The sequence below is a fragment of the Streptomyces sp. NPDC002734 genome, from assembly GCF_040295685.1.
GTDB lineage: Bacteria > Actinomycetota > Actinomycetes > Streptomycetales > Streptomycetaceae > Streptomyces.
The window spans coordinates 1-57,009 of sequence record NZ_JBEOVU010000015.1; the positions used below are offsets into that span (position 1 = coordinate 1).

Here is a 57,009-nt window from a genome sequence, read left to right on the forward strand (position 1 = left end):
GCCGGGGCGCCGTCACGGCGCCCCGGCCCCGGGGTCGTTACCCGACCGTTATCCCGCGTTCACGATTCCCACGCAACCAACCCCACCCGTCACGGGTCTTGATCACCGCCGGCCACACTTGGCCGGCCTCGGCACCCCGGAGAGGCCGCACCCTGCCTCCCCGCGTGGCATTTGGGGAATCGCATGCACAAGAACACCCGTACCGCCCTCGCCACGGTGGCAGCCGCCGCTCTGACCGGCGGCCTGCTCACCTTCGCCACCGCGACCACCGCTGTCGCCGCCGACAGCACCGTCGTGGCGAAGGCCGACTTCAACAAGGACAAGAAGGGCGACGTCGCCACCTCCGCGGCGTACGCCTACGTGGGCGGCAAGGACGCGGCCGGCCAGGTCGTGGCCCTCTACGGCACCAGCACGGGCGTCAACTCCACCAAGCGCACGGTGATCAGCCAGAACACCTCCGGCGTCCCCGGCACCGCCGAAACGGACGACCTGTTCGGCCAGGAGACCGCCTACGGCGACTTCAACGCCGACGGCTACGACGACCTGGCCGTCGGCGCGCCCGGCGAGGACACCACCGCCGGCGAGGACGCGGGCTCCGTCACCATCCTGTGGGGCACCGCCTCCGGCCTGACCGGCACCAGCTCCGTCACGATCGCGGACCCAACCGCCGGCGAGGCGCGCATGTGGGGCTGGACCATGGCGGCCGGCGACTTCGACCACGACGGGAGGACCGACCTCGCCGTCGGCGGCAACGGCAACTCCCTGTACGTCTACAAGGGCGGCATCTCCAAGACCGGTGCGACCGGCGGCGGTTACACGGTGGACCTGCCGCTGCAGGACAGCGCCTGGAACCTGCAGGCGGGCGACGTCAACGGCGACAAGGCCACCGACCTCGTGATCAACGGCGACACGCTGCCCGACATCGCCTTCCCGTCGGACGGTCTCGACGAGTACGTCCCCGAGCAGAACATCCTGCTGTTCGGCAACTCCTCCGGCCTGACCACCGCCGGCTTCCAGACGCTGCGCCCGGGTTTCATCACCGGCATCGGCGACATCGACCACGACGGCTACGGCGACATCGTCAGCGGCTTCAGCTGGGACAGCACGTACGGGGACGGCAGCACCATCCCCTACGCCGCCAAGGGCGGCAAGGTCTGGATCACCTACGGCTCCGCCACGGGCGCGGGCCGCATCGCCGGCATCACCCAGGACACCTCCGGCGTCCCGGGCGCCTCGGAGACCGAGGACGGCTTCGGCGCGGACCTCGACCTCGGCGACGTGAACGGCGACGCCTACCTCGACCTGGTGGTCGGCGTGCCCGGCGAGACCGTCGACGGCTACTCCGCCACCGGCAGTGTCGTCGTCCTGTACGGCACCGCCAACGGCATCACCGGCACCGGCGCCCAGTCCTTCCACCAGGGCAGCGCGGGCGTCCCCGGCAACAACGAGGACGGCGACCTGCTCGGCATCGACGTGAAGATCGACGACCTCACCGGCGACGGCCGCGCCGACCTGGTCGCGGGTTCGGACGAGAACGGCAACGGCGCGGTCCTGTACCTGCCGTCCAGCGGCGGCAAGATCACCGCGACCGGTTCCCGCTCGATCTCCCCGACCTCGGTCGGCGTCTCCACCACGAACTACCCGAGCTTCGGCTGGAACTTCGCCGACTGACGCCACGACGCCCCCGAGGGGAATCGTTTCGCCCCGTACCGGCTGCGGCCGGGGCGCCGCACCCGGCGGCACCCCGGCCGCAGCCGTCCTCCTGCCACTTCGACATCCCCTGTCCCGGCCGTACAACCCGCACCGCCCGTCACGGGTCTCACCTTCGCCGGCCCGCCGAGGGGCGGCGGCCCCGTCCGGTCCCGCGTGGCTCGGAGCCCCGGCCGACACCCCGCACCGCACCACGTACGCGCCGAGCGCGTCGGGAGGAATCGAATCTCGTGAACCACCTCAGGAACCGCGCCTCGCGCACCGCCCTGGCGACCGCCGCCGCGGCCGTCCTCACCGGCGGTCTGTTCACCGCGGCGTCCGCCCCCGCCGTCGCCGCCGACGCGGCCACCGTGCTGCGGCCCGACTTCAACTGCGACAAGAAGGGCGACGTCGTCACCGGCGTGACCTGGGCGACCGTCGGCGGCAAGGCCGAGGCCGGCCAGATCGTCGCCCTGTACGGCACCAGCACCGGTGTCTCCTCCAGCAAGCGCACCGTCATCAGCCAGGACACCGCCGGCGTGCCCGGCGCCGCCGAGGCCGGGGACTTCTTCGGCCAGGACACCGCCTACGGCGACTTCGACAAGGACGGCTGCGACGACCTCGCGGTCGGCGCTCCCGGCGAGGACGTCACGGGCGACGCCGACGCCGGCTCCGTCACCATCCTGTGGGGCTCCGCCTCCGGCCTGACCGGCAGCGGCTCCGTCACCGTCAAGGACCCCGCCTCCTCCTCGCACGACAAGTGGGGTCTCAACCTCGCCGTCGGCGACTTCGACGGCGACGGCCGGAACGACCTGGCGGCCACCACCACCAAGACGAAGCTGTACGTCTACAAGGGCGGCTTCACCCGGACCGGCGCCAACGGCGGCTGGTACGGCGTCGAGACCCCGCTCTACACCGGGGAGCCGAACCCGGAGAACGTCCCGCCGCCGTACAACCTCCAGGCCGGCGACGTCACCGGCGACGGCGCCACCGACCTGGTGATCGACGGCATGGAGTTCGACGAGTTCGACGGCTACCCGCACAACTACCTGTTCCTGGGCGGCAAGTCCGGCCTCCAGAAGGAGAGCTACCAGGAACTGCGCCCCGGTGTCGTCACCGCGATCGGCGACATCGACCGTGACGGCTTCGGCGACATCGTCAGCGGCGCCGAGTGGAACGAGTCCGACGAGTACGGCGACACCCCGTACGGCGCCCGCGGCGGCCAGGTGTGGATCACCTACGGCACCGGCACCGGCGTCGACGAGATCACCGCCATCAACCAGGACACCTCCGGCGTCCCCGGCTCCTCCGAGACCGACGACATGTTCGGCTACGAGCTGGACCTGGGCGACGTGAACAAGGACGGCTACCTCGATCTCGCGGTCGGCGTCCCCGGCGAGGACGTCGACGGCCACGAGGACGCCGGCAGCGTCGTCGTCCTCTACGGCTCCGCCGCGGGCATCACCGGCACCGGCTCCCAGTCCTTCCACCAGGGCTCCGCGAGCTTCCCCGGCGACAACGAGGCCGGCGACAACCTCGGCATGGACGTCAAGCTCGACGACCTCACCGGCGACGGCCGCGCCGACCTGGTCGCCGGCTCCTGGGAGAACGGCAACGGCTCGGTCGTGTACCTGCCGGTGAACACCACCACCGGCAAGATCACCGCCTCCGGCTCGCGCTCCATAACCCCCACCTCCGTCGGCGTCTCCACCGCCGGCTACCCGGGCTTCGGCGTCAACTTCGCCGACTGACCGGTCCTTCGGACGAGGCCCCCGGCAGGGCACGGCGGTGTCCTGCCGGGGGTCTTCCGTGTCCGCGCTACAACCAACCGGTGCTCCGCGGTGTCCACCAGTCAGCCGAGCCGTCCGGCGCACGGCATCCCTTCCGGGCACCGTGGCCCCCCACGCGGTACCCGCGTGGCTTTGGAGAATCACCGATGAACCGGAGAACACGCACCGCACTCGCGGCCGCCGCCGCGGCAGCCCTCACCGGCGGGCTGCTCACCCTGGCCTCGGCGGCTCCCGTCGTCGCCGCCGACTCGGCCGCCGTCGACCGTCCCGACTTCGACGGCGACGGGAAGGGCGACATCGCCACCTCCGCCTACGGCGCGTACGTCGCCGGTGAACACCGCGCCGGGCAGGTCGTCGTCCTGTACGGCGCCCGCGGCGGCGTCTCCCCCACCCGGCGCACGGTGATCGGGCAGAACAGCGCCGGCGTCACCGGGACGCCGGAGAGGCTCGACGGCTTCGGCTGGGACCTGGCCCACGGCGACTTCGACGGCGACGGGTACGACGACCTCGCCGTGAGCACCCCGTGGGAGGACACCGCCGGCGACAGCGAGGCCGGCATGGTCACCCTGCTGTGGGGCTCCCCCGCCGGGCTCACCGGCAAGGGCTCCCTGGTCCTCACGGACCCGGGCTCCCGCACCCACGACTGGTGGGGCTACTCGCTCGCGGCGGGCGACTTCGACGCGGACGGCACCACCGACCTGGCCGTCGGCTCCGACAAGGCGACCGTGCACGTCCTCGAGGGCGGCTTCGACCGCACCGGCCCCCGGGGCGGCTCGTACTCCTTCACCGCCCCGCTCGTCATGCAGCGCGAGGGCTACGAGTTCCGCGCGCCCGAACTGCACGCGGGGGACGTCACCGGGGACGGCGCCACCGACCTGGTGGTCAACGGCTACGAGCAGGGCGAGACCCACCCGTACACCGACAACTTGCTGTTCCTCGGCGGCGCGTCCGGGCTGCGGACCGAGGGCCGCCAGGAGCTCCGGCCAGGCGTGGACACGACCGTCGCGGACATCGACCGGGACGGCTACGCGGACGTCGTCAGCGGAGCCTCCACCCGTGAGCCGGGCGACGGCTGGGAGACCCCGCACGGGGCGGTCGGCGGCCTGGTGTGGATCACCTACGGCTCCCCCGGCGGCCTCGACCCCGCCCGGACCACCGGCATCCACCAGGACACCTCCGGCGTCCCCGGCGTGAGCGAGCGCAACGACCGCTTCGGCGACTCCGTGGACCTCGGCGACGTGGACGGGGACGGCTACCTCGACCTGGCCGTCGGCGTGCCCGGCGAGACCGTCGACGGGGTGATGTGGGCCGGGCGGGTGGTCGTCCTGCGCGGCGGCCCCGGCGGCGTCGTCACCAAGGGCGCCCTGTCCGTCCACCAGGGCACCACGGGCGTGCCCGGGACCCTGGAGCCGTACGACCAGATCGGCGCCGCGGTCGAGCTGGACGACGTCACCGGCGACGGCCGCGCGGACCTGACCGCGGGCTCCTACGAGAACAACCACAACGGTTCTCTGCTCCACCTGCTCTCCGCCGGCGGCCGCATCACCACCACCGGCGCCCGCGCCCTCTCCCCCACCGCCCTCGGCGTCTCGCCCGTCGACACCCCGACCCTCGGCCGCACCTTCTCCGACTGACGGCCCGGGGAGCCTGCTCGCCTCCCCGGACGCGGCTGAGCCCGGTGCGGGGGCGTCGTCCCCGCACCGGGCTCGGCGTCGTCCTCGGTTCCCGTCAGTCGTCCTCGGTTCCCGTCAGTCGATCATGGTGTCGCCGAACGCGGCGTACCCGGTGGTGGAGAGGCCCACGGTCGCGGCGCCGAAACCGACGGCGTTCGCGGTGGTCAGGCCCGAGGAGGAGCCGCGCAGGTTCCACACCGCTCCCGCTCCGCCGTTCTCGTCCCCGGCGCCGACCGAGAGGTCGGCGTGGCGGTCGCCGTTCAGGTCGGCCAGCCGGACGGAGGAGCCGAAGTGGTCGTCGTCCTCGTTGGCGCCGGGCACCCCGGCGGTGTCCTGGTGGTAGACCTCGGCGTCACCGGTGGACAGCCCCGTGGGGGAGCCGCGGAACACCAGGACCGAGCCGGTGAGCGCGGCGGAACCGACGGTCTCGTAGTGGGCGGACACGGCCGCGTCGGCCCGTCCGTCGCCGTCGATGTCGCCGAGGGAGACGGCCCAGCCGAACCCGTCGCTGTTCTCGTCCGCGCCCGGGACTCCCGGGGTGTCCTGGTCGATGGTCTGCGTCGCCTCGGTGCTGACGCCCGCGTCACCGCCGAGGTAGGTGGCGACCGAACCGCCGACGCCGTCTTCCTCCGACCCACCCCAGTACGAGCCGGTGACGACGTCGTCGCAGCCGTCCCCGTTGATGTCACCGACGGCGGCCCGCATGGCGCTCCGGAGCGGCGCCTGGAGGACCAGCCCGGAGGCCGAGCCCAGGTGCACGAGGGTGGCGGGGTAGGCGCTCGGAGGCTGCTGCTGGTGGTACATGCCGTCGACGAGCAGGTCGGCGACGCCGTCGCCGTTCACGTCGCCCGTGTGCAGGGAGACCGCGCCGTAGCCGGACCCCGTCTGCACGGGGGCGGTGAGCTTGTACCGCGAGGCGGCGCCGGAGGACTTGGTGAAGCCGCCCTTGTGGATCCAGACGCCCTTGCCCGAGCTGCCGACGGCGAGGTCGGCCCTGCCGTCGCCGCTGTAGTCGGACACGTCGGGGTCGCCGACGGTCCGCGCGCCGGACAGACCCGAGGCGCTTCCCCAGATCACCACGGCGGTGCCGCCGTTCGCGTCCTCTCCGACGTCCTCGCCGGAGGCTCCGACGACCAGGTCGGCGTACCCGTCGTTGTTCAGGTCGCCGGAGGCCACGGCGCTGCCGAAGTAGTCGCCCTTCTCGGCGGCGCCCGGGATGCCGCTCGTGTTCTGGCTGATCACCTTGGACCGCGAGGCGCTGATGCCGGAGGCCGAGCCGTAGCTGACGACCACCGCCCCCGCGGACCGTACTCCGCCGACGGTGGCGGTGTGCGCGGTGGTGACGAGGTCGCGGTAGCCGTCACCGTTGAAGTCGTCCGCGAACTCGGCCGCGGCGGCGACAGCGGGTGCGGCCGTGAGGGAGAGGAGACCGCCGGTGAGGGCGGTCGCTGTCGCGGCCGCCAGGGCGGTGTGGAGGAGTCTTCTGTTGTTCATGTGTCTTCCGGTCGGGACGGGCAGGGAGGCCACCGACGGGTGGGGGGAGCCACCGCACGAGGCGTGGGTCCTGAGGGAAGACCCGGGCGGTCCGCGAAAGGTTGCACGGCGGTCGGCCCTTCTTCACCCGCCGGGAACCCGGGGCCCGGGGGACCTGCCGGGGGACCTGCCGGGGGTCCGAGGGACCTGGGGGTTCCCCAGGGATTCCCCTTACGGGATGTCACATCTCGGCAGCAAAGGCGTCCCCATCCCTCTCGCCGGCGCACGCCGGACCGCCGGAGCAGGTACGTTCGAAGACGTGGCTGGATTCAGGAGCGGACGCGGCGGACGGGGCAACCGTCCCGCGCAGGGACAGCAGGCGTACGGACAGCAGCAGCCCTACGGGCAGCAGGGTCCGCCCGCCGGGCAGCCGTCGTACGGGTACCCGCCCCAGGGCGCCCCGCGGCCGCCCTACGGCGGCTCGGGCGGCGCGGGCGGCGGCTACGGCGCGCCGGGCGGCGACGGACCGGAGTACTTCGACGACGGACCGCACCACCCGCACCACCAGGGTCCGGCGTACGGCGGCGGCCACCCGCAGGGGCACGGCCGTGCCCCGCACCGGCCCGACCCCTACGCGGCGAACAACCCGGGGCACACCCAGGCGTTCTCGGTCGACCCGAACGCGGACCCCTACGCCGGCCAGTACGGCGAGGAGGCCCCGTCGGGCCCGATCGGCCCCCCGCTGCACTGGAAGGAGCTGCTGAAGGGCATCGTCCTGTCGCCCAACCAGACCTTCCTGCGCATGCGCGACTACCGCATGTGGGGCCCGGCGGTCACCGTCGCCTTCGTCTACGGCCTGCTCGCCGTCTTCGGCTTCGACGGCGCCCGCGAGGACGTCATCGACGCCACCCTCAGCACGGCCGTCCCGATCGTGCTGGCGACCGGCCTGGCGATGATCCTGAGCTCCTTCATCCTCGGCGTGGTCACCCACACGGTCGCCCGCCAGCTGGGGGGCAACGGCGCCTGGCAGCCGACGGTGGGCCTGTCCATGCTGATCATGTGCCTCTCGGACGCGCCGCGTCTGCTGGTCGCCATGTTCATGGGCGGCGACGCCCCGGTGGTGCAGGTGCTCGGCTGGCTGACCTGGCTGGGCTGCGGCGTGCTTCTCACCCTGATGGTGACCCGTTCGCACGAGATCCCCTGGCCGAAGGCGCTCGGCGCCTGTGCGATCCAGCTGATCGCCCTGCTCTCCATCGTGAAGCTCGGCACCTTCTGACGCTGCCGCCGCCTGCCGGCCGCGCACCGCCGGCCGCGCACGAGCACGGCAGAGGCCCCCGACCGCCACACGCGGCCGGGGGCCTCTTCGCTGTCCGGGTGCTCGGCTTGGCTGTCCGAGGACTCGTCGCCGAGGGGCCTCGCCGGAGTGGTCAGGCGTCCAGGACCTGCCCGTCGCGGCTGACCACCGGCTTGTCGACGCTCCACGGGAAGTTGATCCAGTCGTCCGTGCGCTTCCACACGTACTCGCACTTCACCAGGGAGTGCGACTTCTCGTAGATCACCGCGCTGCGCACCTCGGCGACCGTGTCCAGGCAGAAGTCGCGGACCAGCTTGAGCGTCTTGCCGGTGTCGGCGACGTCGTCGGTGATCAGGACCTTCTTGTCGGAGAAGTCGATCAGGTTGGGCACCGGGGCCAGCATGACCGGCATGTCCAGGGTGGTGCCGACGCCGGTGTAGAACTCGACGTTCACCAGGTGCAGGTTCTTGCAGTCCAGCGCGTAGGCCAGGCCGCCCGCCACGAAGACGCCGCCGCGGGCGATGGACAGCACCATGTCGGGCCGGTAGCCGTCCTCCGCGATGGTGTGGGCCAGCTCCCGCACCGCCACGCCGAACTTCTCGTAGGTCAGGTTCTCGCGCACGTCCGTCGCGTCAGCCATGGTGCTCTCCTGCCTCAGACCTGGGTGCGGTGGAAGTTCAGGAAGGACCGCGACGGCGTCGGGCCGCGCTGCCCCTGGTACCGCGAGCCGTACCGCTCGCTGCCGTACGGGAACTCGGCGGGCGAGCTCAGCCGGAACATGCACAGCTGGCCGATCTTCATCCCGGGCCACAGCTTGATCGGCAGCGTCGCGAGGTTGGACAGCTCCAGCGTCACGTGGCCGGAGAAGCCGGGGTCGATGAAGCCGGCGGTGGAGTGGGTGACCAGGCCGAGACGGCCCAGCGAGCTCTTGCCCTCCAGCCGGGAGGCGATGTCGTCCGGCAGGCTCACCACCTCGTAGGTGGAGGCGAGCACGAACTCACCCGGGTGGAGGATGAACGGCTCGTCCTCCTCCGGCTCCACCAGCCGGGTCAGCTCCGGCTGCTCGACCGCCGGGTCGATGTGCGGGTACCGGTGGTTCTCGAAGACCCGGAAGAAGCGGTCCAGCCTGACGTCGATACTCGACGGCTGCACCATGGCAGGGTCGAACGGGTCGATCTTCACCCGGCCCTTGTCGATCTCGGCACGGATGTCCTGGTCTGAGAGAAGCACGCTGCAAGACTACGCGGGGGCCTCCGGCCCTGCCGGACGACCCCCGCGCTCACGCCTGCCTCCTGCGCGCCGCCTACTGCTTCTGCAGCAGACCCGCCGACACCGGGACCACGCTGCGCAGCCGCGCACAGCGGGGACACCGCATCAGCCGGCCGGGGCCGAGACGCTCGGCCTTCTGCATCGGGAACGAAGCCGCGGTGAACACATGCCCTTCGGCACAACGGACGACGGTGCTCTCCATCAAGTCGTTCAAGTCCCTTCCCCAAAGAACCGCGCCGGACCGGAAGGCCCGACGAGGAAAGCCACATTACGGGATCAAAGGGACGACCCTCCACGCGGCACTCCGACCCTCTCCGGCTCCGCCGGAAGACCGGGCCGGCCCCGCCGGGGCCCTCCACGCGCGGCCCACCGTACGCCCCAACTCCGGTGCCCCGCACACCGCTCCGCACACCTGTGAGTCACACCGCAGAGCCAACGCCACGAGGCCCCGCGCGACAGCACGCGGAGCCTCGGATGGGGTACAGTAAGGGCGCCGACACCGGTACAGATCCGGCGTCCAGGCGGGTGTAGTTTAATGGTAGAACATCAGCTTCCCAAGCTGAGAGCGCGAGTTCGATTCTCGTCACCCGCTCCATCGAGCCCCAGGTCAACGACCTGGGGCTTTCTTGTTGTTCACGGCCCCTCCTGGCAGGCGGGCCGCCCGCTGCGTCCGGCCGGCTTCGGCGGGCCGGTCCCGGCCCGGTCGCGGATCGGTCACAGCGCTCCGGACCCGGGCCGGCCACGCATAGGCTGAGGCGGGTCAGCCCGCCACCGTGAGAGGTCTGTGATGCCTGAGCTTCCCCCGGACCCCGCCGTCGCCCAGTTCGGCCCGGAAGGACTGCGCCGCATCAGCGTGCCCCCCTCGTACGGCACCGTGCCGCCCCCGGCCCGCGCCCACCTGGCGGAGGTCGGCGTGCCGCTGCACGTCGGGCCGTACTTCCTCGCGGCGGACGAGACCGACGGGCCCACGCTCGGGATGTTCACGGGGCACCGCGGGGTCGCCCTGGAGGGCGAGTGGGCGGAGTGGGTGCGCATCGGCACCGACCGGCTGGCGCAGCTGTGCGTGCGGACCGACGGCTCGGTGACGGCTCTCTTCCTCGGCCGCGACGAGCCCTCCCTGTTCGTCAACTCCGACGTGGCGGCCTTCACCCACTGCGCCGCGGCCCTGGACCGTGCCCTCCCGGTGATCGCCGCCTCCGACGGGCTCCAGGCGGCGGCCGAGGCGTTCGCCGCTCTGGTCCGGGAGATCCGGCAGATCGACGCGGCGGCGGTCACCGGCCGGGAGAACTGGTGGTCGCGGGTGCTCGACGACGTCCGTCACGTCCTCAACTTCCCGTTCTCGTCCGCCTTCGAGTACGTGGGCGCGGACGGCGCGAAGCAGATCGTCACCGCCCAGGCCGGACCGGGCCGCCTGCACCCGGAGGAGCAGCTGTGGCAGAAGCTCTCCTCCTCCGGGGTGCGGCCGGAGCAGGTGCGCCGCGTCTACTGCGAGCTCGAACCCTGCATGATGCCGGGCCACTACTGCGCCGTCTGGCTCCAGGCCGTCCTCCCGGATGCCGAGTTCACGCACAGCTTCGACTACGGCGACACGGCGGAGTCCCGGGAGGAAGGACTCAAGGAGCTGATCACGCACGCCGCGCGGCAGGACCGGCGGTGACGGCCCGCACGGTTGCGGACGCGCGCTGGCCTCGGCCCGCCGGCGGCCGGGAGCCCGCCGCGGCCGCTCTGCTCTCCTGGCTCGGCGACCCTCGTGCCCCGGGCCTCGCGGTGGTCACCGGCGGTGAGGGCAGCGGCAAGTCGCGGCTCCTCGCCTGGCTGATCGGCCACGGAACCCGGCCCGGCACCGTCGGCGAGCGCCGCGTCCACGGCTTCGTGCCGCTGACGGGCATGACCGCGACCACGGCCGCCTGGATGCTCGGCCGGCAGCTGTCGGTCGCCGCGCGGTCATCCGGCGACCTGCTGGCCGCGCTCGCCGCCGACCGGCGCCGCACCGTCGTCGCCCTGCCCGAGCTGCACCACGCCGACGCTCCCGGCCCGCTCGCCGAACTGGCCTTGGAGCTGGCGGCCCATGAGCACGTCCGGGTACTCGTCGAAGTCCGCTCCGGCACCCCCTGGGCGCAGCGGCTCACCGCGGGTCCCTGCGCCCTGATGGACCTGGACCAGCCTCGGTGGACCGACGAAGCGCGCCGTCGCTCGTGGGAGGCGGACCACCCCGAGGAGGCGGCCGGGCACGGACCCACGGCCCCGGGGGCGGGGGCTGAGCCGGAGGAGTCGTTCGACCTGGACGACGCCGCATCGGTCTGCGCCGCCGACCCCTGGCGGGTGACCGTCGCGTACGAACGCTCCGAGCGGGACCATGGTGGCCTGCGCGCCGCATGGCTGCGGGCAGGCCCCTCGCTGACCCGCGAACTCGCGCTCGCGGAACGCGCCGTGGTCCTCCTCGCCGCCCTCGGCGACGACGCCGACCCGAGGCTGTCCGCCGCGCTCGACACGGCCGCGCGGGACGCCCCGTGGTCGGTCGTGAGGCGCCGGGTGCGCGGTGACATCACTCCGCCGTGGCCCGGCCCGGTCCGCTCCCTGACGACCGGCACCGGCCCGCTCGCCGGGCAGGTCGTCGTCGCCGACCACCAGGGCACCGTGCGGATCCTCGAAGCAGACAGCGCCCGAACGATCGGACGCCTGCCGTACTCCGTGCCGGGCGCGAGGGCCACCGCCGATCACGGGGGCGGCACCGTCGGCGTCCTGGACGAGCACGGCGTCCTGCACACCCGGTCCACCGCCGGGTCCGAGCGGCCCAAGGGAATCGCCGCGCTCCTCGACGACGGCCCGTCCGCGCGGGTGCGGCTCCTCGACGCGGGACGGGAGTACCTGCGGCGTCTGCCGGAGAAGGCCACCGCGCTGACCGGCGCCGAGGACCAGGTGGTCCTCGGCGACGCCGCCGGTACGGTGCACGTGGTGGGCGACGGCGCCGAACCGCGCACCGCCGCCCTGCACCGCGGGCGCGTCAACGCGATCGCCGCGGCCTCCCTGCCCTCCCCCACGGGGAGCGGCACCGTCCTCCTGCTGTACACCGGCGGCGCCGACGGCACGGTACGCGCGTGGGCGCCCCACACGCGGCCCATGCCCCAGCCGGTGGCCGCACGGGACTGCCCGGTGACCGCTGTGGCGGTGGCGACGGCCGGCTCCGGGCCCCTCCTCGCCGTCGCCTGGGCCGACGGCCTCGTCGAGTACCGTGCCCCGGACGACGGCCGGCTGCTCACGTTCCGCCCCGGGGGCCAGGTCCACGCCGTCGCCCTCACGGCGGAGGGGGAGCTGCTGGTCGGCACGGACGAGGCGCTCGTCCGGCTGCGCCCGACGTCAACTCCCCCTACGGCACGGCCGGATGGGATTCCCGTCACAGAGTCGTGACGCGTCCGGACATACCCTTGTGCACCTGACGGCCCGTCCGTTGACTGGTGGTCAGGAGACGACGGTCAACGGGGGACGGAGCGCACGGCCATGGGCATGGTTCTGCCGAGCATCGTCGACGAGGCACTCGACCTCATCGGGATCAACTGGCCCAACGTCGACGAGGACGACTACTTCGAGATGGCGACGTCCATGCGGGACTTCGCCGAGCAGTTCGAGACGCACGGCGGCGACACCCACAAGGCCGTGACCCGCATCCTGGACTCCTCCGAGGGCTGGGCCGTGGAGTCCATGAGCAAGCACTGGTCCCACGTGAAGGCCGGGCATCTGGAGAAGATCCCTCTGGTGGCCCGCCTGTTCGCGGACGCCTGCGACGGCGTCGGCCGCATCATCCAGGGCATGAAGGTCAAGGCGGGCATCGAACTCGGCGTCCTCGCCGGCACCGTCGTCGCCGCGCTCGCCGCCACCCCCTTCACCCTGGGCATATCCGCCGGTGTCGCGGCCGGCGAGATCGCGCTGATACGCACCATCGCGAAGCGGCTGATCGACGAGGCGGTCGACCAGATCGTCGACGAACTCATCGCCCAGGTCACCGAGCCCGTCACCGGCAAGCTGCGGGAACTGGTCGCGGACATGGCTCTCGACCTCGCCGAGGGAGCCTTCAACCCCGGCGACCCGCCCGCCGGCATGCACCTGGCCTCGGCGGAGGGCGCCGGCCCTTCCGGCAACGGGGGCAAGGCCACGGTCATCAACCACGCCGAGTTCGAGGACGGCGCCGGAAAGGTCTCCCTCCACGGCGTCGACCTGGGCGGCCAGTCCGGGATCCACCTCGGCAGGTCGAAGACCACGTTCCACAAGACCAAGGGCAAGGACACCTTCACCGCGGCCTTCGACGGCATCCTCGAAGAAGCCGTCGAGTCCATGGAGAAGGCGGCGAAGAAGGTGACCGACCACGTCACCGACACCCTTCCGGAGCGGGTGAAGGCCGCCTCCCGTCACCAGAAGCGCAAGGACCTGGACACCCGCGACGAGATCGACAAGGTCGAGATCAAGAAGGCCAGGAAGGACGAGGGCGACGGCGGGACGCCCATGTACCTCCTCAGCGACGACGGTTCGATACGCCAGCTGCACCATGACGGCACCACCAGCCCTGTCCGCTCCAACGACTCCTCCGGCGTGAACGACGTCCTGGGGAAGGAGGCCTGGTACCCGTGGAACCACCGGGAGGAGAGGCAGCGCAAGAACAAGAAGAGCAAGGGCAACAAGGTCAGCTCCACGAAGGTGGCGCCCGGTTCCGGCGAGCTCGCCCGCGCCACCCAGCTCGGCCGCTACGCCAACCGCACCGAGCGTCCCGACTCCTACATCGACGGCGGCAACTACGCCTCGGCCATGTACGACGACAAGAAGGGGAATCGTTTCATCCTGGTGGGGGCCAGCGGTGAGGCGCACTCCGAACGCTCCATCGGGCATCCGCTGATCAAGAACGGGCACGAAGGCAACGTCGGCGAGCTGTACACGGAACGTGAGCCCTGTCAGAAGAATCCCAAGTGCGACAAGTATCTGGCGAGGGAGTTCCCCGAGGGTCTCGAGGTCACCCACAGCACGAAGTACGACCAGTCCGAGAAGGGACCCGACGGCCAGGAGCTCAGCAAGTACCGGAAGGACCGCGAGCACCGCGCCTACATCGAGTGGCTGCACGATCAATGGGACCAGCACGGTGTTTCCGGCGGGCGCACTGATACGGTGATCGATCTTTCGCCCTCGGAGAGGAAGTTCGTCCCGTAGCGGGGCACCCGGAAGCCCACGACGACTGCCACAGCGCAGAGTTCGGAGTACTGAGAGTGCTGTTCGACGTCACCCGCAGCGAACTCGTCGATGCCTTCGGCGAGGACCGGCTCACGACCCTGCCCGCGACCGCCTTTCCGCCCGCGGCGGCGGGGACCGAGGGCGCCCGCCTCCTGCAGACCGTCGGCGTCCCCACCGGCACGGTCAAGCTGTACACGCCCGACGAGGACTCCGGCCGGCTGTCCCTCGTCCGGGACGCCGTCGACCCGGAGGACTTCGAGGACGCTCCGGAAGGCGCGGGCGAGTGGCCCCTCATCGGCTGGCTGCTCAACGCCCACCTCGCCCTCGACCCCGCCTCCGGCAAGGTGTTCGCCTTCGACTCCGACGAGGAGACCGCGCAGGCGCTCCACACGGACGTCTCCTCCCTCGTCCAGGTCGCCGTCCGGCTCCAGCGCCTGCTCGAGGAGTTCACCTTCAGCGGCGACCAGGAGGCCGGCTTCGAACTCCTGGAGCGCGAGATCGAGCGGATCCGCCAGGAGACGAGCGACGTCGACCCGCTCCCCTTCCAGGACGACGAGACCGCCTGGTCGGTGATCAGCGACGAGATCGCCATGGGGCAGCGTTTCACCGCCAGCAGCCCCGGGGGCCGCGCGCTGCGCAGGTGACCTCCGGCCGGGTCACAGGGGCGGACCCGGCGAGCCCACGATCGCCCGTAGTGCCGCGAGGTGTCCGTGGTAGGCCTCCCGCCCCTGCCGGGTCAGCCGGAGCCACACCCGCTGTCGGGTGTCGCGGACGGCCTTGCGCTGCTCGACGTAGCCCGCCTCCATCAGCACGCCGACATGCTTGCTCAACGCGGATGCGGAGAGCTCCAGTTGCTGCTGCACCAGGCCGAACTCCGCCTCCCCCGCGGCGTCCAGGAGGGCACAGACGCGCAACCGGTTGGGCGCGTGGACGGTGGCGTCGAAGCCCTCCATCAGATCGCGCCCTCCGCGGCTTCCCCGCCCGCCCGGTGCAGCCGCACGAAGGCGAGGTGACAGCCGACGGACACCGCGACGCCGATCAGCGAGGCAGCGATCAGCCACTCCGGCCGCCCGGTGCCACGGAAGACGACGGGCGCCCCCACCATCAGCACGGGCAGGCCCACCACGATCGGGACGACCGCCGACTTCGGCAGCACGTCCAGCCGCAGCGCCACCCCCGTCCGCTCACGCCAGGCCTTGCTCGCGACAGCCTGCAGCGCTGCTTGCACCGCGATCACCGCCACCGTGAGGCCCAGCCAGGCCGGACGCGGAAGCAGCCACTCCCTGTCGGCCACGGCGCCTCCGACACAGATCGGGAGCACGCCGATGTAGAGCGTCAGCGCGACGAAGAACCAGGTCGGCCAGGGTGTCGCCGACAAGGCGGCGCCGGACGCACGGAGATGTTCCACGGCGGCCAGTGCGGCGCGAGCCTGCTCCGGCGTGGGCCGTCCCCCCTCAGTTTCCATGGCGGCAAGAGTAGCGTCGACTTTCCTGTACGGAAAGAGAGCGCGGCCCGGAGGCCGCGCCTGCCGTGCTCATCCCCTCAGGGTGAGTACCGCGGACCGCCGGCCGGCGACGGGTCGGACTCCGACCGGCGGGCCCGGGCCGTCTCGATGTCCGGGACGTGCTCCTCGGCCCAGAGCCGTACGGCCCGCAGGGGGACGAGCAGGGAGCGGCCCAGCGGCGTCAGGGCGTACTCGACGCGGGGAGGATTCTCGTCGTACTCGTGGCGGCTGATCAGACCGTCGGCCTCGAGCGATCGCAGGGTCTCGGTGAGGGCCTTCGAGGTGATGCCCCGGATGTGCCTCTTCAGTTCGGTGAAGCGACGAGGTCCGCCGTCGAGGGCGTTGACGACGAACACGGTCCAGCGGGCGCCGATCCGGTGCAGCACCGTGCGGCTCGGGCAGGTCGCCGCCATCACGTCGTACGCGTCGCCCATGGCCGCCCCCGGTTTCGTTGTAGATACCGGTATCCAATCTATACCGTCTGCGTTCCTACGAGAGGACGGGTGACACATGGAACGGATCCTGGTCATCGGCGGTGCGCGGGCGCTCGGCGCGGCCGTCGCGAGGCGCGCGGCGAAGGACGGGTACGACGTCGTCGTCGGTGCGCGCGACCTGGCCGCGGCCGAGGCGACGGCGCGCGGGATCGGCGCCACCGCGGTGCGGATCGATCTGCAGGACGAGTCGACAATCGCGGCCGCGGCGGAACGCCTGAAGGACGGGGTCGACCACATCGTGACGACCGGGTCGGCGCCGCACGACGTTCCCCTGCCCGAGCTGGATCGCGACGAGCTGCTCGCCGCGTTCACGGCGAAGGTGGCCGGCCCGATGCTGGTGGCCAAGCACTTCGCGCCGCTGCTGCGGCCGACCGGGGCGATGGTGATGTTCTCCGGCGTGGTCGGCTGGCGCCCCGGGCCGGGGTCTCTCGTCAAGGGCGTCACGAACGGCGCCGTGGACTACGCCGTGCGCCACCTGGCGGCGGAACTGGCGCCGGTCCGGGTCAACGCCGTCTCGCCCGGTGTCGTGGACTCCGGCGCCTGGGACCGTCTCGGCGACCGGAAGACCGCCTTGTTGCGCAAGAGCGCGGCCGGGACCTTCGTCGGCCGCCATGGCGAGACCGACGACGTCGTCGACGCGGTCATGTGGCTCCTGGGCGCGGGCTTCGTCTCCGGCGAGACGATCCACGTCGAGGGCGGCGCCCGTCACTCGTACGCCTGACGCCCTACCGCGGGGTGGAGCCGAGCTCGCCGGCGGGGCCGGGAAGAGCTCGGCGCGACGCCGGACAATTACTGTCGTGCAGAAGTGAGAATTCCGGGCGCCGCGTGCGGGAAATATTATTCCGGCAGCGGACGGGCGGAAATGTCACATCGCGGAAGGCCGCCCGCCGCGTGCTACTGTCGAATCAGTTGCAGGTGTGGTTGCCAGACGATTTTCCGACGGCTGATCAACACGGCGACACGGAAATGCGCACTCCGCGCGTTCCTGACACCGTCCGAAGGAGAACAACATGGCTACCGGCACCGTGAAGTGGTTCAACGCCGAAAAGGGTTTCGGCTTCATCGAGCAGGACGGCGGCGGCGCCGACGTCTTCGCCCACTACTCCAACATCGCCACCCAGGGCTTCCGTGAGCTGCTGGAGGGCCAGAAGGTGTCGTTCGACATCGCGCAGGGCCAGAAGGGCCCGACGGCCGAGAACATCGTTCCTGCCTGACGCGTCGGCACCGACGTCATTGTCGAACCGGGGTCCGCACCTGAGGGTGCGGACCCCGGTTCGTTTTGTTCAGAGCAATGCGGGTGCGGATTTTCGGCCCGTTTCCGGGATCCGCGCGCCGTTCGTTCCACGGGCGGCGTGCGCGGGCATTCCGCACGCCCCGTTTTCACGCCTCACTGGTCGGAATAACTGAAGTCCCCGACGGTCCAGGCGCTGACGTCCTTGATCGCGACCCGGTACATGCCGCCCGTCTCGGGGATGCCGAGGCTGCCCTGGAGGATCCGGGCGAGGTGGAAGTGCAGATGCGTGGGCTCCTCGCCGCGGCCCGACCGGTCCGGCCGCCGGCCGCCGGCGAAGACGTCGGAGAACGGGCCCAGACGGTCCGAGGCCTTCAGCACCTCCGCGACCCGCTCCCGCCACACGGCCTCGGGAGCCAGCCGGCCGGTGATGACGGCCCCACCGACGACCACGGTCAGCGACATCTGATTGCTTCGCTCGTTCTCCACCGCGGCCGAGAGGGCGACGAGCATCTCATCAGGGTTCGACACGGGCACGGATTCTATGCGAGCCGCCCCCTCCCGCGCCGCCCCGGGCCGCGAAACGTCCTCGCCTGCGGTGCGGGGCTCCGGCCTCCGTCGGATCGCGGGGGTCACGCCACCACTGGAGAAAATCTACTCCGACGAGAGTAGACATCCTCTCCCGGCAGGGTTACGCTGCTTCTCGTAGACATGGTCCGGAAGACCCGGCAGAGACGAACTGGCGGGTAGCTGTACACGGAACGGAGGAACGGACGCCATCAGAACCGCCCGGCCCGAGAGTCACTCGGCCCGGGTGCCGCGAGTCCCAGGAACGGAAGGTGGTTCCCGGTCAAGCAGCTTCGATCCCACCGCGCCCCCTTCTCAGGACCGGGCGGCGGAAACAGAAGGCCGGCGCGGCAGTAGCGCCGACAGATGGTGTTGAATTCCTTCGGGGCCCTGGTGCCGTACGGCATCAGGGCCCCTCGACGCGTTGCACAGCGAGGTGACATGACAGCGGACAATCCACTGGGCGATCGTCTGGACGACGACGACTACCCCGCCTACACGATGGGCCGGGCAGCCGAGATGCTCCGCACCACTCCGGGCTTCCTCCGGGCCATCGGCGAGGCCCGCCTCATCACTCCTCTCCGCTCGGAGGGAGGACACCGCCGGTACTCCCGCTACCAGCTGCGGATCGCCGCCCGGGCCCGCGAGCTCGTCGACAAGGGAACCCCGATCGAGGCCGCCTGCCGCATCGTGATCCTCGAGGACCAGCTCGAGGAGGCCCAGCGCATCAACGCCGAGTACCGCCGCGCGGCGAGTGAGGCGAACAAGGCGGCCGACGGCTCCGGTCGCGGCTCCGGCCCAAGCTCCAGCTGAGACCCACCCGCACGTCGCACCGGACGCCCGCCCCGCACGTCGCACCGGATGTCCGCCCGGCCCTGAGCGCCTCTGAGCGCCGGACGACGGCAGCCGGGCCCTACGACGCGCCGGAAGCCGGACGTCCGCCCCCGTGCGGGGGCATCGCGGCCTCGGCCTCGGCCTTGGCGTCGTGGACCGCGGCGGCGGCCTGCCGCGCGGCCTCGCCGGTGGCCGCGGCTGCGTCGAGGGCGACTCCCGGGGCAGCCGGAACCGCCGGGTTCGCCGGAGTCCCGCCCGCGTCGCCCACGTCGCCCACGTCGCCCATGTCGTCGGCGTCACCGGTCCCACCCGTGGGGGCGGACCGGGGAGCGCCCTTCCCCGCGTGGTCGCCGACCGCGCGGCTGACGGTACGGACCGCCTCGGTCAGCTCACCGGGGATGACCCAGAACGTGTTGTTCTCGCTGCGGGCGATCTGCGGGAGCGTCTCGAAGTACTTGTAGGCCAGTACCTGCGGGTCCGCGTTGTTGCGGTGGATGGACTGGAAGACGAGCTCGACCGACTTGGCCTCGCCGTCCGCCCGCAGGATCATCGCCTGCTGCGTGCCCTGGGCCTCCAGGATGTCCTTCTGCTTGGTGCCCTCCGCCGTGAGGATCTTGGCCTGGCGGTCGCCCTCGGCGTGCAGGATGGCCGCCCGCTTGTCCCGCTCGGCCCGCATCTGCTTCTCCATCGCCTCCTTGATGGTGTGCGGCGGGTCGATGGCCTTGATCTCGACGCGGTTGACGCGGATCCCCCACTTCCCCGTGGCGTCGTCGAGGACGGCGCGCAGCCGGGAGTTGATCTCCTCGCGGGAGGTCAGCGTCTTCTCCAGGTCCATGGAGCCGATGACGTTCCGCAGCGTGGTCACGGTCAGCTGGTCGATCGCCTGGAGGTAGTGCGCGACCTCGTACGCCGCGGCCCGCGGGTCGGTGATCTGGAAGTAGAGGACGGTGTCGATGTTCACCACGAGGTTGTCCTCGGTGATCACCGGCTGGGGCGTGGACGAGTACACCTGCTCACGGACGTCGAGCTTGGTGTTGACACGGTCCGCGACCGGGACGACCAGGTTGAGTCCCGGCTGAAGGGTCCGGCGGTACCGGCCGAACCGTTCGATGTTGTAGCGGCGCGCCTGCGGAACGATCCGCACCGAGGCGGCCACGAGGAAGACGACGACGAGAGCCGCCACGAGGATGGGGACGACAAGGGGATCCACAACGCCTCCGCTGCTGTGCTCAGCCGTTCAGGGAAGGAGGTCGCGGGGGTGGACGACGGCCGTGGCGCCCTCGATCTCCATGACGTCGACCAGTGCTCCCACCGGGATCACCAGACTGTCGTCGAGGGCCCGGGCGGACCACTCCTCACCGGAGAGCTTGACCAGGCCGCGCGTGCCGGTGACCTCCCGGACGACCTCGGCCCTTTTGCCGATCAGCGCGTCGCTGCCCTCGCGCGACACGGGCTGTCGTGCCATGTGCCGCATCGCGACCGGCCGGACGCCGGCGAGACCCGCCACCGCCGCCAGCCCGAAGGCCAGCAGCTGGCCCGGCAGGCCGACGCCGATCCCGGCCACCACCGCCGCGACCAGCGCGGCGGCCGCCAGCAGCCCGAGGAACAGGGCGAGGGTGAAGAACTCCGCGGCGCCCAGCACCACGGCGGCGATCAGCCAGACGTACCACGGCATCGCACTGCCCTCCTTCAGGGGCTGCCTTCCACGCTACCTCTGCCGGGCGACGCCGGGGACTTCGCGAGGCGCCGGGAGGTCGCTCGCGGAGGTCACGCCGGACCGTGGCCGCCTTCGCCGCCCTCCCACAGGCTCTCCACCGCCCGCGACGGGCCGCCCACCTCGCGGACCCGGTCCATCGCCACGCGGACGAAGGCCCTCAGCCGGGCCGTCTCCCGGCCGGTGGGCCACACGAAGGCGTAGTCGATGCCCGGCGCGTCCGTGAACGGCTTGAAGACCAGGCCGGGCCGGCTGTAGTAGTGCGCGCCCGCCGCGGCCACCGGTGTCACGCCCTTGCCCGCGAGGACGAGGGAGAGCGCGTCCTCCCAGTACGTCATGGCCTGCCCGTGCGGGATGGGCCGGCCCGAGGGGGTCTGCCGCGGGAAATGGTGGTCCAGCCAGTGCCTCGGCACGCTCCCGCCGACCGTGAGCAGCGTCGACTCCGCCAGGTCCTCCAGGCTGACCGCCGCACGCCGCGCGAACGGGTGCGCGGACGACATCAGCAGCACCCTCGGCTGGGACACCAGCACCGGACCCAGCGTCAGATCGGGTTCGGTCACCGGCGGCTCGGTGATCTGGACCTCGACGTCCCCCGCCCGCAGGGGACCGTAGGGGTCCGATATCTGCACCTGCCGGACCTGTACGTCCACTCCTGGATGCAGGCGCCCGAAGTCCTCGGCGATGCTGTGCAGCAGGTGGCCCGTGAACGCTCCGGAGAAGCCGATCCGCAGCGAGCCGGTGATCCCCCGGCCGGCCGCCGTGGCCCTGGCGACGGCCTCCTCGACCGCCCGCCACGCGGGCGCGAGATCGTCGCGCAGTCGCTCCCCGATGGGGGTGACGGCGACCTGACGGCTGGTGCGGTCGAACAGCCTGGCGCCGATGCGCCGCTCCAGCCGGGCGACGGTCTGGCTGACCCTGCTCTGGGAGACGCCCACACGCTCGGCGGTCCGTCCGAAGTGCAGTTCCTCCGCGAGGGTCAGGAAGATCTCGATCTCCTGGCGTTCCATCTCCGCGTCTCCCGCAGCGTCGTTCCGCACCGGCATTCCCGCGACCTCGGACGATGAGCCCGGCGAATCGATCGTTGCACAGATCGTCCTTGTCGCGCAGGTCCCCCGATCCCAAAGCTGGGCTGGTCAGCCGGATCGTCAGACCTCAGGAAGGACCGCCTCATGGCCGTCACCGAGTCCTCTCCCCACACCCACCCCGCACCGGAGATCGCCGCCCCGCCCGAGGCCGCCACCGGCGTCGTCGCCTTCGCGGCGCGTGAGTGGCTGGTGCTCATCACCCTGTGCTGCGCCACCTTCATGTGCGGCCTGGACTTCTCCATCGTCACCGTCGCCCTGCCCGACATCGGCACCGCTCTCGGCTTCTCCTCGGCGGGCACCCTGCAGTGGGTGGCCACCGCCAGTCTGCTGCCCTCGGCGAGCCTGCTCCCCCTGTTCGCCCGGGTCGCCGACCTGATCGGCCGGAAGCGGCTGTTCACCCTCGGCGTCGCCGTGTTCACCCTCTTCTCGCTCGGCGCGGCCCTGGCGGACAGCCCGGGCGTGCTCATCGCCACCCGCATCGGCCAGGGCACCGCCGCCGCCATGATCGCTCCGGCCGCCATCGCTCTGATGACCGGCTACTTCCAGGAAGGGCCCAAGCGCGCCCGCGCCCTGGGCCTCAACGGAGCCGTCATGTCCCTGGGCTTCGTGCTCGGCGCGCTCGCCGGTGGCGTCATCACCAGCGGCTTCAGCTGGCGCTGGACCATGGTGGCGCTGTGCGTGATGGGCGCCCTGGCCCTGGCCGGAGCGCTGGCGCTGCCGTCGATCCAGGAGTCGGGCGCCGTCCGGCGGATGGACGTGCCCGGCGCGATCCTGGCCACCACCGGTCTCTTCGGCCTGGTCTACGGCATCTCCACCGGCGGCGACGAGGGCTGGACCCGCCCCGGCGCCCTCGGTCCGATCGCCGGCGGTCTGCTGCTGCTGGTCGCCTTCCTGCTCGTCGAGCGGCGCCACCCGGAGCCGCTGGTGCCGCTGTCGGTGCTGAACCGGCCGTCCGTGAAGTGGTCGGGGCTGTTCGGTGTCATCACCTTCGGCATGTGCGCCGGCACGACGGTGCTGCTGAGTCTGTACATGCAGGACGTGCTGGGCTTCACCGCCCTCCAGGCCGGGCTGAGCTACCTCGGTGAGGGCGCGGCCGCCACACTCGGCGGCATGTACGTCGCCCGGCTCCTCGGCCGGTTCGGCGGCGTGCGCGTGCTCGCGGCAGGCCTGCTCATCCAGGGTGTCGGAACGGTCGCCATGTTCACACTGCCCCAGGACGTGGACCTGGTCGCCCTGCTCGTCACCTCGTCCGTCATGGGCCTCGGCCACGTGTTCAGCGTCGTCTCCTTCATCACGGTGATGACCACGGGGGTCACCGAGCAGGACCAGGGCGTCGTCGGCGGTCTCTCGCAACTGCCGCAGTACGTGGCCGCGATCGGCGTCTCGGGCCTCAGCGCGATCGCCGCCGCCCGCACCGGCGCCCTCACCTCCGGCGCCACCCCGTCCCGCGCCGCCGTGCTGGGCGGTCTGCACGCGGGCATGGTCACGGCCGGTGTCGTGGCGCTGGTGGGCGGTGCGCTGGTCGGTGTCCTTCTGCGCGAGCGGACCACGGCGTAGACGGAGACGGCGCGCCGTGCCCGGCCCGGGACAGCGCCGACCGGCACCGTCCCCCCGTCGTGCGGCGCGGCCTTCCGCGGCCACCCCGCGGACAGCCGCGCCGCAGCCCTCGGAGTCCCGCCGTGCTCCATCGCCACGCGAGGAAGCCAGCCATGAACGACAGCCGACTGCGCAGGCCCTCCGCCGTGCGCACCCTGCGCGTGGGCGACCTGAAGGTCACCTACGTCCCCGACGGAGCGATGCTGCTGAAGCCGGCCGCTGCCCCCTCCGCGGTCCTCGACCGCCACCTGGAGGGCTATGCCGCGCACCTCAACGACACCCGTCGGCTGGTCGCCAACACCGGCGGCCTGCTCGTCGAACTCGGCGCCCGGGCCCTGCTGATCGACACCGGCTTCGGCCCGCGCGCGGTGCCCGAGGACCCGGCCCACCCGTACCGGGGCGCCGTGCACGGCGGTTCGCTGCCCGGCAACCTGGCCCTGCTCGGCCGGGCGCCGGAGGACATCGAGACCGTGGCCTTCACCCACCTGCACGCCGACCACATCGGCTGGGCCTGCGTCGAGCCGTCCCCGTTCGCACGGGCCGCCTTCGTGATCCCCAAGGGCGAGTGGGACCGCCGGGACCCCGCGGCGGCGGTCCTGGAGCCCCGGACACAGCTGGTGCTCGCCGACGACGAGATCTTCCCGGGTGTCCGGGTGTTCACCGTGCCCGGCGGCGACGGCGGCCCCACCGGCTTCGCCATCACCTCGCACGGCACCCGCCTGCTCGCCTTCGGCGACACCCTGCTCACCGCCCTCCAGGTGCGGCACCCCGAGTGGTCCGTGACGGCCGACGCGGACACCGTCCGTGCCGCACGCGACCGCCGCCGCCTGATCGCCGAGCTCCTGCGCCCGGCCACCCTGGGCTTCGGCCTCCACTTCGCGGACGTGGTCTTCGGCCGGGCACGGCCGCACGGTGAGGGAGCGGCCTGGCATCCGCTGTGAGAGCCCGGACGGCTTCCGGCGGTGACGGGAGGGCGGACTCAGTCCCAGTGGCGGGGGTCGAGGCCGAGGGGGCCCGGCTTCACGGACCGGATCGCGTCGGTGTCGAAGCCGGCGTCGCCGCCGGGGATCAGCCACAGGCCCGGCGTGCTCTTGACGTAGTAGCCGACGGCGAGGGCCACCACGTCGGCGTGCCGGTCGCCGTCGACGTCGAGCAGCGGGAAGGTGGCGGCGAAGTTGTCCCTGCCGGACGGGTACCGCTCGCCGGGGACGCCCGGGGTGTCCAGGTCGACGACGGAGGCGCGGGAGGGGTCGGGGCCCTCGGGTGTGCCCGGGATCAGCGTGACGCGGCCACTCTCCTTGTCCTCGCCAGGACTGTTGACGACCAGGTCGGGGTGACCGTCGCCGGTCACGTCGCCGGTGCCGGCCTCGGCGCCGAAGTGGTCGCCTGACTGGGAGTCGCCGGGGATGTCGAGGGTCTCCTGGTCGACGGTGACCGTCTCACGTCCGGCGCCGATGCCGTCCTTCGCGCCGTACACGATGGTCAGTTGCCCGGCGGTCGGGGCCTCGTTGGAGCCGACGTGCCGGTCGGCGTGGACGAGCAGGTCGGTGCGGCCGTCGCCGTCCACGTCGTCGGCGGCGGGGACGGCCGGGCCGTCGGCGACCTGGTTGTCCAGGCGCGGGTACTCCGCGGGCACAGGGCCGTCGGGGCCGCCGCGGAAGGAGGTGTCGACGGGCATGAACTCCGGTACGTCCTCGTCCGGCTCCGGGGTCTGGGTGGTGGTGAACAGCAGGTCGTCGTAGTGGTCGCCGTCGAAGTCGCCGGCGGTCATGGCGCCCGAGACGGTGTTCCATTCGTGGCGGACCTCGCGCGCCGGGGCGCCGTCGCGGCCGAACGGGCCGTACGCGATCCGGCCGGGGCGGGGCCGCACCCCGGGATCCTTGGACACGCGGCCCACCCCCCGGTCGATCAGGTCGCAGTGCCCGTCGCCGTTCACGTCGGCGACCGCGGCCAGGTTGAAGTCGTCCTCGGCCTGGACGGGCACCGGGTCGCCGAGGCCGTCGCGCCCGCCGTGGAGGATCACCGCCTCGCGCGCGGTGCCCGGCTCCGGCGCGCCGCCCGGGTTCGGGTCCCGCATCGCCGTCAGGTCCGTGTAGCCGTCGCCGTCGAGGTCGGCGCGCAGCAGCGGCCCCTCGAGCCCTTCGTAGACCCGGTGGCGGGCGGTGTCCAGGCCCTTCCGGGAGCCGGGGATCACCACCACACGAAGGCCCTCGGGCGTGAACTCCTGCTCCGGGTCGTCGGCCACGACGGCGGTGGCGAAGTCGTCGTAGCCGTCCTTGTCGAAGTCGCCGAGGGATCGGACACCGTGGCCCTTCCGGTCCCGCGGGCCGGGAGGCCGCTGGTCGTCCTCCCCCTGGCACCCGGTGAGCGAGAGCGCCATGACGCCGGTCAGGGCGAGGACGGCGTGCAGGGTCGTGCGGTTTCGGGGCAAGCGGCGCATCAGGGGCTCCCGGAAGTCGGAGTCGTCGGAGGGGTAACACCCGCCGGGAGCGGTCCTGGTTCCGGCCGGGTGATCACAAGTCGGTAAGGGGATCCGGATCCGCCACGGCGGCGGTCATCCGGGCGCCGAGCGCCGCGATCTCGGCCCGCAGCTCCTCCCCGCCCTCGACCCGGAACGCGAACGGCACCCGGGCCAGCCACTCCTGCGCGTACATCGCCGGGTTGCGCGTACTGCCGGTCAGGACGCACCCCGCGCGTCCCTCGCCCAGCGGTTCCAGCCGCCCCATCGGCGGGTGCACGAACCGCGCCACCTCGGCGAGGGGGGCGTCGAACACCACCCGGGTGGGGAACGCCCAGCCCAGGCCGAGGTTCTGCTCCAGCACCGCCACCGGGTCGAGGTCCTTGGGCGGCGTGAACACGTGCCGGGTCTGCCGGACCGCGTGGACCCGGTCGACCCGGTAGGTGCGGACGGCGTCCGCGCGGTGGGAGTGGCACAACAGGTACCAGCGCCCGTGGCGGACGACGAGGGCCCAGGGGTCCACCTCCGCCTCCCACTCGCGCCCCGACTCCCCGCGGTAGGCGAGCGACACCCGGCGCCGGGACACGACGGCGTCGACCAGTTCGCCCGAGACGGCCGGGTCGGGGCGGGCGGAGTACGGGTCCGGGGCGGCCGCGGCGTACTCCCGCAGCTGCGCCGCCTGCCTGCCGACACCGTCCGGCAGCGCCTTGACGACCTTGCCCAGGGCGACGCCCACCAGGTCGTCGACGTCGGCCGCGGCGGGCTGGGAGCCGAGCACCGCCATCACCAGGCCGAGGGCCTCGGCCTGCGTGAAGTGCACGGGAGGCAGCCGGGTGCCGCGGCCCAGGCGGTAGCCGCCGCCCGGTCCGCGGGCGGACTCCACGGGGACGCCGGCCTCGCGGAGGATCTCCACGTACCGGCGCGCGGCGCGTTCCGTGACGTGCAGCCGGGCCGCGAGTTCGGCGGCCGTCGTGCCGGGGCGGGCCCGGAGCATCTCCAGGGCGCGCAGCGCCCGCGCGGTGGGGCTCATTTCGTTCGCCACGGCAGCAGGCTAGTGCGGGCCCACGCCCTCGCCGCGCCGGTCCGTCGGGCATACCGGCAGGGGAACGTCCGGATCTGCTCCTACGGTGGCGGGGACGGCCTCGGGGACGACTCCCGCGCGGGCCTGTACGACCACCTCAGGAAGGCACCCACCATGGACATCCTGCTCATCGGCGGACTGTGGCTCGACGGCACGGTCTGGGACCGCGTCGCGGCCGAGCTGGAAGGGCTCGGCCATCGCGCCGTGCCGGTCACCCTCCCCGGCCAGGGGGACGGCAACGTCTCCGCCACGCTGGACGACCAGGTGGAGACGGTGCTCGCCGCGGTGGACGCGGCGTCCGGCCGGCCGATGGTGGTGGGGCACTCCGCCGCCTGCACCCTGGCCTGGCTGGCCGCCGACCGGCGGCCGGAGCGGGTGGCCGAGGTCGCCCTGATCGGCGGCGCCCCGACCGGTGACGGGCAGCGCTACGCCGACTTCTTCGAGGTCCGTGACGGCGTGGTGCCCTTCCCCGGCTGGGGCCCGTTCGACGGCCCGGACGCCGCCGACCTGGACGATGCGGCCCGCAAGGAGTTCGAGGCGGCCGCGGTGCCGGTGCCCGAGGGCGTGGCCAGGGGGATGGTGCGGCTGACGGACGAACGGCGGTTCGCCGTGCCGGTGGTGCTGGTCTGCCCGGAGTTCACCCCCGCGCAGGCGCGGGAGTGGATCGACAGCGGCGAGGTCTCCGAGCTGACCCGGGCCGAGCGGGTCGCCTTCGTCGACATCGACTCGGGTCACTGGCCGATGCTCACCAAGCCGGCCGAGCTCGCCCGGCTCCTTGCCGCGGAGGCCGCGGAGCTCAAGAAGGCCGCGGAACTCGAGAAGGCGGCGGAGGCCGGCTGACGCACGGGGCGGCCCGGGCCGGCGGGGCCGTCGCCGCCGCTCAGACCGCCTCCGGGTGGGGGGCCGATGCCTGCCGGGGCCGGGGGACGGGCGGCGGCCCGCCCGCCGTGGGGACGGCCGGCGCGGTCCACCGGCCGACGGTCCTGACGTAGCCGGCGATCACCGAGGCGGTGACCAGCAGCAGCAGCGGCCCGGCGATCCACGGGTACGCGGCCATCTCCTCCGGCAGCCACCGGTAGGACGCCAGCAGCGCGACGAAGACCCCGGCGCCGTACGCGGTCAGCCGGACGCCCGGCCGGCACCAGCCGCGGTCGTGGGTCCGCAGCGCCGCCTCGATGGTGAGCGTGAACACCACGCCCGCGAGGAGGTCGACGCCGTAGTGGTAGCCGAACCCGAGCGTGGCGCAGAGCGTGGCGACCAGCCAGAAGGTCCCCGCGTACCGCAGGAAGCGCGGGCCCCGGCGGGAGTGGACGAAGATCGCGGTGGCCCAGGCGGTGTGCAGGCTGGGCATGCAGTTGCGCGGCGTGATGCCGTCGAACGGCATGGGCAGCGGTGAGTCGGCCGCCGGGAGGGTGCGCGGCCAGAGGTCGGCGACCGCCCAGGGCTCGCTGGGCGGCAAGTGCGGCGCCCACAGGCTGACCGACTCCCAGTGCGCGGCGCCGGTGCCGTAGGCGAAGACCGGGCCGACCACCGGGAAGATCATGTAACAGGCCGGGCCGAGCAGTCCTATCACCGTGAACGTGCGCACCAGGTGGTGGCGCGGGAAGCGGCGTTCCACCGCGACCCGGCGCAGCTGGTACAGCGCGACGACGACCGCGGCGAGCGCCAGGTTGCCGTACACGAGCTCCAGGACGTTGAAGCCGACCGGGCCGGTGGCGGTCACCAGCCGCCCGGCCAGCCAGGACGGGTCGCCCAGCGCGTGGTCGGCGGCCGCCAGGTACTGGTCGAGGACCAGGGGGCGGGTCTCGGAGGTGATGAGCAGCCAGGTGTCGCCGGTCTTGCGGCCGGCCAGCAGCAGCAGTCCCAGGCCGACGCCCTTGAGCAGCAGGAGCCGCTCCCGTCCGGTGCGGCGGGTGACGGCGAGGACCGCGAGGCCGAGGATCACCCACAGGGCGCCGTTGCCGAAGGGGTGACCGCCGCTCGAGCCCGTGCCGGTCGCCCAGCGCAGGACCAGCAGCACGACGTCGACGCCGACGGCCGCCCCGATCGCGACGAAACGTTCCCGCCAGGTCAGGACCACCAGCGTCAGCGCCAGGGCGGAGTACAGCAGCCCGCCCGAGTCCGGCGGGAACACCAGCTCCCGTGCCCAGGTGGCGAGCGGCCCGGGGATGCCGAGATGGCGGGCGGTGGCCTCCAGCGCGGCGAGGAACCCGAGGGTGACGGCCGCGGCCACGCCCCACAGCCACGCCGGAAGTCGGCGCCGCCCGTCGACCTCGCCGCCGTCGGCTCCGCTGCCCAAGCCCCGAGACACCCTCACGCCCCTCGCTCCGTCCCCCCGTTACGTATCGCGCGAGCGAAGCACGGGCCATCCGCGCAGGTCAAGAGCGCCACCGGTCGTTCCGGCCGGGCCGGGCCCCGCAGGCCTGCCGGCCTAGCCGTTCTCCACCGGCACCGCGTCCCGCCAGACGGTGACGTCCAGGGTGACGTAGTGGCTGGAGCTGCTGCTGGGCGAGCTGCCCACGAAGGTCACCAGGGCGATCAGACCGCTCGGCGTGGTCGCGCACAGCTGCCTGCCGCGGGAGAGCCGGTCGACGGAGATCGTCTGCGGGAGGAAACGGGTGTCCGCCTTGCAGGCCTCCAGGGAACCCTCCGTCTCCTTGTCCAGCAGGACGAGTTCGGTGGAGTAGTGGCCCAGGTGGCAGTCGGTGAACGAGCAGCCGAAGTACAGGTCGTCCTTGTTGTTGTCCCGCGGGGCGAGGGGTTCGTCGCTGAACACGAGGTGGTAGCCCTCGGGCAGGTTCACCCCCTTGTGGACCTCCGGGTCCGGGGCGGTGGCTTCGCGCGGCGTCGCGTCCTGCGGGTCGGCCGGCGCGGTCGCCCCGCGGGTCGCGTCGGCGGCGTTGCCGGTGCGGTCCTTGCCGGCGTCGGCGGCGGGCGTGTCACCGCGCCCGAGGTAGCCCGCGAGGGCGGCGACGGTCAGGGCGAGGGCCCCGCCGAGGACGCCGAGGACGACACCGGTCCTGCGCCGCCGGGGCGGCGGGCCGGTCACCCCGGGCGCGGAGGGCCCGGCCGGCCAGGCGGACCCGTACCCGGGCGGCGGTGTGGGTCCGGCGCCGTACCCGGGCGGCGGTGTGGGTCCGGCGCCGTACCCGGGCGGCGGTGTGGGTCCGGCGCCGTACGCGGGTGCCGTCAGGGTGGGGCCGTACGCCGGGGCCGCCGGTGCCGCGGGGGCGGGCGGCGCCTGTCCGTGGGCGCCGGCGGGTGCCGTCTCGGTCGGCGCGTAGGCGGCGCCGCCGGGCGGCGTGGCCGGCGACTGGTGTCCGGCCACCGCGGTCGGCGGGTGCCGGGGCACGTCGGGCGCCGTCGCCGGCTGCTCCGGCACGGCCGGGCGGCCGGGCTCCCCGGCCGGTCCCGTCCCGGTCGAGGGCGCCGGGGCGGGGGCGGTGTAGCGCCGGTTGATCGCGGTGGTCAGGGGGTCCGGGAGCCATCCCTCGGGGCGGCGGAGCTGGGTGAGGTCGGAGGCGGCGCTGCACAGGGCGAGGACCTCGGCGAGCGAGGGGCGCGCGCTCTCGTCCTTCGCGAGGCAGCGGCGCACGAGTTCGTCCAGTTCCGCGGGGAGCCCGGTGAGGTCGGCCTCCTCGTGCACGATCCGGTACAGCACCGCGTGCGACGGCCCCTCCCCGTGCGCGGCCCGGCCCAGCGCCGCGAAGGCCGCGACCTGGCCGAGGGCGAACACGTCGGACCCCGGCCCGACGGTGCGGCCCGCCGCCTGCTCCGGCGACATGAAGGCGGGCGTGCCCACGGTGACGCCGCTGCCGGTCAGCGCGGTGCTGTCGGCGGCGCGGGCGATGCCGAAGTCGATGACGCGGGGGCCGTCCCCGGCGAGCAGCACGTTGGAGGGCTTGAGGTCCCGGTGCACGATGCCGGCGCCGTGCACCACCTGCAGCGCCTCGGCGACCCCGGCGGTGAGCAGCAGCACGGTCGCGACGGGCAGCGGCCCGTGCTCGGCGACGGCGGAGGCCAGCGTCGGTCCGGGCACGTAGGCGGTCGCCAGCCAGGGCCGCGGGCCCTGGGTGTCGCTGTCGATCACCGGGGCGGTGTACAGGCCCTGCACCCGTTCGGCGGCGCGCACCTCCTGGGCGAACCGCCGCCGGAACTCGGGGTCCTCGGCGAACTCGGGCCGGATCACCTTGAGTGCCACGGGCCGGCCGCCCGGGGTGTGGGAGAGGTACACCTTGCCCATGCCGCCCGCGCCGAGGCGCGCGGTCAGCCGGTAGCCGCCGACCGCTGTCGGGTCGTCCGCCTCCAGCGCCTTGAACATGCCGTCGGCGGATATGCCCGCACCGTTCATCGATCCCCCCGGAACGCCCGTCGCTCAGCAGCGGGGGCAGCCTAACGCGCGGCGGAATCCCGGTCACGGCAACGGCGGAACGGACGCGGCCCTTCCGGCGGGCGAGGACCCCGCGGACGTGTGGGGCCCTGTCAGGCGGGCGGCGGGACGGCCGGGTCGGCCGGGAGGGCCGGGTCGGCGGGCACGGCCCCCGGGTCCGCAGGGGACGCCCCCGGGTCCGCGGGGGACGCGGCCGGGTCGGCGGGTGCGTCGGCGGCCGGGTCGGCGGGCGACGGAAGGTGACACAGCAGCAGGCAGACGTCGTCGTCGCGCTCGGAGTCGTGCAGGAGCGGCTTGAGCAGGGCGTCGGCCGAGGCCTCCAGGTCGTTTTCCAGTTCGGGCGTGGTGAGCGTGCCCAGGGTGCTGCCGAGCCGGGCGATGCCCGGGTCGATGCCCTGCGAGCGGCGTTCGACCAGGCCGTCGGTGTACAGCGCCAGGGTGGAGCCGGCGGGCAGCTCTGCCTGGTGGTCCGCGTAGACGTAGGGCACCGGGATGCCCAGCATCACGCCCGGCTTGGCGTGCAGGACCCGCACGCTGCCGTCGGGGTCGCGCACCACGGCCGGCGGGTGGCCCGCCGAGGCCCAGGTGACCTCCCGCTCGCCGGGCCGGAAGCGGGCGATCATCGCGGTCGCGTACAGGTCCGGCTGAAGGTGGCGGAGCATGCCGTGCAGGCGGGTGAGGATCCCGGCGGGGCTCTCGTTCTCCACGGCGTAGGCACGCAGGGCGGTGCGCAGCTGGCCCATGACGACAGCCGCGTGCAGTCCGTGCCCGGTGACGTCGCCTATGACGGTCAGCAGGCTGCCGTCGGGCTGGATGAAGGCGTCGTACCAGTCGCCGCCGATGTTGAGGCCGCTGGTGGCGGGCAGGTAGCGGGCCGCGAGCAGCATGCCGGGCGGGGAGGGCAGCTCGGTCAGCTGGGCGCGCTGCAGGGTCTCGGCGGTGTCGCGGTACTGCTCGTGACGGCCGGCGTTGTCGAGGGCGATGCCGACGCGGCGGGCCAGCTCCACCAGCATCACCGAGGCGTCCGGGTCGAAACGCGGACCCGGGCAGGTGAGGGTGAGTACGCCCAGCGGGTGGCGCGCGCCGAGGGGTATGGCGAGCAGCGGGCGGCGCGGGAACAGGGCGGAGGGGGGCAGGTCGTCCACCCCGGGGAGCCCGCCGGGGTGCCCGGCGGCGTGCTGGGGGCGGCCGGTGCGGGCGGCGGTCACCGCGGCGGCGGGGTGGTCCCGGATGCCGCGGGGGTGGTCGTCGTCGTTCTCCTCGTCGAAGAGCCAGACGTCCAGGTGCTCGGCGTGCTCGGGCACCAGCAGGTCGGACAGGCGGCGCAGGATGACGTTCCGGCTGAGCGAGGAGGTGATGGCGGCGCTCGCGTCGCCGAGGAAGGTCAGCAGGTGCCGGGCCCGCTCGGCCTCGGCCCGGGTGACCCGCTCGGCGTCCAGCAGGTCGCGCTGCGCGGTCGCGGCGGCCTCCAGGTCGGAGTGCAGCGCCACGACGCCGAGGTTGGTCCGCTCGAGCTCCTCGCGGTGCAGGCCGACGAGCTGCTCCTGCTCGTCGAGGAGGCGCAGGACGACCTCGGTGTCCTCGTCGGCGCTCAGCAGGGCCTCGGACAGCGGCAGACCGGCCTGCGGGACGCCCGCGGGGGGCGGTCCGGGCAGCGGGCAGGACAGGGTGCACCCGCCGTCGGGCACCGGCGCCCGCGGCGAGCCCGACGGGTGCAGGAAGGCCTCCAGCCGGGCGGCCCCGTCCCCCTCGGGGAGGGCGCGGACGCGGAGCCGGAGTTCCCAGCCGCTGCCCTCGCCGAGGCAGCGGCGCAGCCGGGCGGTCAGCTCGGTGACGAAGCGGGCGCGGTCACGCGGCGCGGCCCCCGCGTCGAGGGCGACGCCCGCGGCCGCGGCACGGGCCAGCGCCGCGTCGGCGACGGAGGTGACCGGCCAGGCGTCGCGCTTCGCCGTGACGGGCTTCGCCGCCGCCCTCTTCCGCGGCGGACTGTTCGTCCCCGCGGCCTTTCCGGCGGGTGCCTGCGCGGTCGACGCCTTCCGGGCCGGGACCTTGGGCGTGGCGGCCTTCCGCCCCGCGGGCCGCGGAGCCGGGGACTGCGGTGTCGCGGACTCGCCGGCCGCGGGCTTCCCGGCCGAGGAGGCGGAACCCGAGGATGCGGAACCCGAGGCCCCCCGGCCCGAGGAGCGGGGAGCCGCGGACTGCGGGGCCGGGGAGGTGGGAGCCGGGGGCTTGCGGGCGGAGGTCTGCCGGGCCGGGGTCTGCGGTGCCAGGGGTGCCCGGGGCGAGGGCAGGCCCGGTGACCCTGCCGTCGGTGGCCCCTTCTGGGGGCGGCCGGTCGTCATGCGCGCCCCAGGGCCGGTCGGCCCGATCGGCAGGGGGCAGGCTCGCGGGCCGCTCGTGCGGGGCTTTCGTGTTCCGCCACCTGCATCGTCTCCCTGCTGCGTACGCCCATGGTCCGACCGGATGGCACACCAGCGTCAATTATTGCCACAAGACAACTATCGACGCGAGTGCCCGCACCGAGGGCAACACCCGATCCTGACCCCCGCGGGGCCCTGCACCTCACGCGACCTCCTGCCTCCCGTGCCAGTCAAGACACACGATCAGGGCATCGTCGTCCGGCAGGCGCTTGCCGCGGTGGCCGGTCAACTCCCGCAGGATCGCCCGCGGTACCTCCGCGGCCGGCAGCAGCCGACTGGACTGGATCGCCCCGGAGAGCGCGGCGTCCCCGTACGCCTCGCCCTTCGGCGAGGCGACAGCGTGAACCCCGTCACTGACGAAGATGAGCCGGTCTCCCGGAATCACCTGGAACTCCTGGGCGACGTAGTCCGTCTCCTCGAACATACCCAGGGGAAGCTGCGCGTCGAAGCTCATGTGCTCCACGACACCGTCCCGCAGCCGCAGCACCTGGGGCGAGCCGGCGTCCACGACCCTGGCCCGGCCGGTGGCCAGGTCGAAGTCGAGCATCAGGACGGACAGGTAGCAGCGCCCCTGGTAATGGGAGTAGACGGCGTGGTCGGCCAGGGCGGCCTGGTCGTCGATCTCGATGCCGGCCCGACGGGCGTTGCGCAGCGCGCTGATGGCCAGGTTGGTCAGCAGCGACGCCTCGATGCCCTCGCCCATGCCGTTGGTCACGTACAGCGTCAGACGGTCGGCGGTGGCCGACCAGTCGAAGTTGTCCCCGAAGATCGCGTAGGCCGGCTCCAGCTGCGCGCCCAGCTCGTACTCGCTGCGGGCGCAGGCCCGGCCGGGCAGCAGGTGCCACTGCATCTCGGCGGCCAGGGTCAGCCGGTCCTTGCGGCGCGCCTGCATGAAGAGGTCGGTGTCGCGTTCGGCGACGACCACCTCGTGCCCCAGCACCTCGGCGATCTCGGTCAGCTCCTCCTCCCAACGACGGACGGCGTCGTCGTCGGGAAGGGTGACCGTCAGCACGCCGAGGCGGTCGCCGCGCACGCTGACCGGAAGGTGCAGGCGCACGCGCCCGTCGCGCGCGGCCTCGCAGTACGGCTGCTGGGAGCCGAAGGCGCGTCCGGCCGGGCTGTTGTGCACCGACACGGGTTCCAGCGTGTGCGGCAGGACCGACACCGGCTGCAGAACGCTCAGTCCGTAGTCGGCCATGAACAGTTCGACGTCCAGTGCGTCGTACTGAGCCGTCAGCACGCCGCGGACGGCGTCGAGCAGCGCGTGCGGCTCGGCTCTTCGAAGAGCGCGTTCAGCGGCCACAAATCTGTGCATAGGGAGATGTTCACCAATCTTTCGCCGGACGGCACATCCGCCCTGCCCAGGTGGCAGGGGTCGGTGGGCCTGAACGAGCCGTGTCGGTCACTGTGCGTCACGGGCAGGGGGTGGGCGCGCCTAGTACGCTGACAGGCACCCCAGTGCCTGCGAGAGTGTGACCGTGACTGCCTTCCGCCGCTGCCCCGAGCCCGACGAGGTCGCACGTGTGACCACGACGGCCGCCGAGCTGCTGGAGGTCGTGTGGGGCCGCGCTTCGACGGCGCCCACCTCCGCTTCCCAGCTCCGCGTGCTGCACATCCTGGAACACCACGACGGCATCAAGCTGCGCACCCTGGCCGAGTCCCTGGCGTCCACGCCGCCCTCCACCAGCCGACTGTGCGACCGGCTTCAGGCAGCCGGTTTCGTCGAGCGGAGGACGAGCCCCGAGGACCGCCGGGAGGTGCGGCTGCACCTCAGCAGCCGCGGCCGGGTCTTCCTCGCCGAGCTGCGGACCCGGCGGGAGCGGGAACTGCGCAAGGTGCTGGCGGACATGCCGGCCGCCAAGCGGATCGCACTGCTGGAGGGGCTGGAGGCGTTCTGCGCGACGGCGGAGACGCAGATCCTCGGCGACGAGGCTTCGGACTCGGGCTCCGGCGACAGCCGGACGGCCTGAGGCGGCGCTCCGCGCGTCGGTGCCGCGGTCGTGCTCGACCCTCGGCGGTGACGCCCAGCACCCGGAGACGATCTCCGTACACCGGAGCATTCCAGGTCCTTCCCCGTGCACGTCCGACACGGTTTACTCTGTTGCCTGGCGGCTATCATTGTCAAACGGCAACAATTCGTCTGACAGCCCGTACTTGACCCCTGATACCCCCTATTGGGCCGTTATGACGGGGCCGTTCGGCCCCATCGCAAAAACCCCAGGCCAGAGGCCTGGGGCTGGTTGCTTCCGCGCTCGGTCGGGGGCCGCCTACCGGACCTCCTCCGCCGCGCCCCGCCGCCGCACGGCGGTTCGCAGGCACAGGAAGAGCAGCAGCCCGAAGGGCGACAGCAGGACCGTCAGGACCAGCAACGGCCCCATCAGCAGGGGGTGCAGGCCCAGCCGCCTGCCCTCCAGGTACATCCACTGCCCGATCAGCAGGTCCCAGGCGACGACCTGCGCCCACACCGCGCCCGCGCCGTTCGCCGACGCGGTCAGGTCGCGGAAGACGTCGAGGTCCGGGCCGCTGACCGCCGCCCAGAGCTCGGGGAGGACGGGGGCCACCAGGCCCAGGTACACCAGGAGCACGGGCGCCGCCGTCCACGGCGAGCGGGCGAGGCGGCCGGTCGGCCCCCAGGCCGGGGCGAGGATCATCAGCGCCCACACGGGGGCGGCCAGCCAGAAGGACAGCTCGAAGAGGGCGCCGGTCATGACGTGAACTCCTCGCGGGCCGGGCGGCCGTCCGCGGATGCGGGCGCGGGGGCATCCGGCGCTTCCGGGCGTCCGGCGAGGCCCCGACCACCCGTCAGGACCTCCGCCGCGGCCGGGATCCCGGACTCCGCGCCGCCCGCCGCGACCGGCACGGCCCGCAGCGCGAGCACTCCCCCGGTCAGCACCGCGGCCAGGACCGCCACGGCCGCCGCCGTCATCGCCCCGTCCGGCCGGAGCAGCGGCCGGCCGGCCAGCGCCTGCCACAGCACCAGCAGCACGACCGCCGCGTACGCGCCGGAGGCGAGCCGCACCAGACGCGCACGGACCCGGTCGTCGGCCAGCCGGGCGAACCGCGGGGCGAGCGCGGCGAGGACCATGACCAGCAGCGGCAGGACCTGTAGGGCGTGCATGCCCACGAAGTGGGGGATCCGCAGGTCGCCGCCGGTGGTGGACCAGCCCGTCAGCGGCATCGCCGGACCGCCGTCCGCCACCCCGACGCCGTGGGCGCCGACCACCCCGGTGACCTCGGGCCGCTGCCCCGGCCGGGGCGTGGTCATCAGGAAGCCCACGGCCGCCCCGGCCAGCGCGAGGAACACCCCCGCCCGCATCGCCCACGCGGACGCGCGATCGGCGACGTCGGCCCGCAGCAGCAGGACGGCCAGGACGAGGGTGGCCGCCCACAGGACCATGATGGTGATCCCCATGACGCCGAACAGGGCCGCGTCGAGGGGCGTTTCGACGTTGAAGTGGCTGCGCCTGCCGCGGACGACCTGCCCGACGATGATCACCATCTCGACGAGACTCGCCAGGGCGACCACGGTCCCCGCCCACCACCCCACGCGGCGGCCCCGCGGCAGCTGCGCCAGCAGCCAGGCCAGGGACAGGCAGTACGCCGTCAGCGACAGCGAGAACTTGAGCGGCTTGGCCCAGACCGGCGCGCCCACCAGCACGCGGTCGTCGACCACCAGCCCCACGGCGGAGACGGCCGCGGTCACCATCATTGCCGCGGAGAAAACCATCAGCGGACGGTGCCAGGACCGCCAGGACGCCGGGGCCGGACCCGGCGGACGTAAGGACGTCATCACTACCTCCCATTACAGATAGCGGCACTATCCACTATCCGATGGCTTCACTATCTATGCTGAGGACCGCACCGGCAAGACCTCCCGCCCGGCGGGCGGAAGGTGGCCGAAAGAAGCGGGTGGGACGAGCGAAGAGGAGTGAACCGGGCGTGCGCATCGGCGAGTTGAGCCGGAAGACCGGAGTGCCGGTGCCGACGATCAAGTACTACGTCCGTGAAGGCCTGCTCCCGTCGGGCGAGTTGACCAGTCGCAACCAGGCGGTCTACGGCGAGACGCACGAGCGCCGCCTGCGGCTGATCCGCGCGCTGCTCGACGTGGGCGGGATGAGGGTGGCCGAGATCGCGGAGGTGCTGGCGGCCGTCGACGACCCGGAACGGCCGCTGCACGACGTGCTCGGGACCGTGTCCGGCCACGCCGGCGACCCGGGCCCCCGGCCCGAGGACGCCGGTGCGGTGCGCGAGGTGCCCGAGGTACCGGAGGACCCCGAGACCGCGGCCGCGCGCGAGGTGGTGGCGGAACTCGTCTCCCGGCGCGGCTGGGGGTCCCTGGAGTCGAGGCCGGCCGCCGATCTGGTCCGGGCCCTGGCCGCCATGGCCCGGCTGGGCCACGCGTCGTTCACCGAGGTGCTGGACGACTACGCCGACGCCGCCGAACGGGTCGCCCGGGCCGACCTCGGTTACCTGGACCGGCAGCCGGGTGTCGAGAAGCGGGTGGAGACGGCGGTGGTCGGGACGGTCCTCGGCGAGGCGGTCCTCGGGGCGCTGCGGCGCATGGCGCACGCGGACGCCTCGGAGCGGCTGTACGGCGGGGCGGCGGTCCGGGAGCGCCGCCCGTGAGGTCGCGCCCGCGCCCCGGTGGTGGAGGACACTCGCCGTCATGGCCCTGACCCAGCAGTTGGCGCGCGTGTCCCCGCGGTACCTCGACCGGTGCCGCGAGGCGGCCGCCCGGTCACCGGACGGGGACCCCAGTGGGACCCGCCGGCGGCGGACACCCTCGACCTGGACTGGGCCATCTGGGAACTGTGCCGGCTCTGCCGGCACATGCGGCCCGGCGCACCCCAGTTGCCCGTCCTGCTGCGCGCCGTTCAGGGGGACGACGACGGGGCCCTCCCCTTCCTCGACCACGACACGGTGTACGACGGCTTCGACGGCCCTCCCGCCCACCTGCCGCCCGAGGCGGTGGGAGAGGTGGCGCGTGCCCTGGCCGCGATGGACATAGGAGCGGTCCTGGAGACGCTCCCCGCCTACCGCGAGGCCGGCGGGTTCGCCGGGTTCACCGGGGACGTCCGCACCTACCTGGTCCGCCACTTCACGCTGCTCAGGGAGTTCTACCGCGTCGCCCACGAACGCGGCTGGTGCGTCGTGGTGTGGGTCGACTGAGCTGCGCGGGAAGCCGCAGGGGTCCGCGGGCGTCCCCCGGGGCGCGCTCGTGCGACCGGTGCGCGGGACCGCACAACCCTTTGCGCCCCGGGCACGTCGTACGTCACCGAGACACTCGGTACGCCCGACGGGAGCATGACCTTGCGCAGACGCACTTTCGCCGTTGCGGCGGTGGCCGCCCTGGCCGTCGCCGGACTGGCCGCACCGTCCGCCGGCGCCGCGCCCTCCGGGCTGCGGGACGACTTCAACGGCGACGGGTACCGCGACCTGGCCATCGGCACGCCGAAGGCGGACGGCGGCACGGTCACCGTCGTGTTCGGCTCCTCCTCCGGCGTCGACCCGGCCCGGTCGGTGAACGTCACCCAGGACACCCCCGGCGTGCCCGGGGCCTCGGAGTCGGTGGACCAGTTCGGTGAGAACGTCACCAGCGGCGACGTCAACCACGACGGCTACGCCGACCTGATCGTCGGCTCTCCCTGGGAGCAGGTCACCGGCAAGCCGCGGGGCGCGGTGCACGTCGTCTGGGGCGGCGCGAAGCCGTTCACCTCCGGCGGCGTGATGCTCACCGCGCCGAACGACACGGCCGACTTCTTCGGCACCGGCGCCGCCTTCGCCGACCTCGACGGGGACGGCACCGACCAGCTCACCGTCATCGGCGGCAACACCTTCTTCTACTACGCCGACTCCGGCCCCACCCAGGACGGCGCGATCGGCCCGGAGTTCGACTTCCTGCCCGACGGCGTCGTCCTGGACGGCATCACGGCCGGCCACTTCTCCGCCAAGGGCGTCAGCGACTTCGTCCTGAACGGCCGGCTCCAGAAGGACGGCATGGAGGCCGGCTCCTATGTGGGCCTGCTCCACGGCGGCCCCGGCGACATCGGCTACTCCTCCTCCGTGCTGGCGAGCGGCTACGGCCCCGGCGGCGCGTCCTGGGACCGGGCCGTCGCGGCGGGCGACATCAACGGCGACGGGTACGACGACCTGGTCACCGGCTGGACGGACACGCCGGAGGGCGGCTCCTTCACCGTGCGGTACGGCGGGTCGGCCGGCCTGTCCGCCAAGGGCACGACGTACACCCAGGCCAGCGCGGGCGTGCCGGGGACGGCGGAGGCCTTCGACTACTTCGGCGCGGCCGTCACGGTGGGCGACGCGACCGGCGACGGCTACGCGGACGTCGCCGTCGGCGCCTCGATGGAGACCGTGGGCACCCACCGCAACGTCGGCAACATCGTGTTCCTCAAGGGCGGCCGGTCCGGCCTGACCACCAGCGGCGCCCAGTCCTTCCACCAGGCCACCTCGGGCGTCCCGGGCGCCGCGGAGGCCGGCGACCACTTCGGTTCCTCCGTGCGGCTGCGCGACATCAACGGCAACGGCCGGGCCGACCTGGCGGTCGGCGCGTACGGCGAGGACGTGGTGTCCGGCGGCTACGACGACGGGGCCGCGTGGGTCCTGCGCGGCACGACCACCGGCCTGACGGCCTCGTACGCGACGTCCTTCAGCGCCCCGGACTTCGACTACGGGACGGTGATCGGCCGCAAGTTCGCCGACGCCTTCGCCCGCTGACCCGCGGCGACCACCCATCCTCTACGACCGGCAGGAGGCGCGAGGCATGCGCGACAGAATCCTTACCGCGGCGGTGATCGGCGCGACGGCCCTGCTGGGCCTGGCCGCGCCCACCGGCGCACAGGCCGCCGAGGCCGCCGCCCCGCGGGGCGACCTCAACGGCGACGGCTACCCGGACCTGGCGGTGGGTGTCCCCTCCGGCCAGGTCGACGGCAAGGCCTCGGCGGGTTACGTGCACGTGCTGTGGGGCGGACCGGACGGCCCCGGCCGGCACGGTTCCGTCCGTATCAGCCAGGCCTCCCCCGGCGTGCCCGGCACGCCCGAGGCGGGCGACCTGTTCGGCTCCGCGGTGGCCGTCGCCGACGTCGACGGCGACGGGACCGCCGACCTGGTGGTGGGCGCCTCCAGCGAGTCGCTGACCGGCGACGCGTACGCCGAGCACGGCACCGTCACGGTGCTGCCCGGCGGCGCGGCCGGCTTCCCCGTCGGCTGGACGGTCGCCCGGGGCCCCGACGAGTACGCCCGGATCGGCTCGGTGCTCGCCGTCGGCGACGTGGACGGCGACGGGGCCGTGGACCTGGCCCTCGGCCGCAGGCTCGAGGAGAGCGGCACCGCGGTCCTGCGCCGGGGCCCGCTCACCGTCGACTCCCCGGACACCCTGGGCGGCCCGATCACCCAGGCGATGTTCGGCACCGTGACCGCCCTCGCCGTCGGCGACTTCGACGCGGACGGCGACGACGACCTCGCGATGTCGGTCAAGGCGCTGGAGAGCAGGTCCGTCCAGGTACTCCGCTGGCAGGGCGGCGTTCCGGAGCGCGTGTGGAGCACCCCGGCCTCCGCCGCCGCGCTCGCCGTCGGCGACTTCGACGCGGACGGCGCGGACGACCTGGCCCTCGGCTACTGCTACCCCAACTACGAGGCCGACGTGCCGGACTGCGCGGACACCTCCACGGGCCGCGCCGAGGTGTTCACCGGTGGCCTGGTGAAGGTCGCCTACGGCTCGGCCGGCGGCGGCTTCGGCGCCCGCACGCAGGAGATCCAGCAGGACACCCCGGGCGTCCCCGGCACCGCCGAGGCCGACGACCGTCTCGGCACCGCGCTCGCCGTGGGCGACGCCGACGGCGACGGTCACGCCGACCTCGCGATCGGCGACGCGAACGAGGCGGTCGGCACGGGCAAGGACGCGGGCATGGTCACCGTCGTGCACGGCGGCCCCACCGGGCTGCTCGCCGCCGACGGCACGGCCCGCGCGGTCGGCTTCACCCAGAACGGCGCCGGCGTCCCCGGCACCGCGGAGGCGGGCGACCTGTTCGGCTCCTCGGTCCACCTCGAGGACCACGACGGCGACGGCGACGGCCGCGCGGACCTCACGACCGGCGCGCCGGGGGAGAACTCCGCCACCGGCGGCGTCTGGCTCCTCCCGGGCTCGGCCCAGGGCCCCACGGCGACGGGCTCCCGGGCGATGAGCCCCGGCAGCCTCGGCCTGCCGGCCTCCCCCACCCCGCGCTACGGCCAGGTCCTCGGCCGGAGCTGACCCGCGCCGGGGCGGGTCCTCGGCCGGGGTGACCCGCACCGCCGGAGGGGCCGCTCCTCCCGCGCGGCCGCAGCCGCAGCCGTACTGATCGAAGGCCCAGGTCGCCGACCTGGGCCTTCGTCGTCGTCCGCGACCCTCGCCGCGCCGCCCGCCCCCGCCGCGGGTCCGCCCCGCCCGCCGGCCGCGAACCTGGCCGACTCACCCGTTCCGCCCGGGCGTCGCGGGCCCTAGCGTGCTGCCGCCGTCCGGCCGTCCCGGCGGACCGACCGAAATGGGGTACGCACCGTGAACCGTCCGACCCTCCGTCACGGCCCGGCGGCAGCCGCCGGCCGACCGACGGCCCCGCGCCCGCACCGCGCGCGGCGGCCCCGCACCCTGCTCGCCGTCCTCGCCCTGGCGGCGACCGTCCTGGGCCTGACCGGGGCCCCGCCGGCCACCGCCGTGCCGGGCCGTGCCGCGCAGGTCGTCGTCCCGGCGGGAGTGACCGCCGGCGTGGCCGTCTTCGACCGCACGACCGGGACCTTCACCGAGCGGCTCAACGAGAACGCCCGGTTCCGCTCGGCCTCGGTGGTCAAGCTGCTGCTCGCCCTCGACCACCTGCGCACCCACGACCCCCGCACCCTGACCACGGCCGACCGCACCCGGCTCGACTCGATGCTCCGCAGCAGCGACGACGGCGCGGCCGGCTACTACTGGGACCTGGGCGGCCAGACCGCGATCATCGACCGGACCGCCGCACAGCTCGGCCTGACCGACACCGTCGGCCCGCCCGCCGGGTACGAGAGCTACTGGGGATACGTGTCCCTCTCCGCCGCCGACACGGTGCGGATCTACCGGTACCTGCTGGACACCGCGCCCGCGCCGGTGCGGGACTACGTGATGGGCAACCTGCGGCAGTCGACGCGCTGCGCCACCGACGGCTTCGACCAGCACTTCGGCATCGCCGGGTCCTTCTCACGGCCGTGGGCGGTCAAGCAGGGCTGGTCCGGCTTCGGCGGCTCCGGAAGCTGCTCGCCCAGGCCCTCGACGTCCGTCCCCCTCGCCGCGGGCACGGGCCCGGCCACGACGTCCGCGCCGGGGACGGCCCTCGGGACGGCCTCCGGGACGGCCCTCGGGACGGCCCCCGGGACGGTCTCCGGGGCGGCGTCCGCCGCGGCCGGCGTGGACCTGACGCGGGAGGCCCTGCACACCACCGGCACCGTGGGGACCGGTGACCGCGCCATCGTGGCCGTCCTCACCCTGCACGCCGACGGCACCCCGTACGGGACCGCCTACTCGGCGGTGAACCGGCTCACCCGTTCCCTGGACGTGCCCGGCGCGATCCGCCCGGCGGGGACCTGGTTCGGCACCTGGGGTTCCGGGGTGAACGTGCGCCTGCAGCCGTCGGCCACCGCCGCCCGGGTGACGACGCTGCCGGCCGGCGTGGAGGTCCTGGTGAGCTGCCAGAAGCTCGGCCAGGAGGTCAGCGTCCCGCCGTACGTGAACGCGTGGTGGGCCTACCTCCCGCAGTACGGCGGCTGGATGACCAACATCTACGTCAGCTCCCCGGACAACCAGCTCCCGGGCGTGCCCGTCTGCGCCTCCTGACCCCGCCGGGGCAACCCTCGCCGCGGGTGGGCGGTCCCACAGGTGAACGCCGCGGGGCCGCGACATGCCGTCCCGTCGCGGCCCCGCCCGGTCCACCCCTACCCCTCGCCCAGGAGCCCTTCGTGCGCACTCGGATCCGCAGGTACGCCTCAGCAGCAGCCGTCGTCGCGGCGGTGACCGCCGTACCGCTCCTCGCCTCGCCGGCCTCGGCGGCCGTCCCGCCCCCGTCGGTGAGCGACTTCGACGGTGACGGCTACGCGGACCTCGCCGTCGGCGTCCCCGACGGCACGGTCGACGGCCACGCCAAGGCGGGTTACGTGAACGTCGTCCGGGGCGGCCCGAAGGGGATCGGCGCCCACGGGAGCCTGCGCGTCAGCCAGGCGACGGCCGAGGTCCCCGGTTCCCCTGAGGCCGGGGACCGGTTCGGCGCCTCGGTGGCGCTGGTGGACATGAACGGGGACGGCATCGCCGAACTCCTGGCGGGCGCGCCCGGCGAGGACGTGAACGCCTACCCCGACGCCGGGTCGGTCGTCGCCGTCGCCGGGGCCAGGAGCGGCACCCGCCCCGCCTCCGTGGTCGCCACCGGGCGGGCGGCGTCCGCGTCGTACGGCCTGTCGGTGGCCGGCGCCGACCTGACCGGCGACGGCAGCAGGGACGTCGTGATCGGCGGGAAGGGCACGGTGGTGCTGCGCACCGCCGACGGGCTCTCCGGCACCGTCGTCACCGACCACATGGGCAGCCGCGCCCCCTCGCTGGCCGCCGGTGACTTCGACGGCGACGGCACGCAGGACCTGGCGGTCGGGTACTGGTCGACCACCCCGTACGTCCGCTCGCACGTGCGCCTGTACCGCTGGGACGCGGCCGAGCAGGCCGTCCAGAACTTCTGGAACACCGACAACGCCGGCGTCTCCGCCCTCGCCGCGGGCGACTTCGACGGCGACGGCCACGACGACCTGGCGCTCGGCGAGTGCCGTGAGATCGCCGACGAGAACATCGACGACCCGTGCGGCCCCGAGGAGTTCGCCGCGGGCGGCGGGATCCACATCCACTACGGCGGCACGCCCTCCGGCTCGTTCGGGTTCCGTCACCAGACGCTGGGCCAGGACAGCCCCGGCGTGGCGGGCGTCGCGGAGTCCGGCGACCGCTTCGGCGCCGCCCTCGCCGCCGCGGACGTGGACGGCGACGGCCGGGACGACCTGTACGCGGGCGCCCCCGGCGAGGCGATCGGCACCCGGTCCGGTGCGGGCGCCACCACCCTGCTGTTCGGCGGTCCGGCCGGCCTGTTGGACGCCTCGGGCCGGGGCCGCTCGGCGGCCCTCAACCAGGGCACCCCGGGCGTGCCGGGCGCCGCGGAGGCCTCCGACGCCTTCGGCGCCGCCGTCGTCACCGGCGACTACGACGGGGACGGCGCGGTGGACCTGGCGGCCGGCTCGCCGGGCGAGAACGCGGGCTCGGGCGGGGTGTGGCTGCTGCCCCGGGCGGGCGCGGCGGGTTCCTTCGCGATCACCCCCGGGAAGCTGGGGCTGCCCTCGCCGTCGAGCGCCCTCGGCTACGGACGGCACCTCCACAGCAGGTGACGGGCCGTCGGCCGACGCGGCCGGCGGTCTGAGGGGGCAGCGCCCCCGGGTCCGGAACCCGGCGCTCCGGGTCCCGGACCCCCGGGGGAACCGGGCGGCCCATGAATTGACCACCGTCTCCCGTGCAACCTTTGCCACGCCTGCTCAGTCATGTACATGAGGCCGGGGGACATGCCGTGGGCGCGCGCGTCGTGACCCGTCGAGGCGCCGGGCCGGCCGCACCGTCCGTGCGGGGCCCAGGCCGCCTCCGTCCCCTGCCTCCTGTCGACGCACCGAGGCGTCGACATACGTGAGGTAGGAGCTTTGACACGTCGTACGACACATGCCTACCGCCCGCTGAGCATGAAGCGCAGAGCCTGGATCACCCTGGGCGCCGTGCTCCTCGGCGGCGGTGGCGTGGCCACTTACGCGATGGCCGACCCGCCGGCCGACACACCGGCCGACGCGGCCCGTTCCAAACGCCCGGTCCGGGTCTACGACCTCTCGCTGCCGGGCAGCGGCGCCAAGAAGGAACTGCCGCGCACCACGACCAAGCTCTTCTCGCTGCTGGGCGTCTCCTGGGACGCCGCCGAGAAGCCGCTCGAGGGCACCGCGCAGGTGCGCACCCGTAGCGCGGAGACCGGCAAGTGGACCGGCTGGAAGGACCTGGAGTTCCACGCCTCCCCGCCGGAGAAGCCCACCGCCGAGATGCGCGGCGCCTCCGAACCGCTCTGGGTCGGTCCGTCCGACGGCGTCGAGGTGCAGGTGGTCCGCGAGGACGGCAGCACCACGGCGATGCCCAAGGGCATGCAGGTCAACATGGTCGACCCGGGCGTCGTCACCACCGCGGAGACGAAGTCCACGGACGTCCAGGTCGAGCCGGCCGCCTTCGCCGCGGCGAGCGACGAGAGCGAGTCGCCCACCCCGGCGGCCACCGAGCCCGCCCCCGAGGCCACCGAGCCGGCCCCGGAGAACACCGAGGCCGCCCCCGAGGTCACGGAGCCCGTCGGGGAGACCACCTCGCCGGCCGCCGAGCCGACCGGTTCGCCCTCGGTGACGCCGTCCGAGACGGCCCCGACCAAGCCGGCCGCGCTCCCGTCCACCGTCACGCAGCCCCCGATCATCAGCCGGGCGCAGTGGGGCGCGGACGAGTCGAAGGTCGAGGACCCGGCCGAGTACATCGAGAAGGTCCAGGCGGTCTTCATCCACCACACGGTGGGCTCGAACAGCTACAGCTGCGCGCAGTCCGCGTCGCTGGTGCGCGGCGTGATGGAGTACCACGTCAACGTCGAGGAGTGGAACGACCTCGGCTACAACTTCCTGGTCGACAAGTGCGGCCAGATCTTCGAGGGCCGCGGAGGCGGCGTCGACCTCCCGGTCAAGGGCGCCCACACGAAGGGCTTCAACAGCTACTCCACCGGCATCGCCTTCCTCGGCGACTTCGAGGGCGTGGACGGTCACACGGTCGGGAAGCCGACCCGTGCGGCGCTGGAGTCGGCGGCCCGCGTCGCCGCGTGGAAGCTCGGCCAGTACGGCGGCAACCCCACGGGCAAGGTCACGCTGACCGCCCAGGAGAACACCGGCGTCTGGGACAAGGGCGAGTCGGCCACCCTCAACGTGATCTCCGGTCACCGCGACGCCTTCGCCACCGTCTGCCCCGGCGCCACCCTGTACTCCAAGCTCGGCGAGATCCGCCGGGTCGCGGCGAGCCCGCTGCGCAACGCGGCCGTCCCGACCGCCGACTTCAACCGTGACGGCATCACCGACCTGGTGGCCGGCGTCCCGCGCTCCTCGAGCAGCGCGGGCAGCGTCGTGGTCGTCCCCGGTTCCACGGACGGTCCCGACGGGCCGCTGCGCAAGGTGATCTCGCAGAGCACCGCGGGCGTCACCGGCGCCTCCGAGGCCGGCGACAACTGGGGCGCGGCCAGTGCCTGGGGCGACGTCGACGGGGACGGCTACGCCGACCTCGTGGTCGGCGCGCCGGGCGAGGACACCGGCGCCGGCGTCGACGCCGGAGGCCTCGTCGTCCTCCACGGTCCCGCCCTGACCGCCCGCACCGCGGTCGTCACCGACCCCGTCGCCAAGGCCGGCGCCAAGCTGGGCGGCACCGTCGCGGTCGGCGACTTCGACGCCGACGGCAAGGCGGACGTGTTCGCGGCCGGCACCGGCAACGGCGGCGTCTGGAGCACCAGCCTCAGCGGCAAGGGCACCCAGAAGGGCACGCTCACCAGCGCCACCGGAGCCGTGGCCTACCTGGACTCGGCGACCGGCGACTTCAACCGCGACGGCTACGCCGACGTGGCGCTGAACTACCGCGACCAGTCCTCCGTCGGGCGGGTCACCTGGTTCAAGGGTTCCGCGGCCGGCCTGGTGAAGGTCAGCGTCCTGTCCGTCAAGGGCGGCCGCTCCATCGCTGCGGGCGACGTCAACGGCAACGGCTACGACGACATCGTCATCGGCCAGCCGTACACGGCGGAGTCCGGCGCCAAGGCCGGCGGTCAGGTCACCGTCGTCCCGGGCACGTCCACCGGCTTCACCACCACCGGGATGAAGACCGTCCACCAGGACACCTCCGGCGTCCCGGGCACGGCCGAGAGCGGCGACGCCATGGGCTGGTCGGTGTCGGCGGGCGACTACAACCTGGACGGCTACGCCGACGTCCTCACGGGCGCGCCCCGCGAGGACATCACCCGCAGCGGCAACCGCGCCGACGCGGGCATGGTGTTCCTGCTGAAGGGCAGCTCCTCCGGCCTCACCGGCACCGGGGCGCTCGGCTACAGCCAGGACACGGCGGGCATCAGCGGCTCGACCGAGACCAACGACCGGTTCGGCTCCTCCGTGGTGCTCCAGGACCTGTCGGGCTGGGGCCGGGCGGACCTGGCCATCGGTGCGGAGGGCGAGGACGCCTACAACGGCACCGTCTTCCAGATGGACTCCGGCGGCTCCGGCGTCTCCACCGAGGGCGGCGTCTACTACGGCCGCTCGGTCCTCGGCACTCCGGCCGCCGGCTACCTGGGCCAGACCCTGACCCCGTAGCGGTGACGGCGTCGCGGCGTGAGCCGTGACCGGCCGGGCCGGGAAGCGACCTTCGGGTCGCTTCCCGGCCCGGCGCTTTTTATTCCACTACCGGCATGAATTTCCGAACAGTTTTCGCCGCGACTTCCCGCCACGACGGCTCGACTTTTCGCGCGACCCCTGTGCTACGGTGGTGACCAGTTGCAGTTTTGGTTACCAGAGACTTCTTGAGTGCTCTCAGACGACCTTTACGTCTAACGGGAGCACTCTTTTGTATTTCCGGACATTGCCAGAGCAGCGACCCCGGGGCCACGAGGTGTGGTCTCGGAAACTGCCCAGAGGGAGATTCACATGGCATCCGGCACCGTTAAGTGGTTCAACGCGGAAAAGGGCTTCGGCTTCATCGAGCAGGACGGCGGCGGCGCCGACGTCTTCGCCCACTACTCGAACATCAACTCCTCCGGCTTCCGTGAGCTCCAGGAGGGTCAGCGCGTGAACTTCGACGTCACGCAGGGCCAGAAGGGCCCGCAGGCGGAGAACATCACCCCCGCCTGACGCGTACCGCGCTCCGCGCACCACGCATCACCGGGCCGGGCCCGCACTCCTCGTGAGTGCGGGCCCGGCCTGTTGCGTGCCGGAGGGGCAAGGGATGCTGGTGCCATGCGCATGGTCGTGACCGGGGCCACCGGTAGCTTGGGCACGCTGGTGATCGACGGTCTGCTGGAGAGGGTTCCGGCGGACCGGGTGGTCGCGGTGGTGCGGGACAGGGAGAAGGGTGCGGCGCTCGCCGCGCGGGGCGTGCGGCTGACGACGGCCGACTACGACGCCCCGGACACCTTCCACGGCGTCTTCCGCGCCGGCGACCGGGTCCTGCTGGTCTCCGGCAACGACGTGACCGCGGACCGGGTCGCACAGCACCGCACGGTGGTCGACGCGGCCGCCGTGGCGGGGGTGGGACTGCTGGCGTACACCAGCGTGCCCGGCGCGTTCCAGGCCCGCCTGGCCGACGCCCACCGGCGCACGGAGGGCCTGATCCTCGCCTCCGGCCTGCCGTACACGCTGCTGCGCAACAACTGGTACACCGAGGTGTTCACCGAGCAGCTGCCGCTGGTGCTGTACCTGGGCGCGGTCGCCCGGGCCTGCGCGGACGGGCGTGTCGCCTCCGCCTCCCGCGCCGACTACGCCGCCGCGGCCGTGGCCGTGCTCACCGGCCGGGGCCACGAGAACCGGACGTACGAGCTCGGCGGCGACACCGCGTGGAACCTGGCCGAGTACGCGGCCGAGGTGAGCCGCCAGGCCGGCCGGGAGGTCCCGTACCGGGCGATGACCTTCGACGGCTACCTCGCCCACCTGATCACCGCCGGACTGCCCGAGCGGGCGGCCGAACTGCTCGCGGGCGCGGACGTCTCGGTGGCCCGCGGCCAGCTGTCCGCGACCCCCGGCGCCCTCTCCCGCCTGATCGGCCGCCCGACCACCCCGATGCACCGTTCCGTCGCCGAGTCCGTGGGGGCACTCGCCACCGCGTGGTGAACGGGGCGGGGCGGCGCCCCGATCCCCCCGCCGCCCGGGGTGAGCGCCGGCCCGGCGTCAGGCCCAGGCCCTCCACCCGGGTGCGGCGGCCAGGGCGGCCAGTTGCGTCTGGGTGTAAGGGGGCGTGGCGAAGAGGGCGGGTCCGTACTTGCCGTCGGCGCCGTTGACGGCCGTGATCACCACCCGGGTGCCGTCCCCCCGCAGGACGTCGGCGATCCGCCGGACCAGCTCGCCCTCACGTTCCTCATAGGTGATCAGCATCGAACCGTCGTCGAGGTTCCGGGCCGAGCAGGAGGCCTGGCGCACACCGGCCGTCCTCCGTCCCGCGCAGGAGTAGAAGTCCCGCAGGGCCTCCTCGTCCACCTCGGGCGCCTCGGCGGGCCCGGCCTTCCGCCGCGCGGCCTCCTTGTCCCCGGGCGCCGCCTCCCTGCCACCGGGCGCCGCCTCCCTGCCACCGGGCGCCGCCTCCTTGCCACCGGGCGTGTCCGCCCGCGCCCCGGGCGGGGCCTCCTTCGACGGGTGCCTGCGCATGGCGAACTGGAAGTCGCCCTGCACGTCGGCCTGGACCTCCGCCCCGTCGGCCAGCAGGCGTGCGCCCGCACCCGAGCCCGGTGCGTCGCCGTCCCACTTCTGCCGGCCGCTCACCGCCGGATCGCCGGGGAGCAGCGCCTCCAGGGTCCGCAGCACCGTGGCTCCGGTGACCGGCGTCCGGTCGGCCGCGGCCGAGGACGCGGCGACGGACGAGAAGTCCGGGACGACGACGCCCCGGGCGGCCTCGGCCGGCGCCCGACCGGGACTGCCGCCCACGGCCAGCGCCCCGGTGGTCACGCCGCCCGCCACCACGAGGGCGGTGACGGTGCGCGTGACCCTCCGGCGGACGCGCATCCGCCTCCCCTGGGCGAGCCCGCCCCGGACCAGCTCGGCGGGCGGGATCACGTCCTGTGCGCACTCCTCCAGCAGGGCGCCCACCCGGGCGCCGAGTCCCTCGTCGGGGCGTTCCACTCGGTTGTCCATGGCTGTCCTGGCCTCTCTCGTCCGTGGGGACCGGATGGCGGGCGGCGCGGCCCGCCCTTCGTTCGACTCACTCACCGACCAGCACGTCCCGTTCGCTCTCGAGCGCCGCCCGCAGCCGGTCCAGCGCCCGTACGCTGCGGACCCGCACGTTGCCCGCGCTCATGCCGAGTTCGGCCGCGGTCTGCTCGACGCTGCGGTCCTCCCAGTACCGCAGGACGACCACGGCCCGGTCCCTCGGGGAGAGCCGTCCGAGCGCGTCCAGCAGGGCCACCCGCAGCGCCGGGTCGGGGCCCGTCCTCGCCCGGTCGGGGAGGGTGCCGGTCGGTCTCTCACCGGTCCGGCGCAGCCGGACGTGCGAGAGGTAGGCGCGGATCAGCACGGTGCGGGCGTAGGCCTGCGGGCTGTCCGCGCGGCGCACCTTGGACCAGGAGACGAACATCCTGCCGAGCGCCGTCTGCACCAGGTCCTCCGCCAGGTGCCAGTCGCCGGAGACCAGCAGAGCGGTGCGGAAGAGGCGGGGACCTGCCTCTTCGAAGAACCTCTCCGCCTCTGCCTGCCGGCGTGCCGCTCTGCTCATGGACTGCTCCTCCTGGGCCTCGGGCGCGTGCTCACACCCCTTTGACGCGCCGGGCCGGGAGCGGCGTTACACAGGGGCCGGAGAAAACGTGCGCCGCGTCGACTCCAGGACCGCAGATGCCGGGGAAAAACCGGCGAAGGCTGGCATGCGCGGCGGTAAGTGCCATAGGTTGACGCACATGCGTGAGTACTCCATAGCTCGGGCGGCCCGGTTGCTGGGGGTCAGTGCCGACACGGTGCGGCGATGGGCGGACGCCGGGCGGCTGGCGACCCGGCGGGACGACGGGGGACGCCGGGTGGTCGACGGGCAGGACCTCGCGGCCTTCGCCGTGGAGCTGGCCCGGCAGGGCGACGAGGAGCGCCCCGCGTACACGTCGGCGCGCAACGCGTTCGCCGGCATCGTGACCGGGGTGACGCTGGGCGACGTGGCGGCCCAGGTGGAGATCCAGGCGGGCCCGCACCGGCTGGTGTCGCTGATGACCCGCGAGGCCGTGGAGGAACTCGGCCTGGAGGTCGGCGTGGAGGCCACCGCCCGGGTGAAGGCGACCAGCGTGCACGTCGACCGGCCGGTGGAGCAGCGGTGAGGCGCGGGCGGCGGTGGACCGGCGCGGCCCTGGCGGCGGCCGTGGTCCTCACCGGGTGCGGCGCGCAGGAGGCGGAGCCGACGGTGACCGTGTTCGCCGCCGCCTCCCTCAAGGAGTCCTTCGGCACCCTCGGGGAGCGGTTCGAGGACGAACACCCGGACGTCAACGTCGAGTTCAGCTTCGGCGGCAGCGACACCCTGGCCGCGGGCATCACCGGCGGCGCCCCCGCCGACGTCTTCGCCTCCGCGGACCAGGCCACCATGGACCGGGTCACGCAGGCGGGCGAGACGTCCGGGCGGCCCGAGGTGTTCGCCCGCAACCGGCTGTCGATCGTCACCCTGCCCGGCAACCCGCACGGTCTGCGGAGCCTGGGCGACCTGGCCCGCCCGGAGCTGAAGGTGGTGCTCTGCGACGTCTCCGTGCCGTGCGGCGCGGCGGCCCGCAAGGCGCTGGACACCGCCCGGGTCCGCGTCCGGGCCGCCTCCTACGAGCAGGACGTCAAGGGCGCGCTGACCAAGGTGCGGCTGAAGGAGGCCGACGCGGCGCTGGTGTACGCCACCGACGTGAAGGCGGCGGGCGACGCGGTGACCGGCGTGGAGTTCCCCGAGGCGGACACCGCGACGAACAGCTATCCCATCACCGTCCTGAAGAACGCGCCGCAGCCCGAACGCGCCGCCGAGTTCGTGGAGTTCGTCCGCTCGGCGGAGGGCCGCCGGGTGCTGCGCGAGGCGGGCTTCCTGGACCCGGACCCGGACCCGGACCCGGGCGCCCCGGGTTCACGGTGAGCACCGCCCGGCCGGCCGCGCGCGCCCCGCTGGCCCTGCTGGTGCCCGCGGCGGCAGGTCTGGTCTTCCTGCTGTTGCCGCTGGCCGCGCTCCTGCTGCGCGCGCCGTGGGCCGCCCTGCCCGCGCAGCTCGGCAGCCCGCGGGTCTGGGAGGCGCTGCGGCTGTCGCTGCTGACGGCGACCACGGCGACCGCGCTCTGCCTGGTGCTGGGCGTGCCGCTGGCCTGGGTGCTGGCCCGCACCGACTTCCCCGGCCGGCGGCTGGTGCGCGCCCTGGTCACGCTGCCCCTGGTGCTGCCGCCGGTGGTCGGCGGTGTCGCGCTGCTGCTCGCGCTGGGCCGGGACGGCGTGGTGGGCCGGCTGCTGGACGACTGGCTCGGCGTGACCCTGCCGTTCACCACGGCGGGCGTGGTCGTCGCCGAGGCGTTCGTGGCGATGCCGTTCCTGGTGATCAGCGTGGAGGGCACGCTGCGCGCCGCCGACCCGCGGTTCGAGGAGGCGGCGGCCACGCTGGGGGCGTCCCGGTTCACCGCCTTCCGGCGGGTGACGCTGCCGCTGATCGCCCCGGGGGTCGCCGCGGGCGCGGTGCTGGCCTGGGCGCGGGCGCTCGGCGAGTTCGGGGCGACGATCACCTTCGCGGGCAACTTCCCGGGCCGCACACAGACCATGCCGCTCGCCGTCTACCTGGCCCTTCAGAGCGACCCGGCCGCCGCCGTCGCGCTCTCCCTGGTGCTGCTGGCGGTCTCGGTGGCGGTCCTCGCCGCGATGCGGGACCGGTGGACGACGGGAGTGGGGGCGTGACGGAGGACGCGGCGGCTGCGGACCGGCCGGCGGGAGACGGTGCGACGGAGAACGGCGTGGCGGGAGACGGCGCGGCGGGGGACGCGGCTGTGGCGGCGAGCGGCCCGGCGGAGGAGGGGCTGGACGCACGGTTGGTGGTGCGGCGCGGCGCGTTCCGGCTGGACGTGACGCTGGGCGCCGCGCCGGGCGAGGTGGTCGCCCTGCTCGGCCCGAACGGCGCGGGCAAGACGACCGCGCTGCGCGCCCTGGCCGGTCTCGCCCCGCTCGACGGCGGCCGCCTGCGCCTGGACGGCGAGGACCTCGCCCCGCTGCCCGCCGAGCGCCGCCCGGTCGGCGTCGTCTTCCAGGACCATCTCCTCTTCCCCCACCTGTCCGCGCGGGACAACGTGGCGTTCGGCCTGCGCTGCCAGGGCCTGCCGCGGCGGGAGGCCAGGGCCGAGGCCGGGCGGTGGCTGGAGCGGGTGGGGCTGGCCGAGCACGCGGCGGCCCGCCCGCGGCAGTTGTCCGGCGGCCAGTCCCAGCGGGTCGCGCTGGCCCGCGCGCTGGCGACCCGCCCCCGGCTGCTGCTGCTCGACGAACCGCTCGCGGCGCTGGACGCGCGCACCCGGCTGGAGACCCGCGCCACGCTGCGACGGCACCTGGAGGAGTTCGAGGCGGTGGCCGTGCTGGTCACCCACGACCCGCTGGACGCCATGGTCCTGGCGGACCGGCTGGTGGTGGTGGAGGAGGGCCGCGTGGTCCAGACGGGCGCCCCCGACCGGGTAGCCCGTCGGCCCCGCACCGACTACGTCGCCCGCCTGGTGGGCCTCAACCTCTACCGCGGCACCGCCGCGGGGCACCGGGTGCGCCTGGACGACGGCACGGCCGCGGTGACCGTGACCGAGGACCTGTCCGGCGACGTCTTCGTGGCTTTCCCGCCGTCGGCGGTGACCCTGCACCGCGAGCGCCCGGTGGGCACCAGCGCGCGCAACGTGTGGCGGTGCCGGGTGGCCGGGATCGAGACGCACGGCGACCGCGTGCGCGCGGAGCTCACCGGCGAACTGCCCATGGCGGCCGACCTGACCACGGTCTCCGCCGCCGAACTGGGGCTCTCCCCGGGCGGGGAGGTGTGGGCCGCGGTCAAGGCCGGGCAGACGCACGCCTACCCGGCGTCCGACTCCACGGCCTCGCCCCAGGCGTCATAACCGGTCCGTCGCGCTCTCGACCGCCTCGTTCTCCGTGGTCCCGGGCCCCGGCGCCACCGTGGCCGACGGTCCCAGGTGGGCCGCCAGGACCAGGGCCGCCACCGTCACCAGCGCGGCGCCCACGGCGCGCAGGTGACGTGCGTGCGAACGTGCGATCAAGGCGACCTCGCCAAGTACGGGAAACGACATCGCGAACGACATCGGGAAACGACGGGTGAACGACGATCAACGTGCGGCTCAACCTAGGGCCGCGTCAGCCCCACGGCAAGGGGCTCAGCGGTGCGGGCACGTGGGCGGCTTTTGCGGACATGTCCGCGCGGCATGAACACGGTCGTCCACAGGTTGTGAAAAGTGGAGGGAGGTACGGGAGTACCGGAGCCGAGCCGCAGGAGTCGTCGTGACCGTCAGTCCCCCGCCCGAGCAGAACCCCGCCGAGCGCAACGCCCCCGACCTGTCGTCCAGGGACCCCAACTGGTGGCGCCAGGCGGTGATCTACCAGGTGTACCCGCGCAGTTTCGCCGACGCGGACGGCGACGGCCTGGGCGACCTGCGCGGCGTGACCCGGCGCCTCGCGCACCTGGCCACGCTGGGCGTGGACGCGGTCTGGCTGAGCCCCTTCTACCCCTCGGAGCTCGCCGACGGCGGCTACGACGTCGCCGACTACCGGGACGTCGACCCGCGCCTGGGCACGCTGGAGGACTTCGCCCTGATGGTGGCCGAGGCGCACCGGCTGGGCCTCAAGGTGATCGTCGACCTCGTCCCCAACCACACCTCGCGCCGGCACGCCTGGTTCGAGGAGGCGCTGCGGGCGGGCCCCGGCTCCCCGGCCAGGGACCGGTACGTCTTCCGTGACGGCCGCGGTCAAGGGGGCGAACTCCCGCCGTCCGACTGGCACTCGGTGTTCGGCGGCAGCGCCTGGGAGCGGGTGCCGGACGGCCAGTGGTACCTCCACCTGTTCGCCCCGGAGCAGCCCGACCTCAACTGGGACAACGAGGAGGTGCGCGCCGACTTCCGCACCACCCTGCGGTTCTGGTCGGACCGCGGCGTCGACGGCTTCCGGGTCGACGTGGCGCACGCACTCGCCAAGGACCTCACCGAGCCGCTGCGCGACCTCGGAGACCTGGCGGCCGGCGGCGACGAGGCGCTGGAGGGCATGGCCCCGGGCGAGCACCCGCTCTACGACCGGGACGAGGTGCACGAGATCTACCGCGACTGGCGCAAGATCCTCGACTCCTACTCCCCGCCGCGGATGGCGGTGGCCGAGGCCTGGGTCCCGGGCGGGCGGCGGGTGCTGTACGCGCGGCCCGACGAGCTGGGGCAGGCGTTCAACTTCGAGTACCTGCGCGCCCCGTGGGACGGCGAGGCGCTGCGCGAGGTGATCACCGCCTCGCTGGAGCAGGCCCGTACGGCGGGCGCCTCGGCGACCTGGGTGCTCTCCAACCACGACGTCATCCGGCACGCCACCCGCCTCGCCCTGCCACCGGAGGCGGACCCGGACGCCTGGCTGCTCTCCGACGGCCGTGAACCCGTCGTCGACACGGAACTCGGGCTGCGGCGGGCGCGGGCGGCAACCCTGCTGATGCTGGCGCTGCCCGGCTCGGCCTACCTGTACCAGGGCGAGGAGCTGGGGCTGCCGGAGGTCGCCGACCTGCCCGCCGAGGCGCTGCGGGACCCGATCTGGGAGCAGACGGGGCACGCCCGCAAGGGGCGCGACGGCTGCCGGGTGCCGCTGCCGTGGACGCGGGACGGCGCGGGGTTCGGGTTCGGCCCCGCTTCCGGCGGCGGGACCGGCGCCGGACCGGGCGGCGGGTCGGGCGGCGGATCGGGCGACGGACTGCCGTGGCTGCCGCAGCCGGAGCATTTCGCCGAGCTGTCCGTCGAGGCGCAGGACGGGGTGGAGGGCTCCACGCTGGAGCTCTACCGGGCGGCCCTGCGCGTCCGCCGCGGGGTGCTGAGCGCCGACGAGTCCCTGACCTGGCTCGACGGCTCCGGCCCCGGCGTCCTGCACTTCGCCCGCCCGGGCGGCTGGCAGGTCGTCGCCAACACCACCTCGGCGCCGGTCCCGCTCCCCGCGGGACGGGTCCTGCTCGCCAGCGGGCCGCTCGACGCCGCGGGCACGGAACTCCCGGCGGACACCACGGTGTGGCTGAAGGCATGAAGGCGTGACACCGGCGGGCGGCCCGGCTAGGGCGCGGCGGGGCGTGTGACGGGCTCCATCCCCGGCCGGGCCCCGCGGGAGACCGGCCCCTGCCTACCGTGGGGGCATGTCCCCGCTGGCCCGGATCGCCCGTACCTTCACACCGCGCTTCGCCGAATTCGCCTTCGAGCCCGGCTTC

Annotated in this window: 52 protein-coding genes and 1 tRNA gene (1 of these 53 only partly in view); 31 read left to right on the forward strand and 22 right to left on the reverse strand. The window is 73.7% G+C overall.

Annotated elements, in window-relative coordinates:
- Nucleotides 1-183 precede the first annotated feature (183 nt).
- From ABT026_RS15365 to ABT026_RS15375, 3 genes are all read left to right on the forward strand, one after another.
- The gene (locus ABT026_RS15365; protein ID WP_351114880.1) at nt 184-1,671 is read left to right on the forward strand and encodes an FG-GAP and VCBS repeat-containing protein; all 1,488 of its coding nucleotides are present in this window, start codon (nt 184-186) and stop codon (nt 1,669-1,671) included.
- Between the two features lie 269 nt (nt 1,672-1,940).
- On the forward strand, nt 1,941-3,440 hold the full coding sequence (locus ABT026_RS15370; protein ID WP_351114882.1) for an FG-GAP and VCBS repeat-containing protein: 1,500 nt from the start codon (nt 1,941-1,943) through the stop codon (nt 3,438-3,440).
- A 185-nt stretch (nt 3,441-3,625) separates the two neighbouring features.
- Nucleotides 3,626-5,113 (forward strand): FG-GAP repeat protein, encoded by a 1,488-nt coding sequence (locus tag ABT026_RS15375; protein WP_351114883.1) that lies wholly within the window; start codon nt 3,626-3,628, stop codon nt 5,111-5,113.
- 114 nt (nt 5,114-5,227) lie between these two features.
- On the opposite strand, the gene ABT026_RS15380 is transcribed toward ABT026_RS15375, so the two are convergent.
- Complete coding sequence (locus ABT026_RS15380) at nt 5,228-6,646, reverse strand: FG-GAP-like repeat-containing protein (RefSeq protein ID WP_351114884.1); 1,419 nt, start codon at nt 6,644-6,646, stop codon at nt 5,228-5,230.
- Nucleotides 6,647-6,863: 217 nt separating this feature from the next.
- On the opposite strand from ABT026_RS15380, the gene ABT026_RS15385 reads away from it, so the two are divergent.
- A complete protein-coding gene (locus tag ABT026_RS15385) occupies nt 6,864-7,901 on the forward strand; it encodes a Yip1 family protein (RefSeq protein ID WP_351114885.1) in 1,038 nt (345 codons plus the stop codon).
- Nucleotides 7,902-8,052: 151 nt separating this feature from the next.
- Here the strand turns inward: ABT026_RS15385 and ABT026_RS15390 are convergent, their stop codons facing one another.
- The 3 genes from ABT026_RS15390 to ABT026_RS15400 form a co-directional block, all read right to left on the reverse strand.
- Nucleotides 8,053-8,559 carry a phosphoribosyltransferase gene (locus tag ABT026_RS15390; RefSeq protein ID WP_351114887.1) on the reverse strand — a complete coding sequence of 169 codons (507 nt, stop codon included), beginning with the start codon at nt 8,557-8,559 and terminating at the stop codon, nt 8,053-8,055.
- 14 nt (nt 8,560-8,573) lie between these two features.
- Complete coding sequence (gene dcd / locus ABT026_RS15395) at nt 8,574-9,149, reverse strand: dCTP deaminase (protein WP_351114888.1); 576 nt, start codon at nt 9,147-9,149, stop codon at nt 8,574-8,576.
- A 73-nt stretch (nt 9,150-9,222) separates the two neighbouring features.
- Nucleotides 9,223-9,402, reverse strand: coding sequence for a hypothetical protein (locus ABT026_RS15400; RefSeq protein WP_351115058.1), 180 nt, complete (start codon nt 9,400-9,402; stop codon nt 9,223-9,225).
- 307 nt (nt 9,403-9,709) lie between these two features.
- Between ABT026_RS15400 and ABT026_RS15405 the strand changes: the two genes are divergently transcribed.
- From ABT026_RS15405 to ABT026_RS15425, 5 genes are all read left to right on the forward strand, one after another.
- A tRNA-Gly gene (locus ABT026_RS15405) sits at nt 9,710-9,783 on the forward strand.
- A 192-nt stretch (nt 9,784-9,975) separates the two neighbouring features.
- A complete protein-coding gene (locus tag ABT026_RS15410; protein ID WP_351114889.1) occupies nt 9,976-10,845 on the forward strand; it encodes a nucleic acid/nucleotide deaminase domain-containing protein in 870 nt (289 codons plus the stop codon).
- Complete coding sequence (locus ABT026_RS15415; RefSeq protein ID WP_351114892.1) at nt 10,842-12,596, forward strand: hypothetical protein; 1,755 nt, start codon at nt 10,842-10,844, stop codon at nt 12,594-12,596. The genes ABT026_RS15410 and ABT026_RS15415 overlap by 4 nt, the downstream gene beginning before the upstream one ends.
- A 90-nt stretch (nt 12,597-12,686) precedes the next feature.
- Complete coding sequence (locus tag ABT026_RS15420) at nt 12,687-14,381, forward strand: nucleic acid/nucleotide deaminase domain-containing protein (protein WP_351114893.1); 1,695 nt, start codon at nt 12,687-12,689, stop codon at nt 14,379-14,381.
- Between the two features lie 56 nt (nt 14,382-14,437).
- Nucleotides 14,438-15,046, forward strand: a complete 609-nt coding sequence (locus tag ABT026_RS15425; RefSeq protein ID WP_351114894.1) for an SUKH-4 family immunity protein — start codon at nt 14,438-14,440, stop codon at nt 15,044-15,046.
- A gap of 12 nt (nt 15,047-15,058) precedes the next feature.
- Here ABT026_RS15425 and ABT026_RS15430 read toward each other — a convergent pair whose 3' ends face one another.
- From ABT026_RS15430 to ABT026_RS15440, 3 genes are all read right to left on the reverse strand, one after another.
- Nucleotides 15,059-15,355: a transcriptional regulator gene (locus ABT026_RS15430; protein WP_351114895.1), complete on the reverse strand. Its 297-nt coding sequence runs from the start codon at nt 15,353-15,355 to the stop codon at nt 15,059-15,061.
- Nucleotides 15,355-15,867, reverse strand: coding sequence for a hypothetical protein (locus ABT026_RS15435; protein WP_351114897.1), 513 nt, complete (start codon nt 15,865-15,867; stop codon nt 15,355-15,357). Before ABT026_RS15435 ends, ABT026_RS15430 begins: the two co-directional genes overlap by 1 nt.
- Nucleotides 15,868-15,944: 77 nt before the next feature.
- Nucleotides 15,945-16,340, reverse strand: coding sequence for a winged helix-turn-helix transcriptional regulator (locus ABT026_RS15440; protein ID WP_351114899.1), 396 nt, complete (start codon nt 16,338-16,340; stop codon nt 15,945-15,947).
- A 76-nt stretch (nt 16,341-16,416) separates the two neighbouring features.
- On the opposite strand from ABT026_RS15440, the gene ABT026_RS15445 reads away from it, so the two are divergent.
- Complete coding sequence (locus ABT026_RS15445) at nt 16,417-17,121, forward strand: SDR family NAD(P)-dependent oxidoreductase (RefSeq protein ID WP_351114900.1); 705 nt, start codon at nt 16,417-16,419, stop codon at nt 17,119-17,121.
- Nucleotides 17,122-17,410: 289 nt separating this feature from the next.
- On the forward strand, nt 17,411-17,614 hold the full coding sequence (locus tag ABT026_RS15450) for a cold-shock protein (protein WP_028799214.1): 204 nt from the start codon (nt 17,411-17,413) through the stop codon (nt 17,612-17,614).
- Nucleotides 17,615-17,787: 173 nt separating this feature from the next.
- Here ABT026_RS15450 and ABT026_RS15455 read toward each other — a convergent pair whose 3' ends face one another.
- Nucleotides 17,788-18,162, reverse strand: a complete 375-nt coding sequence (locus ABT026_RS15455; protein ID WP_351114902.1) for a GvpU-like protein — start codon at nt 18,160-18,162, stop codon at nt 17,788-17,790.
- A 477-nt stretch (nt 18,163-18,639) separates the two neighbouring features.
- On the opposite strand from ABT026_RS15455, the gene ABT026_RS15460 reads away from it, so the two are divergent.
- Nucleotides 18,640-19,011, forward strand: coding sequence for a MerR family transcriptional regulator (locus tag ABT026_RS15460; RefSeq protein WP_351114903.1), 372 nt, complete (start codon nt 18,640-18,642; stop codon nt 19,009-19,011).
- A gap of 100 nt (nt 19,012-19,111) precedes the next feature.
- Here the strand turns inward: ABT026_RS15460 and ABT026_RS15465 are convergent, their stop codons facing one another.
- From ABT026_RS15465 to ABT026_RS15475, 3 genes are all read right to left on the reverse strand, one after another.
- Complete coding sequence (locus ABT026_RS15465; RefSeq protein ID WP_351114904.1) at nt 19,112-20,242, reverse strand: SPFH domain-containing protein; 1,131 nt, start codon at nt 20,240-20,242, stop codon at nt 19,112-19,114.
- A 27-nt stretch (nt 20,243-20,269) separates the two neighbouring features.
- A complete protein-coding gene (locus tag ABT026_RS15470) occupies nt 20,270-20,707 on the reverse strand; it encodes an NfeD family protein (protein WP_351114905.1) in 438 nt (145 codons plus the stop codon).
- A 92-nt stretch (nt 20,708-20,799) separates the two neighbouring features.
- Entirely contained in the window at nt 20,800-21,753 is a 954-nt protein-coding gene (locus ABT026_RS15475) for a LysR family transcriptional regulator (RefSeq protein ID WP_351114906.1), read from the reverse strand.
- Between the two features lie 162 nt (nt 21,754-21,915).
- Here ABT026_RS15475 and ABT026_RS15480 point away from each other — a divergent pair, with 162 nt between their 5' ends.
- Nucleotides 21,916-23,388, forward strand: coding sequence for an MFS transporter (locus ABT026_RS15480; protein ID WP_351114909.1), 1,473 nt, complete (start codon nt 21,916-21,918; stop codon nt 23,386-23,388).
- 152 nt (nt 23,389-23,540) lie between these two features.
- Nucleotides 23,541-24,368: an MBL fold metallo-hydrolase gene (locus tag ABT026_RS15485; RefSeq protein WP_351114910.1), complete on the forward strand. Its 828-nt coding sequence runs from the start codon at nt 23,541-23,543 to the stop codon at nt 24,366-24,368.
- 38 nt (nt 24,369-24,406) lie between these two features.
- On the opposite strand, the gene ABT026_RS15490 is transcribed toward ABT026_RS15485, so the two are convergent.
- Together ABT026_RS15490 and ABT026_RS15495 are read right to left on the reverse strand one after the other, a co-directional pair.
- Nucleotides 24,407-25,858 carry an FG-GAP repeat protein gene (locus ABT026_RS15490; RefSeq protein WP_351114911.1) on the reverse strand — a complete coding sequence of 484 codons (1,452 nt, stop codon included), beginning with the start codon at nt 25,856-25,858 and terminating at the stop codon, nt 24,407-24,409.
- A gap of 82 nt (nt 25,859-25,940) precedes the next feature.
- Nucleotides 25,941-26,927: a helix-turn-helix transcriptional regulator gene (locus ABT026_RS15495; protein ID WP_351114914.1), complete on the reverse strand. Its 987-nt coding sequence runs from the start codon at nt 26,925-26,927 to the stop codon at nt 25,941-25,943.
- Between the two features lie 153 nt (nt 26,928-27,080).
- On the opposite strand from ABT026_RS15495, the gene ABT026_RS15500 reads away from it, so the two are divergent.
- Nucleotides 27,081-27,806, forward strand: coding sequence for an alpha/beta fold hydrolase (locus tag ABT026_RS15500; RefSeq protein ID WP_351114915.1), 726 nt, complete (start codon nt 27,081-27,083; stop codon nt 27,804-27,806).
- Between the two features lie 40 nt (nt 27,807-27,846).
- Here the strand turns inward: ABT026_RS15500 and ABT026_RS15505 are convergent, their stop codons facing one another.
- The 4 genes from ABT026_RS15505 to ABT026_RS15520 form a co-directional block, all read right to left on the reverse strand.
- The gene (locus tag ABT026_RS15505; protein WP_351115040.1) at nt 27,847-29,199 is read right to left on the reverse strand and encodes a phosphatase PAP2 family protein; all 1,353 of its coding nucleotides are present in this window, start codon (nt 29,197-29,199) and stop codon (nt 27,847-27,849) included.
- Between the two features lie 198 nt (nt 29,200-29,397).
- The gene (locus ABT026_RS15510) at nt 29,398-31,317 is read right to left on the reverse strand and encodes a serine/threonine-protein kinase (RefSeq protein WP_351114916.1); all 1,920 of its coding nucleotides are present in this window, start codon (nt 31,315-31,317) and stop codon (nt 29,398-29,400) included.
- A 131-nt stretch (nt 31,318-31,448) separates the two neighbouring features.
- On the reverse strand, nt 31,449-33,698 hold the full coding sequence (locus ABT026_RS15515) for a SpoIIE family protein phosphatase (protein ID WP_351114919.1): 2,250 nt from the start codon (nt 33,696-33,698) through the stop codon (nt 31,449-31,451).
- A gap of 220 nt (nt 33,699-33,918) precedes the next feature.
- Nucleotides 33,919-35,091, reverse strand: a complete 1,173-nt coding sequence (locus tag ABT026_RS15520; RefSeq protein ID WP_351114920.1) for a PP2C family protein-serine/threonine phosphatase — start codon at nt 35,089-35,091, stop codon at nt 33,919-33,921.
- Between the two features lie 208 nt (nt 35,092-35,299).
- Here ABT026_RS15520 and ABT026_RS15525 point away from each other — a divergent pair, with 208 nt between their 5' ends.
- Nucleotides 35,300-35,746 carry a MarR family transcriptional regulator gene (locus tag ABT026_RS15525; protein ID WP_502967992.1) on the forward strand — a complete coding sequence of 149 codons (447 nt, stop codon included), beginning with the start codon at nt 35,300-35,302 and terminating at the stop codon, nt 35,744-35,746.
- Between the two features lie 297 nt (nt 35,747-36,043).
- On the opposite strand, the gene ABT026_RS15530 is transcribed toward ABT026_RS15525, so the two are convergent.
- Nucleotides 36,044-36,484, reverse strand: a complete 441-nt coding sequence (locus ABT026_RS15530) for an ABA4-like family protein (RefSeq protein ID WP_351114923.1) — start codon at nt 36,482-36,484, stop codon at nt 36,044-36,046.
- Nucleotides 36,481-37,485 carry a hypothetical protein gene (locus ABT026_RS15535; RefSeq protein WP_351115042.1) on the reverse strand — a complete coding sequence of 335 codons (1,005 nt, stop codon included), beginning with the start codon at nt 37,483-37,485 and terminating at the stop codon, nt 36,481-36,483. The genes ABT026_RS15530 and ABT026_RS15535 overlap by 4 nt, the downstream gene beginning before the upstream one ends.
- Before the next feature lie 230 nt (nt 37,486-37,715).
- Between ABT026_RS15535 and ABT026_RS15540 the strand changes: the two genes are divergently transcribed.
- From ABT026_RS15540 to ABT026_RS15580, 9 genes are all read left to right on the forward strand, one after another.
- A complete protein-coding gene (locus ABT026_RS15540) occupies nt 37,716-38,402 on the forward strand; it encodes a MerR family transcriptional regulator (protein WP_351114924.1) in 687 nt (228 codons plus the stop codon).
- Nucleotides 38,403-38,492: 90 nt separating this feature from the next.
- Nucleotides 38,493-38,945, forward strand: a complete 453-nt coding sequence (locus tag ABT026_RS15545) for a DUF1877 family protein (protein ID WP_351114925.1) — start codon at nt 38,493-38,495, stop codon at nt 38,943-38,945.
- A gap of 141 nt (nt 38,946-39,086) precedes the next feature.
- The gene (locus ABT026_RS15550; RefSeq protein ID WP_351114926.1) at nt 39,087-40,508 is read left to right on the forward strand and encodes an FG-GAP and VCBS repeat-containing protein; all 1,422 of its coding nucleotides are present in this window, start codon (nt 39,087-39,089) and stop codon (nt 40,506-40,508) included.
- 46 nt (nt 40,509-40,554) lie between these two features.
- Complete coding sequence (locus ABT026_RS15555; RefSeq protein ID WP_351114928.1) at nt 40,555-42,042, forward strand: FG-GAP-like repeat-containing protein; 1,488 nt, start codon at nt 40,555-40,557, stop codon at nt 42,040-42,042.
- Between the two features lie 375 nt (nt 42,043-42,417).
- The gene (locus ABT026_RS15560; RefSeq protein ID WP_502967993.1) at nt 42,418-43,629 is read left to right on the forward strand and encodes a serine hydrolase; all 1,212 of its coding nucleotides are present in this window, start codon (nt 42,418-42,420) and stop codon (nt 43,627-43,629) included.
- Between the two features lie 122 nt (nt 43,630-43,751).
- A complete protein-coding gene (locus ABT026_RS15565) occupies nt 43,752-45,206 on the forward strand; it encodes an FG-GAP-like repeat-containing protein (RefSeq protein ID WP_351114930.1) in 1,455 nt (484 codons plus the stop codon).
- 342 nt (nt 45,207-45,548) lie between these two features.
- On the forward strand, nt 45,549-48,221 hold the full coding sequence (locus tag ABT026_RS15570; RefSeq protein WP_351114931.1) for an FG-GAP-like repeat-containing protein: 2,673 nt from the start codon (nt 45,549-45,551) through the stop codon (nt 48,219-48,221).
- Between the two features lie 330 nt (nt 48,222-48,551).
- A complete protein-coding gene (locus ABT026_RS15575; RefSeq protein ID WP_043247736.1) occupies nt 48,552-48,755 on the forward strand; it encodes a cold-shock protein in 204 nt (67 codons plus the stop codon).
- 105 nt (nt 48,756-48,860) lie between these two features.
- Nucleotides 48,861-49,730 carry an NAD(P)H-binding protein gene (locus tag ABT026_RS15580; protein WP_351114932.1) on the forward strand — a complete coding sequence of 290 codons (870 nt, stop codon included), beginning with the start codon at nt 48,861-48,863 and terminating at the stop codon, nt 49,728-49,730.
- 57 nt (nt 49,731-49,787) lie between these two features.
- Here ABT026_RS15580 and ABT026_RS15585 read toward each other — a convergent pair whose 3' ends face one another.
- Complete coding sequence (locus ABT026_RS15585) at nt 49,788-50,744, reverse strand: hypothetical protein (RefSeq protein WP_351114933.1); 957 nt, start codon at nt 50,742-50,744, stop codon at nt 49,788-49,790.
- A 67-nt stretch (nt 50,745-50,811) separates the two neighbouring features.
- Nucleotides 50,812-51,321, reverse strand: a complete 510-nt coding sequence (locus ABT026_RS15590) for a SigE family RNA polymerase sigma factor (protein WP_351114935.1) — start codon at nt 51,319-51,321, stop codon at nt 50,812-50,814.
- A gap of 178 nt (nt 51,322-51,499) precedes the next feature.
- Here ABT026_RS15590 and ABT026_RS15595 point away from each other — a divergent pair, with 178 nt between their 5' ends.
- From ABT026_RS15595 to ABT026_RS15610, 4 genes are read left to right on the forward strand one after another with little or no spacing between them, the layout of a single operon-like run.
- Nucleotides 51,500-51,904: a TOBE domain-containing protein gene (locus ABT026_RS15595; protein ID WP_351114936.1), complete on the forward strand. Its 405-nt coding sequence runs from the start codon at nt 51,500-51,502 to the stop codon at nt 51,902-51,904.
- Nucleotides 51,901-52,689 carry a molybdate ABC transporter substrate-binding protein gene (modA, locus tag ABT026_RS15600; protein WP_502967987.1) on the forward strand — a complete coding sequence of 263 codons (789 nt, stop codon included), beginning with the start codon at nt 51,901-51,903 and terminating at the stop codon, nt 52,687-52,689. Before ABT026_RS15595 ends, modA begins: the two co-directional genes overlap by 4 nt.
- A complete protein-coding gene (modB, locus tag ABT026_RS15605; RefSeq protein WP_351114937.1) occupies nt 52,686-53,489 on the forward strand; it encodes a molybdate ABC transporter permease subunit in 804 nt (267 codons plus the stop codon). The genes modA and modB overlap by 4 nt, the downstream gene beginning before the upstream one ends.
- A 56-nt stretch (nt 53,490-53,545) precedes the next feature.
- A complete protein-coding gene (locus ABT026_RS15610) occupies nt 53,546-54,673 on the forward strand; it encodes an ABC transporter ATP-binding protein (protein ID WP_351115046.1) in 1,128 nt (375 codons plus the stop codon).
- Here ABT026_RS15610 and ABT026_RS15615 read toward each other — a convergent pair.
- Complete coding sequence (locus ABT026_RS15615) at nt 54,668-54,832, reverse strand: hypothetical protein (RefSeq protein ID WP_351114938.1); 165 nt, start codon at nt 54,830-54,832, stop codon at nt 54,668-54,670. The two genes, ABT026_RS15610 and ABT026_RS15615, sit on opposite strands and share 6 nt — an antisense overlap.
- Nucleotides 54,833-55,070: 238 nt before the next feature.
- Here ABT026_RS15615 and ABT026_RS15620 point away from each other — a divergent pair, with 238 nt between their 5' ends.
- Nucleotides 55,071-56,831, forward strand: a complete 1,761-nt coding sequence (locus ABT026_RS15620; protein ID WP_351114940.1) for a glycoside hydrolase family 13 protein — start codon at nt 55,071-55,073, stop codon at nt 56,829-56,831.
- Nucleotides 56,832-56,937: 106 nt separating this feature from the next.
- Nucleotides 56,938-57,009, forward strand: partial view of a DUF6401 family natural product biosynthesis protein gene (locus ABT026_RS15625; RefSeq protein WP_351114941.1) — the 5' portion only. The gene runs 243 nt beyond the window's last position; only the first 72 of its 315 coding nucleotides appear in the window; it begins with the start codon at nt 56,938-56,940; its stop codon lies beyond the right edge, outside the window.

Bases quoted from the DNA above. Each gene is read 5' to 3' on its own strand.
- ABT026_RS15365 (WP_351114880.1), top strand. From the start codon at position 184: ATGCACAAGAACACCCGTACCGCCCTCGCCACGGTGGCAGCCGCCGCT.
- ABT026_RS15375 (WP_351114883.1), top strand. From the start codon at position 3,626: ATGAACCGGAGAACACGCACCGCACTCGCGGCCGCCGCCGCGGCAGCC.
- ABT026_RS15380 (WP_351114884.1), bottom strand. From the start codon at position 6,646: ATGAACAACAGAAGACTCCTCCACACCGCCCTGGCGGCCGCGACAGCG.
- ABT026_RS15385 (WP_351114885.1), top strand. From the start codon at position 6,864: ATGTCACATCTCGGCAGCAAAGGCGTCCCCATCCCTCTCGCCGGCGCA.
- ABT026_RS15390 (WP_351114887.1), bottom strand. From the start codon at position 8,559: ATGGCTGACGCGACGGACGTGCGCGAGAACCTGACCTACGAGAAGTTC.
- ABT026_RS15410 (WP_351114889.1), top strand. From the start codon at position 9,976: ATGCCTGAGCTTCCCCCGGACCCCGCCGTCGCCCAGTTCGGCCCGGAA.
- ABT026_RS15420 (WP_351114893.1), top strand. From the start codon at position 12,687: ATGGGCATGGTTCTGCCGAGCATCGTCGACGAGGCACTCGACCTCATC.
- ABT026_RS15430 (WP_351114895.1), bottom strand. From the start codon at position 15,355: ATGGAGGGCTTCGACGCCACCGTCCACGCGCCCAACCGGTTGCGCGTC.
- ABT026_RS15435 (WP_351114897.1), bottom strand. From the start codon at position 15,867: ATGGAAACTGAGGGGGGACGGCCCACGCCGGAGCAGGCTCGCGCCGCA.
- ABT026_RS15440 (WP_351114899.1), bottom strand. From the start codon at position 16,340: ATGGGCGACGCGTACGACGTGATGGCGGCGACCTGCCCGAGCCGCACG.
- ABT026_RS15445 (WP_351114900.1), top strand. From the start codon at position 16,417: ATGGAACGGATCCTGGTCATCGGCGGTGCGCGGGCGCTCGGCGCGGCC.
- ABT026_RS15450 (WP_028799214.1), top strand. From the start codon at position 17,411: ATGGCTACCGGCACCGTGAAGTGGTTCAACGCCGAAAAGGGTTTCGGC.
- ABT026_RS15460 (WP_351114903.1), top strand. From the start codon at position 18,640: ATGACAGCGGACAATCCACTGGGCGATCGTCTGGACGACGACGACTAC.
- ABT026_RS15470 (WP_351114905.1), bottom strand. From the start codon at position 20,707: ATGCCGTGGTACGTCTGGCTGATCGCCGCCGTGGTGCTGGGCGCCGCG.
- ABT026_RS15475 (WP_351114906.1), bottom strand. From the start codon at position 21,753: ATGGAACGCCAGGAGATCGAGATCTTCCTGACCCTCGCGGAGGAACTG.
- ABT026_RS15480 (WP_351114909.1), top strand. From the start codon at position 21,916: ATGGCCGTCACCGAGTCCTCTCCCCACACCCACCCCGCACCGGAGATC.
- ABT026_RS15485 (WP_351114910.1), top strand. From the start codon at position 23,541: ATGAACGACAGCCGACTGCGCAGGCCCTCCGCCGTGCGCACCCTGCGC.
- ABT026_RS15500 (WP_351114915.1), top strand. From the start codon at position 27,081: ATGGACATCCTGCTCATCGGCGGACTGTGGCTCGACGGCACGGTCTGG.
- ABT026_RS15510 (WP_351114916.1), bottom strand. From the start codon at position 31,317: ATGAACGGTGCGGGCATATCCGCCGACGGCATGTTCAAGGCGCTGGAG.
- ABT026_RS15515 (WP_351114919.1), bottom strand. From the start codon at position 33,698: ATGACGACCGGCCGCCCCCAGAAGGGGCCACCGACGGCAGGGTCACCG.
- ABT026_RS15520 (WP_351114920.1), bottom strand. From the start codon at position 35,091: ATGCACAGATTTGTGGCCGCTGAACGCGCTCTTCGAAGAGCCGAGCCG.
- ABT026_RS15530 (WP_351114923.1), bottom strand. From the start codon at position 36,484: ATGACCGGCGCCCTCTTCGAGCTGTCCTTCTGGCTGGCCGCCCCCGTG.
- ABT026_RS15535 (WP_351115042.1), bottom strand. From the start codon at position 37,485: ATGATGGTGACCGCGGCCGTCTCCGCCGTGGGGCTGGTGGTCGACGAC.
- ABT026_RS15555 (WP_351114928.1), top strand. From the start codon at position 40,555: ATGCGCGACAGAATCCTTACCGCGGCGGTGATCGGCGCGACGGCCCTG.
- ABT026_RS15570 (WP_351114931.1), top strand. From the start codon at position 45,549: ATGAAGCGCAGAGCCTGGATCACCCTGGGCGCCGTGCTCCTCGGCGGC.
- ABT026_RS15575 (WP_043247736.1), top strand. From the start codon at position 48,552: ATGGCATCCGGCACCGTTAAGTGGTTCAACGCGGAAAAGGGCTTCGGC.
- ABT026_RS15580 (WP_351114932.1), top strand. From the start codon at position 48,861: ATGCGCATGGTCGTGACCGGGGCCACCGGTAGCTTGGGCACGCTGGTG.
- ABT026_RS15585 (WP_351114933.1), bottom strand. From the start codon at position 50,744: ATGGACAACCGAGTGGAACGCCCCGACGAGGGACTCGGCGCCCGGGTG.
- ABT026_RS15590 (WP_351114935.1), bottom strand. From the start codon at position 51,321: ATGAGCAGAGCGGCACGCCGGCAGGCAGAGGCGGAGAGGTTCTTCGAA.
- ABT026_RS15595 (WP_351114936.1), top strand. From the start codon at position 51,500: ATGCGTGAGTACTCCATAGCTCGGGCGGCCCGGTTGCTGGGGGTCAGT.